This window comes from Mycobacterium sp. ABE4_509 (assembly GCF_056160785.1).
On sequence record NZ_JBSWXU010000010.1, the window covers coordinates 1 to 56,169 of the forward strand.

At 68.7% G+C, this 56,169-nt stretch carries 59 protein-coding genes (1 of these 59 only partly in view); 26 read left to right on the plus strand and 33 right to left on the minus strand.

Annotated features, from left to right (window positions below; genetic code table 11):
* Both ACXAID_RS03815 and phoU read left to right on the plus strand, forming a co-directional pair.
* The coding region (locus tag ACXAID_RS03815; protein ID WP_475020853.1) for an LCP family protein at positions 1 to 1,550 on the plus strand (1,550 nt) is incomplete at its 5' end.
* A gap of 115 nt (positions 1,551 to 1,665) precedes the next feature.
* On the plus strand, positions 1,666 to 2,334 hold the full coding sequence (gene phoU, locus ACXAID_RS03820; protein WP_475020854.1) for a phosphate signaling complex protein PhoU: 669 nt from the start codon (positions 1,666 to 1,668) through the stop codon (positions 2,332 to 2,334).
* 66 nt (positions 2,335 to 2,400) lie between these two features.
* Here phoU and pstB read toward each other — a convergent pair whose 3' ends face one another.
* The 6 genes from pstB to ACXAID_RS03850 all read right to left on the minus strand — a co-directional run bounded on the left by pstB (position 2,401) and on the right by ACXAID_RS03850 (position 8,276).
* Positions 2,401 to 3,177, minus strand: coding sequence for a phosphate ABC transporter ATP-binding protein PstB (gene pstB, locus ACXAID_RS03825; RefSeq protein WP_475020855.1), 777 nt, complete (start codon positions 3,175 to 3,177; stop codon positions 2,401 to 2,403).
* A 23-nt stretch (positions 3,178 to 3,200) separates the two neighbouring features.
* Positions 3,201 to 4,118: a phosphate ABC transporter permease PstA gene (gene pstA / locus ACXAID_RS03830; protein ID WP_475020856.1), complete on the minus strand. Its 918-nt coding sequence runs from the start codon at positions 4,116 to 4,118 to the stop codon at positions 3,201 to 3,203.
* The gene (gene pstC, locus ACXAID_RS03835; RefSeq protein ID WP_475020857.1) at positions 4,115 to 5,182 is read right to left on the minus strand and encodes a phosphate ABC transporter permease subunit PstC; all 1,068 of its coding nucleotides are present in this window, start codon (positions 5,180 to 5,182) and stop codon (positions 4,115 to 4,117) included. The genes pstA and pstC overlap by 4 nt, the downstream gene beginning before the upstream one ends.
* 67 nt (positions 5,183 to 5,249) lie before the next feature.
* The gene (gene pstS / locus ACXAID_RS03840) at positions 5,250 to 6,392 is read right to left on the minus strand and encodes a phosphate ABC transporter substrate-binding protein PstS (protein ID WP_475020858.1); all 1,143 of its coding nucleotides are present in this window, start codon (positions 6,390 to 6,392) and stop codon (positions 5,250 to 5,252) included.
* Between the two features lie 103 nt (positions 6,393 to 6,495).
* Positions 6,496 to 7,410, minus strand: a complete 915-nt coding sequence (mshD, locus tag ACXAID_RS03845) for a mycothiol synthase (protein ID WP_475020924.1) — start codon at positions 7,408 to 7,410, stop codon at positions 6,496 to 6,498.
* Between the two features lie 17 nt (positions 7,411 to 7,427).
* On the minus strand, positions 7,428 to 8,276 hold the full coding sequence (locus ACXAID_RS03850; RefSeq protein ID WP_475020859.1) for a winged helix-turn-helix transcriptional regulator: 849 nt from the start codon (positions 8,274 to 8,276) through the stop codon (positions 7,428 to 7,430).
* 172 nt (positions 8,277 to 8,448) lie between these two features.
* Between ACXAID_RS03850 and lmeA the strand changes: the two genes are divergently transcribed.
* The 9 genes from lmeA to ACXAID_RS03895 all read left to right on the plus strand — a co-directional run bounded on the left by lmeA (position 8,449) and on the right by ACXAID_RS03895 (position 12,753).
* Entirely contained in the window at positions 8,449 to 9,255 is an 807-nt protein-coding gene (lmeA, locus tag ACXAID_RS03855; protein ID WP_475020860.1) for a mannan chain length control protein LmeA, read from the plus strand.
* Positions 9,252 to 9,668 carry a thioredoxin family protein gene (locus tag ACXAID_RS03860; RefSeq protein ID WP_475020861.1) on the plus strand — a complete coding sequence of 139 codons (417 nt, stop codon included), beginning with the start codon at positions 9,252 to 9,254 and terminating at the stop codon, positions 9,666 to 9,668. The genes lmeA and ACXAID_RS03860 overlap by 4 nt, the downstream gene beginning before the upstream one ends.
* Positions 9,669 to 9,718: 50 nt before the next feature.
* On the plus strand, positions 9,719 to 9,787 hold the full coding sequence (locus ACXAID_RS03865) for an Ms5788A family Cys-rich leader peptide (RefSeq protein WP_475020925.1): 69 nt from the start codon (positions 9,719 to 9,721) through the stop codon (positions 9,785 to 9,787).
* Between the two features lie 91 nt (positions 9,788 to 9,878).
* A complete protein-coding gene (locus ACXAID_RS03870; protein WP_475020862.1) occupies positions 9,879 to 10,034 on the plus strand; it encodes a hypothetical protein in 156 nt (51 codons plus the stop codon).
* 33 nt (positions 10,035 to 10,067) lie between these two features.
* Positions 10,068 to 10,901: a sulfurtransferase gene (locus ACXAID_RS03875; RefSeq protein WP_475020863.1), complete on the plus strand. Its 834-nt coding sequence runs from the start codon at positions 10,068 to 10,070 to the stop codon at positions 10,899 to 10,901.
* A gap of 2 nt (positions 10,902 to 10,903) precedes the next feature.
* Positions 10,904 to 11,206: a DUF1416 domain-containing protein gene (locus ACXAID_RS03880; RefSeq protein WP_475020864.1), complete on the plus strand. Its 303-nt coding sequence runs from the start codon at positions 10,904 to 10,906 to the stop codon at positions 11,204 to 11,206.
* 141 nt (positions 11,207 to 11,347) lie between these two features.
* A complete protein-coding gene (locus ACXAID_RS03885; protein WP_475020865.1) occupies positions 11,348 to 11,665 on the plus strand; it encodes a DUF732 domain-containing protein in 318 nt (105 codons plus the stop codon).
* A 165-nt stretch (positions 11,666 to 11,830) separates the two neighbouring features.
* Positions 11,831 to 12,460, plus strand: a complete 630-nt coding sequence (locus ACXAID_RS03890; protein WP_475020866.1) for a heme-binding beta-barrel domain-containing protein — start codon at positions 11,831 to 11,833, stop codon at positions 12,458 to 12,460.
* A 17-nt stretch (positions 12,461 to 12,477) separates the two neighbouring features.
* Positions 12,478 to 12,753 carry a hypothetical protein gene (locus tag ACXAID_RS03895; RefSeq protein ID WP_475020867.1) on the plus strand — a complete coding sequence of 92 codons (276 nt, stop codon included), beginning with the start codon at positions 12,478 to 12,480 and terminating at the stop codon, positions 12,751 to 12,753.
* Between the two features lie 215 nt (positions 12,754 to 12,968).
* Here ACXAID_RS03895 and ACXAID_RS03900 read toward each other — a convergent pair whose 3' ends face one another.
* Positions 12,969 to 13,109: a hypothetical protein gene (locus tag ACXAID_RS03900; RefSeq protein WP_475020868.1), complete on the minus strand. Its 141-nt coding sequence runs from the start codon at positions 13,107 to 13,109 to the stop codon at positions 12,969 to 12,971.
* Between ACXAID_RS03900 and yczR the strand changes: the two genes are divergently transcribed.
* A complete protein-coding gene (gene yczR, locus ACXAID_RS03905; RefSeq protein ID WP_475020869.1) occupies positions 13,108 to 14,571 on the plus strand; it encodes a MocR-like transcription factor YczR in 1,464 nt (487 codons plus the stop codon). The two genes, ACXAID_RS03900 and yczR, sit on opposite strands and share 2 nt — an antisense overlap.
* Positions 14,572 to 15,370: 799 nt before the next feature.
* On the opposite strand, the gene ACXAID_RS03910 is transcribed toward yczR, so the two are convergent.
* Entirely contained in the window at positions 15,371 to 15,649 is a 279-nt protein-coding gene (locus ACXAID_RS03910) for a hypothetical protein (protein WP_475020870.1), read from the minus strand.
* Positions 15,606 to 15,743, minus strand: coding sequence for a hypothetical protein (locus ACXAID_RS03915; protein ID WP_475020871.1), 138 nt, complete (start codon positions 15,741 to 15,743; stop codon positions 15,606 to 15,608). Before ACXAID_RS03915 ends, ACXAID_RS03910 begins: the two co-directional genes overlap by 44 nt.
* A gap of 255 nt (positions 15,744 to 15,998) precedes the next feature.
* On the opposite strand from ACXAID_RS03915, the gene ACXAID_RS03920 reads away from it, so the two are divergent.
* Positions 15,999 to 17,630 (plus strand): hypothetical protein, encoded by a 1,632-nt coding sequence (locus ACXAID_RS03920; RefSeq protein ID WP_475020872.1) that lies wholly within the window; start codon positions 15,999 to 16,001, stop codon positions 17,628 to 17,630.
* Positions 17,631 to 17,874: 244 nt separating this feature from the next.
* On the opposite strand, the gene ACXAID_RS03925 is transcribed toward ACXAID_RS03920, so the two are convergent.
* Positions 17,875 to 18,759, minus strand: a complete 885-nt coding sequence (locus ACXAID_RS03925) for an ABC transporter substrate-binding protein (protein WP_475020873.1) — start codon at positions 18,757 to 18,759, stop codon at positions 17,875 to 17,877.
* Between the two features lie 278 nt (positions 18,760 to 19,037).
* Positions 19,038 to 19,919 carry an aminodeoxychorismate lyase gene (locus ACXAID_RS03930; protein WP_475020874.1) on the minus strand — a complete coding sequence of 294 codons (882 nt, stop codon included), beginning with the start codon at positions 19,917 to 19,919 and terminating at the stop codon, positions 19,038 to 19,040.
* A 22-nt stretch (positions 19,920 to 19,941) separates the two neighbouring features.
* On the opposite strand from ACXAID_RS03930, the gene ygfZ reads away from it, so the two are divergent.
* Together ygfZ and ACXAID_RS03940 are read left to right on the plus strand one after the other, a co-directional pair.
* Complete coding sequence (gene ygfZ / locus ACXAID_RS03935; protein ID WP_475020875.1) at positions 19,942 to 21,021, plus strand: CAF17-like 4Fe-4S cluster assembly/insertion protein YgfZ; 1,080 nt, start codon at positions 19,942 to 19,944, stop codon at positions 21,019 to 21,021.
* Between the two features lie 143 nt (positions 21,022 to 21,164).
* Entirely contained in the window at positions 21,165 to 21,350 is a 186-nt protein-coding gene (locus ACXAID_RS03940) for a DUF3073 domain-containing protein (protein WP_475020876.1), read from the plus strand.
* Between the two features lie 25 nt (positions 21,351 to 21,375).
* Here the strand turns inward: ACXAID_RS03940 and purM are convergent, their stop codons facing one another.
* Positions 21,376 to 22,449, minus strand: coding sequence for a phosphoribosylformylglycinamidine cyclo-ligase (gene purM / locus ACXAID_RS03945; RefSeq protein WP_475020877.1), 1,074 nt, complete (start codon positions 22,447 to 22,449; stop codon positions 21,376 to 21,378).
* Positions 22,450 to 22,497: 48 nt separating this feature from the next.
* Complete coding sequence (locus ACXAID_RS03950) at positions 22,498 to 23,115, minus strand: DUF2461 domain-containing protein (RefSeq protein WP_475020878.1); 618 nt, start codon at positions 23,113 to 23,115, stop codon at positions 22,498 to 22,500.
* A 116-nt stretch (positions 23,116 to 23,231) separates the two neighbouring features.
* Between ACXAID_RS03950 and ACXAID_RS03955 the strand changes: the two genes are divergently transcribed.
* Positions 23,232 to 24,215 carry an NAD(P)H-binding protein gene (locus ACXAID_RS03955; protein WP_475020879.1) on the plus strand — a complete coding sequence of 328 codons (984 nt, stop codon included), beginning with the start codon at positions 23,232 to 23,234 and terminating at the stop codon, positions 24,213 to 24,215.
* Positions 24,216 to 24,233: 18 nt separating this feature from the next.
* Here the strand turns inward: ACXAID_RS03955 and purF are convergent, their stop codons facing one another.
* The 5 genes from purF to purL all read right to left on the minus strand — a co-directional run bounded on the left by purF (position 24,234) and on the right by purL (position 31,014).
* Positions 24,234 to 25,775: an amidophosphoribosyltransferase gene (gene purF / locus ACXAID_RS03960; RefSeq protein ID WP_475020880.1), complete on the minus strand. Its 1,542-nt coding sequence runs from the start codon at positions 25,773 to 25,775 to the stop codon at positions 24,234 to 24,236.
* A 121-nt stretch (positions 25,776 to 25,896) separates the two neighbouring features.
* Positions 25,897 to 26,292 carry a sterol carrier family protein gene (locus ACXAID_RS03965; protein WP_475020881.1) on the minus strand — a complete coding sequence of 132 codons (396 nt, stop codon included), beginning with the start codon at positions 26,290 to 26,292 and terminating at the stop codon, positions 25,897 to 25,899.
* Between the two features lie 9 nt (positions 26,293 to 26,301).
* Positions 26,302 to 26,940: an Rv0804 family intramembrane glutamic endopeptidase gene (locus ACXAID_RS03970; protein ID WP_475020882.1), complete on the minus strand. Its 639-nt coding sequence runs from the start codon at positions 26,938 to 26,940 to the stop codon at positions 26,302 to 26,304.
* Positions 26,941 to 26,951: 11 nt separating this feature from the next.
* Positions 26,952 to 28,673 carry an alpha/beta hydrolase gene (locus ACXAID_RS03975; protein WP_475020883.1) on the minus strand — a complete coding sequence of 574 codons (1,722 nt, stop codon included), beginning with the start codon at positions 28,671 to 28,673 and terminating at the stop codon, positions 26,952 to 26,954.
* Positions 28,674 to 28,683: 10 nt separating this feature from the next.
* Entirely contained in the window at positions 28,684 to 31,014 is a 2,331-nt protein-coding gene (gene purL / locus ACXAID_RS03980; protein ID WP_475020926.1) for a phosphoribosylformylglycinamidine synthase subunit PurL, read from the minus strand.
* Between the two features lie 148 nt (positions 31,015 to 31,162).
* Here purL and ACXAID_RS03985 point away from each other — a divergent pair, with 148 nt between their 5' ends.
* A complete protein-coding gene (locus ACXAID_RS03985) occupies positions 31,163 to 32,167 on the plus strand; it encodes an FUSC family protein (RefSeq protein ID WP_475020884.1) in 1,005 nt (334 codons plus the stop codon).
* 6 nt (positions 32,168 to 32,173) lie between these two features.
* On the opposite strand, the gene ACXAID_RS03990 is transcribed toward ACXAID_RS03985, so the two are convergent.
* Entirely contained in the window at positions 32,174 to 32,521 is a 348-nt protein-coding gene (locus ACXAID_RS03990; RefSeq protein WP_475020885.1) for a VOC family protein, read from the minus strand.
* Between the two features lie 14 nt (positions 32,522 to 32,535).
* The gene (locus ACXAID_RS03995) at positions 32,536 to 33,807 is read right to left on the minus strand and encodes a M18 family aminopeptidase (RefSeq protein WP_475020886.1); all 1,272 of its coding nucleotides are present in this window, start codon (positions 33,805 to 33,807) and stop codon (positions 32,536 to 32,538) included.
* A 62-nt stretch (positions 33,808 to 33,869) separates the two neighbouring features.
* On the opposite strand from ACXAID_RS03995, the gene ACXAID_RS04000 reads away from it, so the two are divergent.
* The 4 genes from ACXAID_RS04000 (at position 33,870) to ACXAID_RS04015 (ending at position 38,728) form a co-directional block, all read left to right on the plus strand.
* Positions 33,870 to 34,907, plus strand: a complete 1,038-nt coding sequence (locus ACXAID_RS04000) for a Dyp-type peroxidase (RefSeq protein WP_475020887.1) — start codon at positions 33,870 to 33,872, stop codon at positions 34,905 to 34,907.
* Positions 34,904 to 35,701: a family 1 encapsulin nanocompartment shell protein gene (locus ACXAID_RS04005; protein WP_475020888.1), complete on the plus strand. Its 798-nt coding sequence runs from the start codon at positions 34,904 to 34,906 to the stop codon at positions 35,699 to 35,701. Before ACXAID_RS04000 ends, ACXAID_RS04005 begins: the two co-directional genes overlap by 4 nt.
* Before the next feature lie 508 nt (positions 35,702 to 36,209).
* A complete protein-coding gene (locus tag ACXAID_RS04010) occupies positions 36,210 to 36,695 on the plus strand; it encodes a MarR family winged helix-turn-helix transcriptional regulator (RefSeq protein ID WP_475020889.1) in 486 nt (161 codons plus the stop codon).
* A 734-nt stretch (positions 36,696 to 37,429) separates the two neighbouring features.
* Positions 37,430 to 38,728, plus strand: a complete 1,299-nt coding sequence (locus ACXAID_RS04015; protein ID WP_475020890.1) for a hypothetical protein — start codon at positions 37,430 to 37,432, stop codon at positions 38,726 to 38,728.
* Between the two features lie 66 nt (positions 38,729 to 38,794).
* On the opposite strand, the gene purQ is transcribed toward ACXAID_RS04015, so the two are convergent.
* Together purQ and purS are read right to left on the minus strand one after the other, a co-directional pair.
* Positions 38,795 to 39,466, minus strand: a complete 672-nt coding sequence (purQ, locus tag ACXAID_RS04020; RefSeq protein ID WP_475020891.1) for a phosphoribosylformylglycinamidine synthase subunit PurQ — start codon at positions 39,464 to 39,466, stop codon at positions 38,795 to 38,797.
* Positions 39,463 to 39,705: a phosphoribosylformylglycinamidine synthase subunit PurS gene (gene purS, locus ACXAID_RS04025; RefSeq protein ID WP_475020892.1), complete on the minus strand. Its 243-nt coding sequence runs from the start codon at positions 39,703 to 39,705 to the stop codon at positions 39,463 to 39,465. The genes purQ and purS overlap by 4 nt, the downstream gene beginning before the upstream one ends.
* Before the next feature lie 80 nt (positions 39,706 to 39,785).
* On the opposite strand from purS, the gene ACXAID_RS04030 reads away from it, so the two are divergent.
* A complete protein-coding gene (locus ACXAID_RS04030; RefSeq protein WP_475020893.1) occupies positions 39,786 to 40,439 on the plus strand; it encodes an MBL fold metallo-hydrolase in 654 nt (217 codons plus the stop codon).
* 53 nt (positions 40,440 to 40,492) lie between these two features.
* On the opposite strand, the gene ACXAID_RS04035 is transcribed toward ACXAID_RS04030, so the two are convergent.
* The 6 genes from ACXAID_RS04035 to ACXAID_RS04060 form a co-directional block, all read right to left on the minus strand.
* Positions 40,493 to 42,133, minus strand: coding sequence for an FAD-binding dehydrogenase (locus tag ACXAID_RS04035; RefSeq protein ID WP_475020894.1), 1,641 nt, complete (start codon positions 42,131 to 42,133; stop codon positions 40,493 to 40,495).
* Positions 42,134 to 42,159: 26 nt separating this feature from the next.
* Entirely contained in the window at positions 42,160 to 42,864 is a 705-nt protein-coding gene (locus tag ACXAID_RS04040; protein ID WP_475020895.1) for a DUF2334 domain-containing protein, read from the minus strand.
* A gap of 79 nt (positions 42,865 to 42,943) precedes the next feature.
* The gene (locus ACXAID_RS04045; RefSeq protein WP_475020896.1) at positions 42,944 to 43,441 is read right to left on the minus strand and encodes a glutathione peroxidase; all 498 of its coding nucleotides are present in this window, start codon (positions 43,439 to 43,441) and stop codon (positions 42,944 to 42,946) included.
* A gap of 22 nt (positions 43,442 to 43,463) precedes the next feature.
* Positions 43,464 to 44,018: a TetR/AcrR family transcriptional regulator gene (locus ACXAID_RS04050; RefSeq protein ID WP_475020897.1), complete on the minus strand. Its 555-nt coding sequence runs from the start codon at positions 44,016 to 44,018 to the stop codon at positions 43,464 to 43,466.
* Between the two features lie 15 nt (positions 44,019 to 44,033).
* Positions 44,034 to 46,136: a S9 family peptidase gene (locus tag ACXAID_RS04055; protein ID WP_475020898.1), complete on the minus strand. Its 2,103-nt coding sequence runs from the start codon at positions 46,134 to 46,136 to the stop codon at positions 44,034 to 44,036.
* Positions 46,133 to 47,038 (minus strand): phosphoribosylaminoimidazolesuccinocarboxamide synthase, encoded by a 906-nt coding sequence (locus ACXAID_RS04060; protein ID WP_475020899.1) that lies wholly within the window; start codon positions 47,036 to 47,038, stop codon positions 46,133 to 46,135. The genes ACXAID_RS04055 and ACXAID_RS04060 overlap by 4 nt, the downstream gene beginning before the upstream one ends.
* A gap of 52 nt (positions 47,039 to 47,090) precedes the next feature.
* Here ACXAID_RS04060 and ACXAID_RS04065 point away from each other — a divergent pair, with 52 nt between their 5' ends.
* Positions 47,091 to 47,723 carry a hypothetical protein gene (locus tag ACXAID_RS04065; RefSeq protein ID WP_475020900.1) on the plus strand — a complete coding sequence of 211 codons (633 nt, stop codon included), beginning with the start codon at positions 47,091 to 47,093 and terminating at the stop codon, positions 47,721 to 47,723.
* Between the two features lies 1 nt (position 47,724).
* On the opposite strand, the gene ACXAID_RS04070 is transcribed toward ACXAID_RS04065, so the two are convergent.
* Entirely contained in the window at positions 47,725 to 48,945 is a 1,221-nt protein-coding gene (locus ACXAID_RS04070) for a cytochrome P450 (protein WP_475020901.1), read from the minus strand.
* A complete protein-coding gene (purB, locus tag ACXAID_RS04075; RefSeq protein ID WP_475020902.1) occupies positions 48,942 to 50,360 on the minus strand; it encodes an adenylosuccinate lyase in 1,419 nt (472 codons plus the stop codon). The genes ACXAID_RS04070 and purB overlap by 4 nt, the downstream gene beginning before the upstream one ends.
* Before the next feature lie 105 nt (positions 50,361 to 50,465).
* Between purB and relZ the strand changes: the two genes are divergently transcribed.
* Both relZ and ACXAID_RS04085 read left to right on the plus strand, forming a co-directional pair.
* Positions 50,466 to 52,193, plus strand: a complete 1,728-nt coding sequence (gene relZ, locus ACXAID_RS04080) for a bifunctional ribonuclease/(p)ppGpp synthase (RefSeq protein WP_475020903.1) — start codon at positions 50,466 to 50,468, stop codon at positions 52,191 to 52,193.
* A 135-nt stretch (positions 52,194 to 52,328) separates the two neighbouring features.
* Positions 52,329 to 52,559 carry a hypothetical protein gene (locus tag ACXAID_RS04085; RefSeq protein ID WP_475020904.1) on the plus strand — a complete coding sequence of 77 codons (231 nt, stop codon included), beginning with the start codon at positions 52,329 to 52,331 and terminating at the stop codon, positions 52,557 to 52,559.
* A gap of 26 nt (positions 52,560 to 52,585) precedes the next feature.
* Here ACXAID_RS04085 and ACXAID_RS04090 read toward each other — a convergent pair whose 3' ends face one another.
* Positions 52,586 to 53,599, minus strand: coding sequence for an SDR family NAD(P)-dependent oxidoreductase (locus ACXAID_RS04090; RefSeq protein WP_475020905.1), 1,014 nt, complete (start codon positions 53,597 to 53,599; stop codon positions 52,586 to 52,588).
* A gap of 35 nt (positions 53,600 to 53,634) precedes the next feature.
* The gene (locus ACXAID_RS04095; protein ID WP_475020906.1) at positions 53,635 to 54,243 is read right to left on the minus strand and encodes a TetR/AcrR family transcriptional regulator; all 609 of its coding nucleotides are present in this window, start codon (positions 54,241 to 54,243) and stop codon (positions 53,635 to 53,637) included.
* A gap of 86 nt (positions 54,244 to 54,329) precedes the next feature.
* Here ACXAID_RS04095 and ACXAID_RS04100 point away from each other — a divergent pair, with 86 nt between their 5' ends.
* Positions 54,330 to 55,184 carry an alpha/beta hydrolase gene (locus ACXAID_RS04100; protein WP_475020907.1) on the plus strand — a complete coding sequence of 285 codons (855 nt, stop codon included), beginning with the start codon at positions 54,330 to 54,332 and terminating at the stop codon, positions 55,182 to 55,184.
* Here the strand turns inward: ACXAID_RS04100 and purD are convergent.
* A protein-coding gene (purD, locus tag ACXAID_RS04105; protein ID WP_475020908.1) for a phosphoribosylamine--glycine ligase crosses the window boundary here: on the minus strand, positions 55,181 to 56,169 show its 3' portion. 304 nt of this gene lie beyond the right edge of the window; only the last 989 of its 1,293 coding nucleotides appear in the window; the start codon falls outside the window, past its right edge; it ends in the stop codon at positions 55,181 to 55,183. The genes ACXAID_RS04100 and purD overlap by 4 nt on opposite strands.

Sequence of the window (56,169 nt, forward strand, 5' to 3'; positions counted from 1 at the left end):
GCGCGGCGCTGGTCGGCCGGGTCGCAGCCGCGCTGATCGCGGTGCTCGCCCTCGCGCTCACCGGAGGCGCGTGGCAGTGGCAGACCTCGAAGAACAACATGCTCAACACCGTGTCGGCGCTGGACCCCGAGTCGCGCGACATCGTCGACCCGAACGCCCAGTACGGCGACGAGAACTTCCTGATCGTCGGCGTCGACAGCCGATTCGGGGAGAACCTGGACATGGGCGCCGGCGACACCGATGAGGTGGCGGGATCGCGCTCGGACACGGTGATGCTGGTCAACGTTCCGGCGAACCGGGAACGCGTGGTCGCGGTGTCCTTCCCCCGCGACCTCGAGATCGAGCCGATGAAATGCGAGCCGTGGGACCCGCAAACCACCGAGTACGGGCCGATCATGGACGAAGACTCGCCCATGTACGGCATGGAGGAGGCCTACACCGATTACAAACTCAACTCGGCGTTCGCCGTGGGTGGGCCCAAGTGCCTGGTGAAGGTGATCCAGAAGCTCTCCGGGCTGCACATCAACCGGTTCATGGCCGTCGACTTCGCCGGCTTCTCCAAGATGGTCGACGCGCTGGGCGGGATCGAGGTGTGCACGACCGAACCGCTCGAGGACGGCATCCTGGGCACCGTGCTCGCCAACCCCGGCCGCCAGGTCGTCGACGGCCACACCGCGCTCAACTACGTGCGGGCCCGGCACGTGACCACCGAGGTCAACGGTGACTACGGCCGCATCAAACGCCAGCAGTTGTTCCTGTCGTCGCTGTTGCGCTCACTGATCTCCCGCGACACGTTCTTCTCGCTGTCCAAGCTCAACAACGTGGTCAACATGTTCATCGACGACAGCTATGTCGACAACATGAAGACCAAGGACCTCGTCGAACTCGGCCAGTCGATCCAGGGGGTGGCCGCCGGACGCATCACGTTCGTGACCGTCCCGACGGTCGGGTACGCCGACGAGTGGGGCAACGAGGTCCCGCGCAAAGAGGACATGCGCGCGCTGTTCTCCGCGATCATCAACGATGATCCGCTGCCCGAGGAGCGCAACGCCGACAACACCCCCGTTGCGGGCACCCCGGACTACCTGGCCAATTCCGCCAACGGCGACGACCCGACCAGCAGCGAGCACGGCGAGACGGTCCCCGCGGTGACCACCGACCCGTCGGCGGTCACCGTCCAGGTGTCGAACTCGACCTCGCAGGACGGCCTGGCCGGCGACGCGGCCGACGCCTTGCAGGCCTACGGATTCGACATCACCACTCCCGACGACTATCCGGGCCCGCTCTCGCAGACCACGGTGTTCTACTCGCCGGGCAACGAAAAGGCCGCGGCTACCGTCGCCTCCTCGTTTGCTGAGCCGGTCGTCGAGCGGGTCACCGGAATGGGCGACGTGGTCCAGGTCGTGCTGGGCACCGACTTCGACGCGGTCGCCGCGCCGTCGCCCAGCGGGTCGTCGGTCCAGCTGCGGGTGGCACCCGGCGAACACAGCACAGTCGACCTGCCCGAAGACCTGACCGTCACCAACGCCGCCGACACCAGCTGCGAATAAACCCTCGGCAATCGACCGTCCCAGCGCGCACGGCATCGTTTGGGCAGGTGGCATTCACCGTTCGTTCACCGGCCTAGCGGTGACGTCGCACACGATCTGCCCGTAAGCTGGGGGTATGCGTACCGCTTACCACGAGCAGTTGGATGCCTTGACCAGCCGACTTGCGGAGATGTGCGGTCTTGCGGGGGTGGCCATGGAACGCTCTACGCAGGCACTGCTGCAAGCCGATCTCGCGCTCGCCGAACAGGTCATCACCGACCACGAGCAAATCACGACGCTCAGCGCGCGCGCCGAAGAAGACGCATTCGTGCTGCTGGCTCTGCAGGCCCCCGTCGCCGGGGACCTGCGGGCGGTCGTCAGCTCGATCCAGATCGTCGCCGACGTCGACCGGATGGGCGCGCTGGCCCTGCACGTTGCCAAGATCGCGCGCCGGCGGCACCCGCAGCACGCGCTGCCCGAGGAGGTCAACGGCTACTTCGCCGAGATGGGGCGGGTCGCCGTGGAACTCGGGCGCAGCGCCCAGGAGGTGCTGCTGACCAAGGACCCCGAGAAAGCCGCGCAAATCCGCGAAGAAGACGACGCGATGGACGATCTGCACCGGCATCTGTTTACGGTGCTGATGGACCGCGAGTGGAAACACGGAGTGTCCGCCGCCGTGGATATCACGTTGCTGGGCCGGTTCTACGAGCGTTTCGCCGACCACGCCGTCGAGGTGGCGCGCCGGGTGATCTTCCAGGTCACCGGCAGCACCCCCGACGAGGCGGAACTTCCGCTGCCGAAGTAAGCCAGCTGAACACACAAACCCCCGGGGAGCAGGCAGCACCCCGGGGGTTTGTGGTTGTGGTCCTGTTTAACCGAAACGACCCGAGATGTAATCCTCGGTCGCCTTCTCCGACGGGTTGGAGAAGATCTTCTCGGTGTCGTCGATCTCGACGAGCTTGCCCGGCTTACCGGTCGCCTCGAGATTGAAGAACGCGGTCTGGTCGCTGACCCGGGCCGCCTGCTGCATGTTGTGCGTCACGATCACGATCGTGTAGTCCTGCTTCAGCTCGGCGATCAGGTCCTCGATCGCCAGCGTCGAGATCGGGTCGAGCGCCGAGCACGGCTCGTCCATCAAGAGCACGTCGGGCTGCACCGCAATCGCGCGGGCGATGCACAGCCGCTGCTGCTGACCACCGGACAGGCCGCCGCCGGGCTTGTCGAGACGGTCCTTGACCTCGTTCCACAGGTTGGCGCCCTTGAGTGAACGCTCCGCGGTTTCGTCGAGGGTCTTCTTGTTGCGCACCCCCTGCAGCTTCAGGCCGGCCACCACGTTGTCGCGAATCGACATGGTGGGGAACGGGTTCGGCCGCTGGAACACCATGCCGATGGTCTTGCGGACACCGACCGGGTCGACGCCCGCGCCGTAGATGTCGTCGCCGTCGAGCAGCACCGACCCTGTCACATACGCACCCGGAATCACCTCATGCATCCGGTTGAGCGTGCGCAGCACCGTCGACTTGCCACAGCCGGACGGGCCGATGAAGGCGGTCACGCTGCGCGGCGACACCGACATCGACACATCGGCCACGGCATGGAACGAGCCGTAGTAGATGTTGACGTCCTTGAGGTCCAGACGTTTGGCCATGTTCGTGAACTCCTAAACCTTCTCTAGACCTTCTTGGGGGCAAAGAACTTCGCGATGAACCGCGCGCCGACGTTGAGCAGTGCGATCAGCACGACCAGAGTGAGGGCGGCGCCCCACAACCGGTCGGTGGGCACCGGGTTCGCACCGGCACCGGCCGAAACCTGGTCGTACATCATGCCGGGCAGCGAGCCCTGGAACCCGCTGAACATGTCGAAGTTGATCGCCTGTGAGTAGCCCACCAGGATCAGCAGCGGCGCCGTCTCACCCATCACGCGGGCCAGCGCCAGCAGGATGCCGGTGACGATGCCCGACAGCGCCGTCGGAATCACGATCGCCACGATGGTCTTCCACTTCGGCACGCCCAGCGCGTAACTCGCCTCGCGCAGGTCCATCGGGACGATGCGCAGCATCTCCTCGGTGGAGCGCACGATGACCGGAATCATCAACAGCACCAACGCGAGTGCCACGGCGAAGCCGGAGCGCTCGAAGCCCAGGGTGGCCACCCACAGCGCATAGATGAACAGCGCCGCGACGATCGAGGGCACACCGGTGAGGATGTCCACCATGAAGGTGGTCACCTTGCCCATCCGAGTGCCACCGCCGTACTCGACCAGATAGATGCCGACGAAGACACCGATCGGGATCGAGATGACCGCGCACACCGCGGCCTGCAGCAGCGAGCCGACGATCGCGTGGTAGGCGCCGCCGCCGGCGGCGAACGCCGTCATGCCGGCCTGCGAGTTGAGCCACCAGGTGCTCGACAGCACGATGCCGAGCCCCTTGGCGATCACGGTGTAGAGCACCCACACCAGCGGCACGATCGCGATCACGACCGACGCGGTGACCAGCACCGTCGCCAGATTGTTGCTGAACTTCCGGCGCGGGCTGACACCTGCGAATGTGGGCGCCTTGACCGGCTTGTCCATAGTTGCCGACGTCATGAGGCCGACCTGTCCTTTCCGGAGACCGCGGCGCGGGCCAGCGAGTTCACCACGAACGTCAGGATGAACAGCACCAGGCCGGCCGCGATGTAGGCACCCGCCTTGTACTGGTCGTTGAATTCCGATGCGGCCGAGGCGATCAGGCTGGCGAAGGTGTAGCCGGCGTCGAACAGCGACCAGCCGAACGCCTCCTGGGTGCCACGCAGGATGATCAGCAGCGCGATCGTCTCACCGAGCGCACGGCCGAGGCCGAGCATCGCGCCGCTGATGTAGCCCGACATCCCGAACGGCAGCACCGTGGTGCGGACCACCTCCCACCGGGTGGCGCCCAGCGCCAGGGCGGCCTCGATCTGCCCGCGCGGCGTCTGGACGAACACCTCGCGGGTGACCGCGGTGATGATCGGCAGGATCATCACCGCCAGCACGATGCCGGCCGTGAAGATCGTGCCGCCGCCGGCCACCGAGGCGTTGCCGGTGGCGAACAGGAAGAACCAGCTGCCCAGGTTCTCGTTCAGCCAGATCGCCACCGGCCGCAGCACCGGGGCCAGCACGTACAGGCCCCACACGCCGTAGATGATCGACGGCACCGCGGCCAGCAGATCGACCATGTAGGCCAGCGGGCCCTTGACCCGGTTGGGCGCGTAGTTGGTCAGGTAGATCGCGATGCCCAGCGCCACCGGCATCGCCAGAATCAGCGCGAACACCGAGACGAACACCGTCACCTGGAGCAGGTCCAGGATGCCGAAGTGCATCGCCGAGGTGTCCGAGGTGTTCCAGGTGCCCCCGAAGAGGAAGAAGTTCTCCTCGTTGCGGGCCAGTGCCGGAACCGCCCGCCACAGCAGGAACAGCCCGATCGCGGCGATGATCGCCACGATCAGGATGCCGGCGCCCTCGGACAGCCCGCGGAAGATGCGGTCCCCGATACGGACCTTGCTGTGCGAGCTCGGGTTGGTGGGGGTGGGGTCCGGTTCGCCGAAGGGTTCAGCCATCGCCGCCCCGGACCCCGCTCCCGTCGGATCAGGTGTTGTCACGGATGTCGTTCCATCTGAAACCTTGTCGGTCATTCATCAACCTTGTCGGTCATGTGCGTCAACACCATCCTCGCCGTTGCTCGGCAGCCCCGCTACCGGACTAGGCAGAACCGATGGCGTCGATCGCGCCCTGCAGCCGCTCCTTGAAGCGCTCCGGCAGCGGCACGTAGCCGGCCTCGGTCAAACCCGACTGGCCCTCGTGGGCGGCAACGGTCAGGAACGACTTGACGGCGTCGGCGGTCTCGGCGTCATAGCCGTTGGAGCACACCAGCGAATAGGTGGCCAGCACCAGCGGGTAGGCGCCCTGCTCGGAGGTGCCGTACAGCGCCTGCAGGTCCAGGATCAGGTTATTGCCCTCGCCGGCGAAGGTCGCCGCGTCGATGGCCACACCGGCCGACTCGTTGGTCAGCTCCACCGGGCCGCTGCCGTTGTCGATCACGGCGGCGGGCAGCCCGGCCTGATCGGCGAAGCCCTTCTCGACGTAGCCGATCGAGCCCGGCGTGGCCTGCACGGCCTGCACCACACCGGAGGACTTCTGGGCGCCCTCGCCGGCACCGCCCTGGAACTCGCTGCCGTCACCCTGGGTCCACGTCTCGGGTGCGGCGGCACTGAGGTACTTCTGGAAGTTGTCGGTGGTGCCCGAGGAATCCGAGCGGTAGATCGGGGTGATGCCCTGATCCGGCAGGGTCTTACCCTCGTTCATCGCGGCGATAGCCGGGTCATTCCAGTTGGTGACCTGGCCCTGGAAGATCTGGGCGATCACGTCGGCGTTGAGCACCAGGCCGTCGACACCCTCGACGTTGTAGGCCATGGCGACCGGCCCGAAGACCAGCGGCAGGTTCCATACCTCGTTGCCGCCGCAGCGCTCCGCGCCCTGCGCCGCCTGCTCCTCGATGATGGCCGAGTCCGACCCACCCATGTCGACGTTGCCGGCGACGAACTGCTCGCGACCCGCGCCCGAACCGGTCGGGTTGTAGGAGAGGTTCTTGCCCGGGCACACCTGGCCCCAGCTCTGGTTGAACACCGCCATGGCGTTCTGCTGGGCCGACGAGCCCTCCGCGGTCAGGCTGTCCTTGCCGCCGCACTCCGCCGAACCCGCTGCGGCGGTTCCGGTGTCGCTGCCACCCGTGGTTTCGGACGTGCCGGCGTTGTTGTCGCTGCCGCACCCCGCGAGGGCCAGCGCAGCGATCGCAGCCGCCGAGACCGTCGTACCGAACGTCTTGCCGATGCTGTTGAGCTTCACTTATTCCACTTTCCCTAGGCTCGGACTCCTGGGGAAACGTATGCGGCCGTGGTGGACGGCTCGGGGATGACGAGTGAACGCGAGGTGAACAGGTTCACCTGCTTCACAGGTCTGAGGAGCCGCGCAGCGCGTAGGCCGCGTCGGTGTTGGAGACCTCGAAACCCAAGCGTCGATACGTCTTCACCGCGGCGGTGTTGTCGGCCTCGACATAGAGCATCACCGCAGCAGGCTGCACACCACCGGTGAGCGACTCGGCCAGGTGGTGCATACCGGTCAAGGTGAGCAGGTTGCCCAGGCCGCGCCCCTGGGCCGACGGGTCGACACCCACTACATAGACCTCGCCCAGTGATTCCGAATGCACCTTCGTCCAATGGAATCCGAGTAGTTCACCGGTGCGGTCGTCGTGGGCCAGGAACAGGCCCGCCGGGTCGAACCACGGTTCGCCGCGGCGCTCGGCGAGGTCGGCTTCGGTCCAGCCGCCCTGTTCTGGATGCCAGACGAAGGCGGCGTTGTTCACCCGCAGCAGGCCGGCGTCGTCGACGGACCCAGAGTATGTAGTAACGGTGACGCCGTCAGCGGCCGGCGGCGCCGGCGGCAGATCGGTCAGTGGGCGGCGCATCTGCAGCAGTTTCCGGACCACCCCGAGCCCCAGCGCCGCCGCGGTCGCGCGCGCCGGGGCCAGGTTGCCGTGCGCCCAGATCCGAGTTCCGGCGCCGCCCTCGGCCAGGGCGGCACGGATCATCGTCGAGCCGATGCCGCGGCGACGGGCCCGCGGCTGCACCACCAGTTCGGCCATCGCCGGCGCGTCGGCGTCAGCGGGCGCGAGGTTCAGATAGGCCACCACCTCGGGCCCCTGTTCGGACGCCTCGGTGGCGAGCAGATGCCTGGTGCGGTCCTGCGCCAGCTCCCGCAGCACCTGATCACCGACCGGCGCGACACCGTCGGCGGCCGTCGCAGCGGAGATCAGGGCGCGAATCTGCTGCTGCTCGCCGGCGGACAGCGCGGAACGCCACTGCACCTCGGGGGCGGCTGTGGTCACTGACTACGCAACGCGTCACCCAGCGCCGGTGAGACGCCGTCGTGGTTGAGCGATCCGACCCCGTCGCCGTAGCGGTCGGCCACGACCTCCGAGTCGAGGTCGGCCTCCGCATCGGAGCCGTCGGCGTCGGCGTCGAGGTCGTCGCCGAGATCCGTGCCGGCCGCCGGGGGACGGCCGCGGGCCGGCCGGACGGCCTTGTACCCGACGTTGCGCACGGTGCCGATGAGCGACTCGTATTCGGGACCGAGTTTGGCCCGCAGGCGCCGCACGTGCACGTCCACGGTTCGGGTGCCGCCGAAGAAGTCGTAGCCCCAGACCTCCTGCAGCAGCTGGGCCCGGGTGAACACCCGGCCGGCGTGCTGCGCGAGGTACTTCAGCAGTTCGAACTCCTTGTAGGTCAGATCCAGCGGGCGGCCGCGCAGCCGGGCGGTGTAGGTGCCCTCGTCGATCACCAGCTCACCCAGGCTGATCTTGCCGACGTTCTCCTGGCTGGCCATGCCGCCGCGACGGCCGACGAGCAGCCGCAGCCGCGCGTCGATCTCGGCCGGGCCGGTACTGGGCAGCAGGATCTCGTCGAGACCCCATTCGACGTTGACGGCGACCAGGCCGCCTTCGTTGACCACCGCCACGACGGGCACCGATGTTCCGGTGGTGCCCAGCAGGCGGCACAGACCGCGCGCGGCGGCCAGATCAGTGCGTGCATCGACGATGGCCACATCCGCGGTTCCGGCCTCCAGCAGCGACGACACCTCGGTCGGCGCGGTGCGTACGTTGTGAGCCAGAAGCGACAACGAAGGCAGGACTGATTCCGGATGCGGGTCAACCGTCAGTAGGAGTAGGTCCAATTGGCCCTCCAACAGCCGTGGAGATCACTCGCCGGGACCTCGCCGGGACATCTATGTCGCGTGGTGACTTCCCAGATTCATGCCTGACACATGGCCGTTACCCGGCCGATGATTCACCAACGATAGCGCGCCACCTGCCGGTAAGCCTTGCCGAACCTGACTTCGGCTTCGCGTGGGCGACAATGTCGGGGTGCGAAAGCTCGTGATCGGCGCCGCGGCGACGCTGCTCGCCCTGGCCGTCGGCGCTGTCGGCGCCGACTTCGGGGCAGCCATCTATGCGGAGTATCGCCTGGCCAGAAGCGTGCGCAGCGCCGCGAACCTGAATTGGGACCCCTCGGTGGCCATCCTCGGTTTCCCCTTCATCCCACAGGCGATGGCACATCACTACGACGAAGTGGAAATCAAGGCCAGTGGTGTTGATCACGCCGTGGTGGGTAAGGCCTCGCTGGAAGCCACGATGCATTCGGTCGACATCGGTGATTCGTGGCTCGTTCACCCGGACGCCACCCTGTCGGTCGGGAAACTCGAGAGCCGCATCATCATCGACTCCACCCACGTGGGCAGGTTCCTGGGCGTCACCGACCTGCTGGTGGAGGCGCCCACCGAGAAGGACGACGACGACACCACCGAGTCCGGCATCTCGAGCAGCGAGGGGCTGATCTTCACCGGGACTCCGGATCAGGCGGGCTTCGACGAGAAGGTCAGCGTCGCGGTGGACCTGTCGATCGCCGGACCGGACCAGAGCACGCTGGTCTTCACCGCGACCGGCGTGTTGACCGGCCCCGGCACCGCCGACCAGGAGGTCCCCGAGCAGCAGCTGCCCGCGGTGCTGGACGCGTTCTCGGCCCGCCTGCCCGGTCAGCGGCTGCCGTTCGGTGTTGCGCCCGACACCGCCGGCGCCCGCGGCTCCGACGTCATCATCGAGGGCATCACCGACGACGCGGAGTCGATCGGCCTCGAGGAATTCAGGTCGCCATGAGCTGGATCCTCGTCATCGCGATCCTGATCGCCGCCTTCGGGGTGCTGTTCGTGGTGAGCCAGCTGCTGCGGCTGCGCGCCCGGCTCGGGCAGGCCGGCACCGAGGCCGCCGACGTGGACACCAGCGGGCTCGGGCTGTCCACCACCGGACCGACGATCGTGCACTTCGGCGCGGTCTGGTGCGGCCCGTGCGACGCGCTGAGGCGGGTCGTCGACGAGGTGTGTGCCCAGCTGCCCGGGGTCGCGCATGTGGAGATCGACATGGACGACGACCCGGAGGCCGCGCGGCGGCTTTCGGTGCTGTCGCTGCCCACCACGTTCATCTTCGACGCCGAGGGCAGGCAGCGGTACCGCGCTTCGGGCGTGGCCACCACCGATGAACTCAGGGATGTGCTGGAACCACTGTTGGCCTGATCACCCTCTCATTGGGTAAGCTGTCGGCCGTGTCAGCCCGCCTCGAGCTTGTGCTCACCAAGCGCCGCGCAGTCGATCTGTGCCGCGTCGCGGGTTGCTTCTGTTGTTGTTGCAGCTGAGTAGCTGCGCGTCTGTCTGCGTAGCGCTCTGCGAGCGGCCGTTCCGGTCCGCCGCACCAGCCCTCTGACGACCACCAACAGGAGCACAACCATGTCGAGCATCACATCCGCCGGGTTCTCCGGGACCGCTGCCGTCGCGGCCTCGCGGTTGCCGTGGACGCTCGGCGTGGTGTTCACCGCAACCCCGGCGTCCGCCTGGGCTGCCAGCTCCACCCCCGTGCTCGTCCGCCTGAGCACCGCCCGTTGAAGCACCTGTAAGCAATCGAAAGGACCCACCGCCATGGCACGTTCCGACGTCCTGGTCACCGCAGACTGGGCCGAGAGCAATCTCGACGCGCCGAACACCGTCTTCGTCGAGGTCGACGAAGACACCAGCGCCTACGACACCGGGCACATCCCCGGTGCGGTCAAGCTGGACTGGAAGACCGACCTGCAGGATGCGGTCAAGCGCGATTTCGTCGACACCCAGCAGTTCTCCAAGCTGCTCTCCGAACGCGGCATCGGCAATGACGACACCGTGATCCTGTACGGCGGCAACAACAACTGGTTCGCCGCCTACGCCTACTGGTACTTCAAGCTCTACGGGCATCAGGACGTCAAGCTGCTCGACGGCGGCCGCAAGAAGTGGGAGCTCGACGCGCGCCCGCTGTCCACCGAGGCCGTCAGCCGCCCGCAGACCAGCTATTCGGCCAAGGAACCGGACAGCAGCATCCGCGCGTTCCGCGACGACGTGATCGCCGCGATCGGCGCCAAGAACCTGGTCGACGTGCGCTCCCCCGACGAGTTCTCCGGCAAGATCCTGGCCCCGGCTCACCTGCCGCAGGAGCAGAGCCAGCGGCCCGGGCATGTTCCCGGCGCCATCAACGTTCCGTGGAGCAAGGCTGCCAACGAGGACGGCACCTTCAAGTCCGACGAAGACCTGGCCAAGCTGTACGCCGAGGCCGGTCTCGACGGGGACAAGGAGACCATCGCGTACTGCCGCATCGGTGAGCGTTCCTCGCACACCTGGTTCGTGCTGCAGGAACTGCTTGGCCACAAGAACGTCAAGAACTACGACGGCAGTTGGACGGAATACGGCTCCCTGGTGGGCGCCCCGATCGAGTTGGGAAGTTGATCATGTGCTCTGCACCGAAACAAGGACAGGCGTTGCCGGCCGGCGTGGATCTGGAGAAGGAGACGGTGATCACCGGCCGTGTCATCGACGACTCGGGACAGCCCGTCGCCGGTGCGTTCGTGCGCCTGCTGGACGGCTCCGACGAGTTCACCGCCGAGGTCGTCGCCTCGGCGACCGGGGACTTCCGGTTCTTCGCCGCTCCGGGCACGTGGACGCTGCGCGCCCTGTCGAAGTCCGGTAACGGCGACGCCGTGGTGGCCCCGTCGGGCGCCGGGATCCACGAGGTCGACGTCAAGGTCGCCTGATCACAGCCGACAGCCGCTGGTCCGGAGGTGAAAACACCGCAGGATCGGCGGCTGTCGGAGACCATTGGGGTGGCCCCGTTGTTCGCGCGGGACCGTCACACCGAGTGCGCGGCCGGCCGCGTGTAGCCCGAGGACCCGACCATGAAGATCACCATCGCCTGTCTCGCCGCATCGTTCGCAGCGGCGGCGCTCGCGGGTGCGCCCGCCGCGTTCGCCGACCCGGAGGACGATTTCCTCACCGTGATCTCCGGCGGCGGCATCACCTGGCCGCCGGACAAGACCCCGCAGGTCATCGAGACCGGCTACGCGGTCTGCCAGGACTGGGCCAACGGTGCGACGTTCGAGCAGGAAGTCGCCGACCTGACCAGTGTCACCAGCTGGACGGACTATCAGGCCGGCTACTTCGTCGGCGCCGCGACGGGCGCGTTCTGCCCCGAATACGAGTACCTGGTCAGCTGAGCTGGGCTTCCGCTCAGCCGACAGGTAGCCGCCGGGAGATCTTTTCTCCCGGCGGCTACACTTTCCTGCCGTGGTGCTGTTCTTCGAGATTCTGCTGGTCGCGGCCGTCGTGGTGATCACCTGGTTCGCGCTGTACGCGCTGTACCGCCTCATCACCGACGAATCGTGAGTTCCGGCGACGAGGCGGTCGAAGCGGCGGCTGCACGCGCCAAAGAGACTGCCGCGCGCAACATCCCGGCGTTCGGGGACCTTCCGGTGCCGCCCGACACCGCCAATCTGCGCAAGGGCGCCGATCTCGATGACGCGCTGCTGGCGCTGCTGCCCCTGGTGGGGGTCTGGCGCGGCGAGGGCGAGGGCCGGGGTACGCACGGCGACTACCGGTTCGGCCAGCAGATCGTGGTCTCCCACGACGGCCGGGACTATCTCAACTGGGAGGCCCGTTCCTGGCGACTCGACGACGAAGGCCAGTACGCCGGCCCGGACCTGCGCGAGGTCGGTTTCTGGCGGTTCGTCACCGATCCCGCCGACCCGGGCGAATCTCAGGCCATCGAACTGTTGCTGGCCCACTCGGCGGGCTACGTCGAACTGTTCTACGGTCACCCGCTCAACCAGTCGTCCTGGGAACTGGTGACCGATGCGCTGGCACGCAGCAAGTCCGGTCTGCTCGTCGGCGGGGCCAAGCGGCTCTACGGCATCGTCGAAGGCGGTGACCTCGCCTACGTGGAGGAGCGCGTCGATGCCGACGGTGGGCTGGTGCCGCACCTGTCGGCCCGGCTGTCGAGGTTCGTCGGATAGTGCCGGATTTCTTCAGAATGGTCGCGACGGTGGCCGCGGCAGCCGGACTGGCCGGTTTGGCCGGGTGTTCGGAGCCGGCCGCGCCCGGATCCGACCCCGGCCCGGAGTCGGGGTCGACGAGTACCTCGGTCGTTCCCAGCGTCGGTCACGGTTCGCTGGCGTACTGCCTGTCCGAGCACGGGGTGTCCACCGGGCCCGGGCCGGCGCCGGGCCCTCCGCCCGGTGTCGACGAGCAGATCTGGCAGGACGCGATGTCGGCGTGCTCCTCGCTGGCCCCAGGGCCGCCCAGCTAGCCAGTCATCTCACACCAGTCCAGCGTAAGTGATCCCCTGACCTGCGGCGATAGGGCATTTCTCAGGTCGTGTCGTCGGAACTTCGTCTCAAGCTCGTGTCAGTATCTTCCACGGCGGACGGTGGAAGCGGCAGGTCCGGTGGGGGCGACACAGTTCGCGGCCACTCGTGTTCGTCAGCGTGCTCCGGTGCGTGCGTGGTCATGCTCGTTGCCGTCTCATGCTGGTTGATTCGTGCCGACGAGGTCCAGACTGGCCTGCACCTGGGCTGTTATGGTCCGACCGGTCTTGTTCTCTGGGAAATTTGCAGTCCAGCAGCCTTGCATTTTAATATCCAGTTGGTCCAGGCTGGCTTCCATGACCGCAAGCGTGGCGAGCGTGAAGCTCAACGTGGACCTACTGGCCCGAGAGCTCGGCTACTGGCGCACCTCCAGCACCAGCGGTCCGGCCTACCGGGCGCTGGCCGACGGACTGCGGATGCTCATCATCGACGGGCGGGTGCCGGTGGGTGCGCGGCTGCCCAGCGAACGGGCACTGGCTGAGGCGCTGCGGGTGTCGCGCACAACAGTCACCACCGCCTACACCCAGATGCGCGACGAGGGCTACCTCAAAGGCCGCCAAGGCGCGCGCAGCACCACGGCGCTGCCGATCACCGAGACCGCCTCCGCCGAGCCCGGCGCGGTCAAACTCGATCTGGCCAAGGCCGCGATGGCCGCACCGGCCTCCACAGTGCTCGACGCGTTCAGCCACGCCGCCCAGGACGTCGCGCCCTACCTCAACGACACCGGCCTCGAGTTGATCGGGCTACTGCCGCTGCGCCGGGCGATCGCCCGAAGATACTGTGCACGTGGTCTTCCGACACAACCTGACGAGATCATGGTGACCACGGGCTGCCTGAGCGCGGTGAGCCTAATCCTGGCCACCTACGTCCAGGCCGGCGACCGCGTACTCATCGAGCAACCGACCTACCCCGGCATCATCTCCGCGCTGGCGGCAAAACCGGCCAGAGCCGTTCCGATGTCGCTGCACGCGGATGCCGCCGGCGACCACAGCCATAGGTGGGACGCCGATGTCCTGGATGCCACGATCCGTCAGACCAACCCGACATTGGCCTATCTCACCCCCGACAACCACAACCCGACCGGTATCACGATGGCGCCCGCCGATCGTGAACGTGTGGCCCACATCGTCGCCAAGACGCGCACGCGCACCGTCATCGACGAAACCATGGCCGAGGTATGGCTGGACGAGCCCATGCCTGCCCCTTTTGCGGCCTCGGCCACGTCGCGGCCCGACCTCGTGATCAGCATCGGTTCGATGTCGAAGTCCTTCTGGGGTGGGCTGCGTATCGGGTGGATCCGCGCCGAACGCAGCACCCTGGCCGCGATCACCGCACAACGCCCGTCAATGGACATCGGCACACCCATCGTCGAGCAGCTGGCCTCGGCGCGACTGTTGGCCGTCGCCGACGACGTGCTGCCCGCACGACGCGCCGAGCTCGCCAAGCGCCGCGATCTGCTGCTCACACTGCTGGCCGAGCACCTGCCCGACTGGCGGCCGATCGCCGGCACCGGAGGCATGTCGTGCTGGGTCGAACTGCCCGTCCCGATGAGTTCGGCGCTATCAGCGTCCGCGTCGCGGATGGGTCTCGACATCCCGGCGGGCCCAAGATTCGGCGTCGAGGGAACGCTGGAACGCTACATCCGCGTGCCCTATACCCTTCCCGAGGCCCAACTCACCCAAGCCGTCGCGCTGCTCGCCCGCGCCTGGAGAACCGTCACTGGCAGCGGCGGCGCAGAACTCGGCGCCGTTGTGACCTAGCACCGGACACGGTGCCTCGGGCTGCTAGCCCCGGCACGTCGTACCGCCATCTCTAGGAAACACCCGGGCCCAAAGACCTGGCCGTCGACAGGTCCGGCCAGTGCGACCCCTATTCAGACCAGTTACGTTCCCCAAAGGCCGCTTCCGTGTGCCCAGGCACTGCAGGCGGACCTTCGCCGCTAAACACGTTGCCGAACAACAATAGTGACGATTCTCGGCTCGACAACGATGGTGGTGCGCCACGGGCTAGCGCCGACGACTTGGTGGCCGTGTCACTGTGGCGTGTTCGAAGCCAACTGCGCGACCGGGCCGAGCCCACACGAGCACCAAGCAACGACGGTGGTGTCCAGCTCATTGCTTCCCTGCGTTGAGCCACAACCCCTTCCACAGCGCTCCGGGCTGCTCCTCGCCGAGGCGATTCGGGTGACATGCAGCTCGGCCGAGCGCGCGGGAAGGAGACTGCCCTGCCATCAGTGGTGTTCTCAGGCTTCCGAATGGACCGGGCGCGTCACGGAAGCAACACCAGGGTGCCATAAATGCCAGTTATCCCAAACTGGCTATTGAAATGGCTTCTGTACTGGACCGAGTATTGGCCCATGAACCAAAACCGGACCGGCCAAGCAAACCAGTTTCACTTGACTGTCGCACACCCTGCGGCGCCGCACACCAACCAGCAGACCAAGGAGAAGACCGTGACCACGCTCGCCTCAGACACCGACTTCGCACCCTCGCCCGCAGTTTCCGCCAATCAGAGCACCCGCCCGACTTCGGTCCACCGTGGCTCAGGTTCGCCCGCGTCCTACACCAAATATGTTGGCCGTGTTGGGGGTTTGGCGGTCGCACTGGGTATCGGGGCCGGATTGGCCGCGGTGCCGTGGGCGGCGTTCGCCGACGACGACGGCGGCAGCTCGAGCAGCTCGTCGAGTTCCTCGGGCTCGTCATCGAGTTCGGATTCGGGAAGCTCGGCGGGGCCGTCGCACAACAGCGGACCGTCGCGCCAGTCCTCGGCAAGTGGCTCGACAGGCTCGTCAGGATCAGGGTCCAGCGCCAACGACCGCGACGACTCCGACAGCGACACCGACGACAGCGCCGCTGATGACGACGTTGACGACGCCGACGACGACAGCGATTCCGACGACGACCTCGACGATGAGGCCGATGACGCTGACCACTCCGAGGACCTTGACGATGCCGACGACGAGCTGGCCGAGCAGGATACCGGGTCGGGCTCCGGCGACGAGGTCGATGACGCAGGCGAAGCTGGCTACGACGACGATGAGGCCTGGTCAGAGGATGAGGGTTCGCCGGCTGTCGAGGAGGTTCCCGCAACCGTTGCGGAGCAGCCGGTCGAGCTGGCCGAGCGGGCGACCCCGGCCGCCCCGGCGGCTGAGCCGGTCACCGATACGCCCGCCCCGGAGGCCACGCCGGTGACCTCGGCCAAAGACGCTGACACAGTCCAGGATCCGGCCGAGCAGGCGTCCGCCAATGAGGCTGCCGCTCCGGCATCGCACAGTCAGCCCGCCACCTCCGTCACACTGACCACCAACACGGTGTCCACCGCGACAGTGACAGCCACCGCGGCCCCGCAGGCGCAGGCGGGCCTGCTGGACTTGCTTGGACTCTCCGATATCAGCATCTCCATCGGCGGACGCGAAATCCTGCAACGCGGCACCGCGGTCGCCACCTCCGACGGTTTCGGTGCGATCGCCATCGCGATCGGCGACGACAGCATCGCGACCGCCGAGGGCTGGTTCAGCCGGGCCATCGTGCGCGGCGACGACAGCTCCGCGCTGGCGACCGGCGGCAATCTCAACCGCGCGGTCGTGCGCGGCGACGGTGCAGTGGTGCGGATCGAAGACGGCGACTTCAACCGCGGCATCATTCTCGGCGAAGGCGGCGTCCTCGCTATTGAGAATGGTGATTTCCACCGCGGCATTTTCATCGGCGACGACAACGCGGCCGACATGGGAGTGGCGCCGGATTCTCATCACGACTCGCTTGTCGTCATCGGTGACGGCAACACGGTCCGAGTCAGCCTGTTCTTTAACAGCGCCCGGGTCGTCGGCGACGACAACGTTGTGCGACTCACCGATAGCGCCATTGGCTCGGCCAGCGTTTGGGGCGACGCCAACGCCGTCGAACTGGAGTCGGGCCAGTTTGGCCGCGCTGTGGTCCTTGGCGACCAGAACACAGCAAGGCTGGCAACCACCACCAGTCCGCTCGGGCAGGGCCCCAAGGTCACGATCGTCGGAGGCAACAACACGGCAGAGGCGCGGTCGGCTTCTGGTGTCCCGACAATGCGCATCGCCGGCGACAACAACGCCGCAGTAGCCAGTGCGTCGCTCGACGGGCGCGCCACGGTGACCGTTCTCGGCGACGACAACAACGCATTGGCTCAGACAACCAGCGGGCGGGCCACCATCACCCTTGTCGGTAATGTCAACCGGTCCCAAGCCCAGGCCCTCGATGAGGGGCGCATCGCGGTCAGCATCGTCGGCGACAGCAACGGCGGCGGTGCCACGGCAAGTGGGACCGGCCGGGCTGCAATATCGCTGCGCGGTGACAACAACATCGGTACCGCGGTGGCCAAGGACGGGTCCGTCGCACGCAGCTCAGTCAGCGGCACCCTGAGCACCGCGCGCTCGGACGCCGCCCTCGGCGGGGTGGCCACCGCGGCGGCGCGCGGCGTGGAATCGGCGGCCAACGCCGATGCTGGTCTCGACGGGTTCGTGGTGGCCCGCGCTGCCGGCGATCGCACCGTAGCGACCGCCCGGGGTACCGATGGGCTCACCCGAGCGATCGTCAACGGCAACGACAGCACCGCCACCGCCGACGGTAGCCGACTGTTGGCGTTCACCTTCGGTCAGGGCAACGTCGCCATCGCCGGAGAGGACAGCGCCAACAACACCGCCGTGGCTATCGGGGTGGCCAATGCCGCCATCACCGGGCCCGGCGACTTCAACACCGCCATTGCCCTGGGTGCCGCCAACGAGGCCATCACCGGCCCCGGCGACAACATCCGGGTGGTCGAAATCGCGATCAACCCGATCGTCAACTGAGCCGCCACCACCCCCTAGGGTTGTCGTCGAGCACCACATCTCGACGACAACCCCGGCGGGCCTGGTATTGGGGAAACACCCCGACACCAGGCCCGCCACTGGCGTCGACACCGCCCCAGCTACACCATCGTCGGCGACCCCCACCGAGAACCAGGCCACCACCACAGCCTCTCGTCGCACGCCCAGGCCAGAAATGTTGAAGGGTAGTTTCGCGCCTCACTGGATATCTACGCTGGCAGAACGCTTAGCGGCCGTTCGACGTCAGCACCGGTGCGTTTCCGGCGCCGGCCAGCCACCGCCGTTCCAGGCGCGACAAGGTTCCGTCCTGCCGCAGCGAATCCACCGCCCAGGACACGCAGCGGGTCAACGGGCTGTCGAGGTTCAGCACGATCCCCAGTTGTTCGGTGCCGTCACCGGATCGCGGGAGCTGACCGATCATCAGGCCTTCGAGCAGTTCGTTGGACAGGGTGAACGCGGTCGGTAGATCGGCCACCAACGCGTCGATTCGGCCGTCGACCAGCGCCATCTTGGCATCGACGGTGGTGTCGTAGGCCTGCAGCCCGGCATCGCCGCGCAGCGCGGCGGCGGCGCTGTAGCTGGTGGATCCGATCTGGGCGCCCAGCCTGACGGTCCGCAGCCCGGCGAGGTCGTGGACCGCCGCGGCCGGCGAGGTGCGGACTGTCATCACGGCCTGGGTGACGTCGAAATACGGCGCGGAGAAGTCGACGGCAGCCTTGCGCTGGTCGGTGATGGAGAACTGGGACAGGCTGGCATCGAACGGTTTGGCACCCGGCGCCAGCGCCGCGTTGAACGGCACCCGGATCCAGCGCACCTCCTCGGCGGCGTAGCGCAACCGGGCTGCGACGGCATAGGCCAGCGCCGCTTCGAAGCCCTCACCGTTCTCCGGGTCGTCGCCCATGTACCACGGCGGGTAGACGGGCTGGTCGGCGGCGAAGGTCAGAATTCCCGGATACAGCGTGTCCAGGACGTCCTTCGTGCACTCGCCCGGATCGACGGTGGGCGAGGGTTCGCCGGCCGGCGGCGCGCACGCAGCCACACACGCCAGCGTCACGGAAAGCAGCACGGCCGAAGCCATGGCCTTCCAACCGGGGGCGCTGGGCGCGGACATGCCCGGCATCATCGCAGATACCGGGCCGGCCGGCAGATGCACAGATATGGAGCGGCCCCCGAGCCGTCGTTCCTGGCCGGACAAGGCCGAGGGGCTCGGGGGCCGGGTGGCTGCGGGGAATTCGCCAGCGCGCACAGGTGCGTCGAGCGCTTCCCCGGCGCTGCTAGCTCGCAGCCACCTCACATGTCCATAAGTCACTCAATTTGTCGGACCACCTCCTTCCCTGTGTACAGGCGACCGTACCCGCGCTTGCTCACCGCGACAAGCGATTTAACCTCTCAGCGATCGTGCAGGATCGCGGCGTCGATCAGGGAGGTCATGTCCTCGGCCAACGGGTTCGGCGGCAGCGCCACGCCGTCGAGGGTGTGCACACGTGCCGCCAAGGTGATGCTGGAAACCAGCCAAATGCCTTGTGCAGAGCGCAGATCCGCCGGAGTCAGCGCTTGGTAGTCGCAGTCGTAGCCTTTGGTGCGGGCGACCTCGAACAGGGCCTGCTGGGTGGTTCCGCGCAGTATCGGGTACCAGGGCGGCGGTGTGAGCAGGCAGGTGCGCCCGTCCGGCGAGGAGGTGGCGATGATCACGGTCGACCGCGGCCCCTCCAGGATGCGGCCGTCGGAGCTGACGAAGATGACGTCACCGGCGCCCAGCTGTTCGGCGTGGCGCAGCGCGGCCATGTTGACCGCGTAGGACAGTGTCTTGGCGCCGGCCAGCAGCCAGGGCATCCGGTCCACGCCCTCGGCGGGCAGCCCGCGCTCGAGCGTGAGCGCCGCCAGCCCGTGGTTGCGGACCGTGGCGACCCGGTCCGGCACCGCACCGATGGTGGCGTAGGAGGTGCCGGTCGGGCTGTGTTCGCGTCCGCGGCTGTAGACCAGCCGCAGCACCCCCTCCTCGCCGCCGGCGGCGAGCCACTGCCGGGTCGCGATGCCGACGGCCGAACGCCATTTCTCCAGGTCCGGGGCGGGCAGGTCGGCCAGCCGGGCCGACTGGGTCAGCCGTGCCAGGTGTGATTCCAGCAGGCAGGGTGCACCCTGGCGGATGAGCAGCGTCTCGAAAACGCCGTCGCCTCGTACCGCGGCCAGGTCGTCGGCGTGCAGCAGCGGCTGCTGCGGATCGTGCAGCTGTCCGTCGAGGGTGACGACGACGCCCGGGAAGTCGGTCATGGGGCAATCGTAGAGTTGAGGGATGTCCGCAGTTCCCGCCCCCGATACCGGGCCCGACGCCGGCGCGGTTTGGCATTATGGCGATCCGCTCGGTGAACAACGCGCAGCCGCCGACGGCGTGATCGTCGTCGACCGGTCGAACCGGTCGGTGCTGTCGCTGTCCGGCCCCGACCGCAAGACCTGGCTGCACAACATTTCCAGCCAGCACGTCAGTGAGCTCCCCGAGGGCGCGGTCACCCAGAACCTCAGCCTCGACATGCAGGGCCGTGTCGAAGATCACTGGTGGCAGACCGAGCTGGCCGAGCAGACCGTGCTCGACACCGAGCCGTGGCGCGGGGAGCCGCTGCTGGGCTTTCTGCGCAAGATGGTCTTCTGGTCCGACGTCGCCGTGGAACCCGCGGATTTGGCGGTGTTGTCGCTGCTCGGGCCGGGTGCCGCCGAACCGTCGCTGCTCGCGGCGCTGGGCGTGGCGGCCCTGCCCGCGGAGGGCACCGCGGTCGGGTTGCCCGAGGGCGGCTTCGTCCGGCGCATCCCGGCCACCACCGTCGAGGTCGACGTTGTCGTCCCGTCCGATAAGGCCTCTGAGCTGCGGGACCGACTGGTGGCCGCGGGCGCCCGGCCGGCGGGGGTATGGGCCTACGAGGCACACCGGGTCGCCGAGCTGCGGCCCCGGCTGGGTGTCGACACCGATGAGCGCACCATCCCGCACGAGGTGGGCTGGATCGGCGGGCCGGGGCTGGGTGCGGTGCACCTCGAGAAGGGCTGCTACCGCGGCCAGGAGACGGTCGCACGGGTCCACAACCTGGGCAAACCGCCGCGGATGCTGGTACTGCTACACCTCGACGGCGCCCCCGACCGCCCCGCGACGGGAGACCCGCTGTTGGCGGGTGGTCGCGCGGTGGGCCGGCTGGGCACCGTGGTGGATCACGCCGACCAGGGTGTGATCGCGTTGGCCCTGGTCAAGCGCGGCATTCCGGCGGACACGGCGCTGACCACCGGCGGCGAGGCTGCGGTGCCCGCCGTCATAGATCCCGATTCGCTTCCGCCCACCGACGCGGTGGGCGCGGGCCGGCTGGCGGTGCAGCGGCTGCGCGGCGGGTGAGCAGAGCCACATGACTCAGCGCACCCCGGCCTGCCAGCACCACAGCCTCGGGCACGGTAAGGTGTGGGCAGGAAAATAAACACACTCAGATCGGAGCCGCCTGATAATTGGGCCGCTCCGTTATTGCGCGAGGGGGTTCCCCCATGGGCCGCGGCCGGGCAAAGGCAAAGCAGACCAAGGTTGCTCGTGAGCTCAAATACAGCTCACCGCAGACTGATTTCGAGCGGCTCCAGCGCGAGCTGTCAGGCGGTTCCGAAGACGACCGCTTCAACGGCGGTGACGGAGCACCCGACGACAGCTGGGCGGACGAGGACGACTGGCGCCGATAGCCGTCGCCGGCCGCAGCGCTTCCTTTCAGAACCTGGGGTGCTGACCCACGAGCTGCGCTCGTGAACCGTCCTTGCCGCCCTTCATGACGGTGCCCAGCGGCCAGCAATCCAGGTGCCGCGCGGTCAGCACGGCCAGCGCGCGGTCGGTGTCCTCGGCGGCCACCACCGCCACCATCCCGACGCCCATGTTGAACGTCTTCTCCATCTCGGCGCGTTCGATGCGGCCGCGCTGGGCGATCATGGCGAACACCGGCGCCGGAGTCCAGGTACCCCGGTCCAGCTCGGCCACCAGGCCGTGCGGAATGACCCGCTCCAGGTTGGCGGCCAACCCGCCACCGGTGACGTGGCAGAACGTCCGCACCTGGGTCTCGGCCGCCAGCGCCAGACAGTCCTTGGTGTAGATCCGGGTGGGCTCGAGCAGCTCCTCCCCCAGCGTCCTGCCGAACTCCTCGACGTGTCCGGCGAGGTTCATGTGGTCGATCTCGAGCAGCACATGCCGGGCCAGGGAGTAGCCGTTGGAGTGCAGCCCCGTCGACGCCATCGCGATGATCACGTCACCGGGCTTGACCCGGTCGGGCCCGAGGACGTCGTCGGCCTCGACGACGCCGACACCGGTCGCGGAGATGTCGTAGTGATCGGGTGCCATCAGACCCGGATGTTCGGCGGTTTCCCCGCCCAGCAGTGCGCAACCGGCCAGCACACAGCCGTCGGCGATGCCCGAGACGATCTCGGCGACCCGTTCGGGCACGGTGCGCCCGACGGCGATGTAGTCCTGCAGGAACAGCGGCTCGGCACCGCAGACCACTAGGTCGTCGACGACCATCGCGACCAGGTCGATGCCGACGGTGTCGTGCTTATCCATGGCCTGCGCGACTGCCAGCTTGGTTCCGACCCCGTCGGTCGAGGACGCCAACAGGGGTTCGCGGTAGTCGCCGCGCAGTGCGAACATCCCGGCGAAGCCGCCGAGGCCACCGCGGACCTCGGGCCTGGTGGCCTTCTTGGCTAGCGGTTTGAACAGTTCGACGGCGCGGTCACCGGCTTCGATGTCCACCCCTGCCGACGCGTAGGAAATGCCGTGTTGTTCGGCGCGCTCGGTCATCGAGTCAAAGGTTACCGTTCGGCAGCCGCCGCCGGTATGTGCCGGTCGTCAGGTGGCGTTACGTTCCAGCCAGCCGTTGAGCGGTGCCGCCGCGCGCAGGGCGGTGACCACCCGATCTTTGGCCTTCCTGGTGCCCAGCCAGGCACCCACCGGCCAGGTCTTCATCATGGCGATGCCCTTGTGCCTGAGCAGCTCGATCCGCGGATGGTCCTTCGGGTATCCGCGCGGCGCGGTCTTGAGCACCTCGTGGGCCATCGTCTGGTAGCCGGCCCGGTGCAGGTCGGCGACGATGCCGACCAGCTCGGATCCGGGCCCTTCGGCGTCCACCGCGGCGCGGTAGAGGCGCAGCGCGGCGGGCTCGGGCAGGTACAGGCCGCTGCCCACCGACAGCCCCTCCGCCGAGAACGCCACATAGCCGGCGCCGAGGGTCGCCGCGCAGGACGTCTTGTAGGGGGACTTGTCGGCGCTGAACCGGATGTCGCGGTAGGGCCGGAACATCTTGCCCTCGCCGAATTCGTCGGCGAGCTCGGCCAGCAGCTCCTCCATCGGCGCCTTGACGTGCCGCTCGTAGACCGGCTTGTGCTCCTGCCAGTACACCTTCGAGTTGTCGGCCTCCAGCCCCTCGTAGAACTCGACGGCCTCGATGGGCCACCCCTGAAACGCCATGCCGCCATTGTGGACGCAGCCGGGCGGTTAGGCGGCGCGGTTGCGGGCAATCCAGATCGGCGTCGGCAACGAAACACACAAAGAGCGTCTCTTGCAGACATCGAGGGATCGGAGGGGTGGTGGCGGCACAGACCAGATGCCTGGTGACGGGCGCGACCGGGTACATCGGTGGCCGGCTGGTGCCCGAGTTGCTCGACCGCGGCCACCATGTCCGGGCCATGGCACGCAAACCCGCCAAACTCGACCGCGCCGCCTGGCGCGACCGGGTCGAGGTGGTACGCGGCGATCTGACCGAGCCTGACTCGTTGACCGCGGCGTTCGAGGGCGTCGACGTCGTCTATTACCTGGTCCACTCGATGGGCACCGCACGCGGCGATTTCGTGGCCGAGGAGGCGCAGTCGGCGCGCAACGTCGCCGCTGCCGCCGAACGCGCCGGGGTGCGCCGGATCGTCTACCTCGGCGGGCTGCACCCGCCCGGCACCGGGCTGTCGAGACATCTGGCTTCGCGGGTGGAGGTCGGCGAGATCCTGCTGGCCTCGTCGATCGAGACGGTGGTGCTGCAGGCGGGCATCGTGATCGGGTCCGGATCCGCGTCGTTCGAGATGGTCCGCCATCTCACCGACCGGCTGCCGGTGATGACCACCCCGAAATGGGTGCACAACATGATCCAGCCGATCGCCGTCGGCGACGTCCTCTACTACCTGGCCGAGGCCGCCACCGCCGAGCTGCCCGAATCACGCACCTGGGACATCGGCGGCCCCGACGCGATGGAGTACGGCGAGGCGATGCAGGGTTACGCCGATGTCGCCGGGCTGCGCCGACGGCTGATGGTGGTGCTGCCGTTCCTGACTCCGACGATCGCGAGTTGGTGGGTGGGGTTGGTGACCCCGATACCGTCCGGGTTGGCCCGTCCGCTGGTGGAGTCGCTGGAGTGCGATGCGGTGTGCCATGAACACGACATCGACGCCGTCATCGCGCCGCCCCCCGGAGGGTTGACCGGATACCTGGACGCGGTGCGGCAGGCGCTGAGCACTGAAGGCGCCTCCGCCGAACGCGGCCGGCGCCACATTCTGCGCATCAGTCCCACCGCACCTGAGTGAGGCAGTCGATCTACGCCGCTACGGCCGGCGCAGTGCCGACGCGTTGTCGTTCTGCGCCTGCACCGGCACCCCGGTGCGCGCGGCGGTGGCCAGCATGTGCTCGATGACGTTCTTGCCCAGCGCGGTCTCGCCGGGCAGTTCGATCGGATAGTCGCCGTCGAAACATGCCGAACACAGCCGGGACGCCGGTTGCTCGGTCGCGGCGATCATGCCCTGCTGGGAGATGTAGCTCAGGGTGTCCGCACCGATCGCGTGCCGCACCGCTTCGAGGGTGTCGTCCTCGTCGGAGTCGGCGTTGCCGGCGTTGGCGATCAGCTCGGCGGGGGTGGCGAAGTCGATGCCGTAGAAGCACGGCCACTTCACCGGCGGCGAGGCGATCCGCACATGCACCTCGACGGCGCCGGCCTCGCGCAGCATCCTGATCAGGGCGCGCTGGGTGTTGCCCCGCACGATCGAGTCGTCGACGACGATCAACCGCTTGCCGCGGATCACCTCGCGCAGCGGGTTGAGCTTGAGCCGGATACCGAGCTGGCGGATGGTCTGGGAGGGCTGGATGAACGTCCGCCCCACGTAGGCGTTCTTCATCAGCCCCTGGCCGAACGGGATTCCCGACTCCTGGGCGTAGCCCACCGCGGCCGGGGTACCGGACTCCGGCACTCCGATCACCAGGTCGGCCTCGACCGGCTTCTCCCGGGCCAACCGCCTGCCGATCTCGACGCGGGTGCCATGGACCGATCGACCGGCCAGGGTGCTGTCGGGCCGGGCCAGGTAGACGTATTCGAAGACACAGCCCTTCGGCTGCGGCGGGGCGAACCGGGTGGACCGGACGCCGTCGGCGTCGATGGCCAGCAGCTCGCCGGGCTCGATGTCACGGACGAACGACGCGCCGACGATGTCCAGCGCGGCGGTCTCGGAGGCCACCACCCAGCCACGGTCGAGCCGGCCGAGTGCCAGCGGACGCACACCGTAGGGATCGCGCGCCGCGTAGAGCGTGTTCTCATCCATGAACGTCAGGCAGAACGCACCGCGCACCGACGGCAACAACTCCAGGGCCGCCTGCTCCAGCGACGAGTCCGCCGCCCCGTGCGCCAGCAGCGCGCCGAGGATGTCGGAGTCGGTGGTCGCGGTCGCCGCGCCCCGGCTTCCCATCAGCCCCTCGTCACGAGCACGCGCCGCCAGTTCGGCGGTGTTGACCAGGTTTCCGTTGTGGCCCAGCGCCACCCCGGTGCCCGCGGCGGTGTTGCGGAACACCGGCTGCGCGTTCTCCCACGTGGTGGACCCGGTGGTGGAGTAGCGGCAGTGACCGACGGCGACGTGGCCGTGCATGGCGGCCAGCGTCTGCTCGTCGAACACCTGACTGACCAGGCCGAGATCCTTGAACACCAGCACCTGCGAGCCGTCGGCGACGGCGATGCCGGCCGCCTCCTGGCCGCGGTGCTGTAGGGCGTAGAGCCCGTAGTAGGTGAGTTTGGCCACTTCCTCGCCCGGGGCCCACACCCCGAATACGCCACACTCTTCTTTGGGGTTGTCGTCTACCTGCTCGAAAGGCTCAGCGGTCACGATCTACAGGGCTCCCTGGGGCGGTGGGGTGACGTCACCCAGTCTACGGTGAACAGCGGGAAAACGCGGAATCGACGGTTCGCGATTCCCCTGGACTTCCGTTGACGGGATGTCGTTTTCGTCACTCTGGCGCGTCGGGGAGCGCCACCAGCGGCAGCGCAGCGGCGATCTCGCCGGCACGCGCCCCCGACAGCCGCAGTGTGCCCGCCGACGCGGCGGCGGAAACCGTCGTCAGCCCGGCCGCCAGGCGCAGCCAGGTCCGCGGATCGGTCTCCACCACGTTGGCCGGGTTGCCCCGGGTGTGCCGGGGACCGTCGATGCACTGCACGGCCACGAACGGTGGGATGCGCACCTCGACGGCGGCGCCCGGGGCCACGGCGGCCATCGTCATGGCGGTCAGCCGGACCGCCTCGGCGAGTTCGGCGCGGCCGGGGGCGGTGGAGCTGTCGTCGCGCAACCAGTCGGCCAGCGCCGCCACCGCGGCGCGGGTCTTGACCGGATCGGCACTGCGGCGCACCGGTCAAATCTAAGGTGTGCCGCCGCCGGCCCGTCGCCCAGCCGCGCCGCGACGCTGCACCAGGACCGCCGCCACCGCGCCGGCCTCGTTGACCGCCAGGTGGGCCAGCATCGGCGCGGCCACGCTGGCGGACTTCGCGTAGAGCCAGCCGAACAGCCATCCGGCCACGCCGGTGGTCAGCACCGTGAGCACCACCGGCTGGCCGGTGGCCCGGGCATCGGGCACGTGGGACAGACCGAAGGTCGCGGCGGCCACGAGGCGCCCGTGCGGCCTGCCGAAGGCCCGGACGGCGAGCATGCCCAGGCTGGCCCGGTAGGCCACCTCTTCCGACCACACGGTGCCGACCGGGATCCGCACCAGCAGCCAATGGCTGATCGGCGTCGGCAGCTGCTGCACCGCCATGCCCTCGCGCACCGGTCGCAGCGCACTGCCGGCCGCCACCGTCGCCACGACCGGGATCGCGGCCGCGGTCCCCCAGCGCAGCCCCGCCCACAACGCGGGCGGCCGAAGGCCGAGCCGGGGGTTGCCGGTGAGCACCCACACCGCGGTGCCGAACAGGACGTGCGGCACCGGATGCCAGCGCGCCGGGATCCGGAAGGTCGCGAACTTCCAGCCGACGAGCACCGCGGCCAGCGCACCCGCGCCCACCCGCTGCCGCACTATTCGCCGCTCCCGTCCGGCAGGGCGTGCGCCAGCGCGGCACGGATGCGCGCGGTGTCGGAGACGGTCCAGTCCTGCGGTGCGGCCACTCCCACCCAACCGTCGAGGATGAAGTCGCCGTAGTTGTGCCCATGTCCGGCGGGCACCGACACCGCGTTGGTCAGGTCCGCGGCCACCTGCCAGAACGTGACGATCGGATACCACCGCATGGACGGGGTGCGGTCGCGACCCGGCGGCTCGGAGAGCCAGTCGGGGCGGCTGAACACCAGGTCCTGTGACCACCACACGATCGGGTCGGAGGCATGCTGCAGGAACAACACCCGGGTGCCCTCCCAGGGTGGCGCGGTGTCCCTGGCGATCTGGGCGGCGTCGTTGCCCTGAGAGAACCGCACCGTGCGGCCGTCGTCGTAGCGGGGCTGGACCTCCGGGGTTCCCGGATCGCGCCGGACCGTGAGGCCGTGCCACAGCGGGCTGGCGTTCGGCGGGCCCACCCACAGCACCGAGGAGAAACCCATCCGGGAGATGTCGGGCAGCCATTGAAATGCGCCCTGCCCCGCCATCGAACCCAGGCTCTCGCCGTAGAGCAGCAGCCGGGGCCGCCGCTCGGGGGGCAACTGGACCCAGCGCTGGTGGATGGCGTCGATCATCATCCGGCCCGCCTCCATCGACTTCTGCTGGTGGGCGAGGAACGAGATCCAGCTCGGCAGATAGGAATACTGCGATCCGACGATGGCGGTGTCGCCGTTGTACATCATCTCGATCGAGGCGGCGGCGATCGGGTTGATCCAGCCGGTCCCGGTCGCCGGCACGATCACCAGCACCTCGCGGTCGAAGGCGCCGGTGCGCTCCAGTTCGCTGAGCAGCACCGCCATCCGCCCTTCGCCGGTCTCCGCGGTCTCCAGACCGGCGTAGACCCGGATGGGCTCGAGCGCCGGGCGCCCGTTGATCGCGGTCAGCTCCGCGGCGTCGGGACCGGTTCCGACAAAGCTGCGACCCTGATAGCCCAGAGTGTCCCAGGACGCGAAAGACTCTGGGCTACCTGACCTTTCGGGACCCTGGGGTTGCACCACGCCCGCCGCGGTGGTGGTGTTCTGCGGCTGGAAGATTCGGTTGGCCCCGGCCAGGAACCCGCGCAGCAGAACGCCGTTGACCAGCGTGATGACCAGCACCACCACGATCGCCGTCCCGATGAACAGGGCCAGCTCGTCGGACAGGCGCCAGCGGCGGATGAAGAAGCGCGCCATCGTCTTGATCAGGTCGAGCAGGACCCGGGCGGTGGCGACACCCAGAGCGCCGACGGCCGCGGCGACGACCAGGGTGCGCAGATAGCTGAGGGTGGCCGGGCCTTCCATCCCCATCAGCGCCGAGACCTGGCGCTGCCAGGCCGCGGCCGGGATCACCATCAGCACACAGGCCCCCAGCGCCACCGTGACGGTGACCGCTTTGACCGCCGCGGTCACCTGCGGCGGCGGGGGACGCCACCCACGCCCGGCCAGCAGGAAACGGCGGACCATCTTGACGACGAAAACCCCTATGCCGTAACCGATCACGGCGTTTATTCCGCCGATCAGCCCGGCGAAGAGCCAGTCCCTGGGCAGCAGCGAAGGGGTCAGCGACGCGCAGAAGAATAGTGCGGCGAAAGCGATGCCGGTGAAATCGAGTCGCAGCAGCCGCCACGCCCACAGGTAGGCGGGGTGATGTTGCTTCTCGTCGTAAGCCAAGAAGGCCCCGTCACCCGAACAATCCGGGCAGCACGCCCTCCCAGGTGCCGCGCAACTCCGCCAGAGTCACCGTGAACAGTCCCTGCACCTCGACGGTGGGCTCCTCGGTCTCGGGCCCCTGATCCACCACCCCGACGCGGGTGGCGGGCAACCCCCGCGCCTGGCACATCGCCACGAACCGGCTCTCCTCGGTGCGCGGCACCGCAACCAGCACCCGGCCCGCCGACTCGGAGAACAGCGCGACGAAGGGATCCCATGTATCGGGAAGAACTATGCGGCAACCGGTTTCACCACCCAGCGCGGCTTCGACGACCGCCTGGATCAACCCGCCCTCGGACAGGTCGTGGGCCGCCGAGACCAGACCGTCGCGCGAGGCCGCGGTGAGCACCTCGGCCAGCAGCCGCTCGCGCTCCAGGTCGACCTTCGGCGGCACCCCGCCGAGGTGGCCGGCACTGACCTGCGCCCAGATGGAGCCGTCGAACTCGTCGAGGGTGTCGCCGAGCATGATCAGCGACTCCCCCGGCTCGGCGCCCAGCCCGGTGGGGATGCGGCGGCGCACGTCGTCGATCACTCCGAGCACCCCGACGACCGGGGTGGGCAGGATCGCGGCGGTGCCGGTCTGGTTGTAGAAACTGACATTGCCGCCGGTGACCGGAATCCCCAGCGTCGCAGCGCCGTCCGCGAGGCCGTGCACAGCCTCACGGAACTGCCACATCACCCCCGGATCCTCGGGGGACCCGAAGTTCAGGCAGTTGGTGACCGCGACCGGGGTGGCACCGGTGACCGCGACGTTGCGGTAGGCCTCGGCCAGCGCCAGCTGCGCACCGGCGTACGGGTCCAGCGCGGTGTAGCGCCCGGACGCGTCGGTCGAGATCGCGATGCCGCGGCCGGTCTGTTCGTCGACGCGCAGCACCCCGCCGTCGGCGTGTTCGGCCAGCACGGTGTTGCCACGCACGTAGCGGTCGTACTGCTCGGTGATGAAGGCGCGGCTGCACAGGTGCGGGCTGCCTAGCATCGCCAGCAGCGTCGCGCGCAGCTCGTCACCGGTGGCCGGGCGCGGCAGGTCCGCCGAGGTGTCGGCGATCAGCGCGTCCTGGGTGTCCGGTCGGGCCAACGGCCGCTGGTAGACCGGACCCTCGTGGGCGACGGTGCGCGGCGGCACGTCGACGACCGTCTCCCCGTGCCAGGTGATCTCCAGGTGTTCACCGTCGGTGACCTCACCGATCACGGTGGCCAGCACGTCCCATTTGCGGCACACCGCCAGGAACGCGTCGACGTTGTCCGGGGTCACCACCGCGCACATGCGCTCCTGCGACTCACTGGACAGGATCTCGGCCGGGGTCATGTTGGTCGCGCGCAGCGGCACCTTGTCCAGTTCGACCTTCATGCCGTCGTCACCGGCCGAGGCCAGCTCCGAGGTGGCGCAGGACAATCCGGCGCCGCCGAGGTCCTGGATGCCGACCACCAGATCGGCGGCGTAGAGCTCCAGGCAGCATTCGATGAGCACCTTCTCGGTGAACGGGTCACCGACCTGCACGCTGGGCAGCTTCTTGCGCGACCTCGATGGTCCAGCTCCGCCTCCGGCTTCGTGTCCCGCGCCGCTCTCGTCGCCGCCGAAGGTCTCCGAGGCCAGCACCGACACCCCGCCGATGCCGTCCAGGCCGGTGCGCGCACCGAACAGGATGATCTTGTTACCGGACCCGGACGCGAACGCCAGCTTGAGGTCCTCGGTGCGCAGCACCCCGACACACAGGGCGTTCACCAGCGGGTTGCCCGCGTAGCAGGCGTCGAACACGGTTTCGCCGCCGATGTTGGGCAGGCCCAGCGAGTTCCCGTAGCCCCCGACGCCGCGCACCACGCCGTCGAGGACGCGGCGGGTGTCGGGCGCGTCGGCCGCGCCGAAGCGCAGCTGGTCCATCACCGCGACCGGCCTCGCGCCCATCGCCATGATGTCGCGCACGATGCCGCCGACGCCGGTGGCCGCACCCTGGTAGGGCTCGATGTAGGACGGGTGGTTGTGCGACTCGACCTTGAAGGTGGCCGCCCAGCCGTCGCCGATGTCGACGACGCCGGCGTTCTCCCCGATACCGGCCAGCATCGCCGAGCGCATCTGCTCGGTGGTGGTCTCACCGAAGTAGCGCAGGTGCACCTTGGAGGACTTGTAGGAGCAGTGCTCGCTCCACATCACCGAGTACATCGCCAGCTCGGCGTCGGTGGGCCGGCGGCCCAGGATCTCGCGGATCCGCTCGTACTCGTCGTCCTTGAGCCCGAGCTCCCGGAACGGCTGGGGCTGGTCGGGAGTGGCGGTGGCCCGCTCGACGGTGTCTACCTCATGGGTCAACCCAGATGTCACGGCGTCAGTTTATTCGCCTGTCCAGGAGTCGGCCGACGGCGACGCCGTCCATCGGTTCCGTGCCGGCATCCGTGGCGGGCTGCTCCGGGATACTCTGGGGCCCCGCACTGTCCCCGGAGGCTACGGTGGCGTCATCGTGAGTGCACCTGAGCACACGTCCACGGTGCGAGGCGTCGTGTTCCGTGTCGTCGTCGTGGTGGTGCTGTTCACCCCCGCAGCCCTTATCCCGTTCACGCCGTTGTCTCCGGTGACCGCAGTCTTCGTCGCCGGCAGCCTGCCCGTCGCGATCGCCTGGGCACTGTCACCCCGATACGCGCTGACCGCGATACCGGTGTCGGCTGTGCTCAATGCCCTGGCAGTGCTGGTGTACAGCCACCCCCTGCTGACCGGCGTGTTCATGCTCGGCGCCGCCGTGCTGGTCGGCCTGAGCGCGTTTCGGGGCCTGCACCTGGTGGCCGCGCTCGCCGCCCTGCAGCCGTCGATCACGGTCATCGCCGGACCTGGCTCCGTGTCGTTCGCCGACTGGACGCCCGGCAGCGTCGGGCAGGCGGCACTGGCCGGCCTGGTGGCTGTGCTCGGCGGGCTCTGGGCGGCGCTGGTCGCCGCGATCGCGCTCCGCGGCAACTACTCCGAAGACGCTTCCAGCCCACCCGAACCTGTCGCCACACCGGTGGTGCTGCTCTACACCGCGGCCCTCGCACTGACGCTCGGGCCGCTGGCTTTCGTGGCTTCGACGTGGTTTCTGCAGAGCACCGCGGGCTGGCTGCTCACGACGGTTCTGCTGGTTGCGCGGCCGGCCAATCACGAGTCGAGGACGCTGATCGGCGAACGCACGCTCGGAGCACTCGCCGGCGGGTTCGGCGCCGTTGTCGTGGCGGTCGCCGCACCGAACGCAGACATCCGATTGCTCATCGGAATCGCCGCGATCGTCACCGCGGCAGTACTGCAGCTGCAGCACGCCCGGTACGCCTATTTCGCCAGTTTCGCCACAGCGGCCGCGGTGTTGCTCAACGCACGATCGGGCAGCGTGTTGCAGGTGGGTGTCGAACGCATCGGGCTGACCGTGGCCGGGGTCGTGGTGGTCGGCGCCGCCGTCGCCGTCGCCGAGCAGGCGTTCAGCCGTTATTCGGCCCGATCCTGACGGGACTCAAGCTCCGGCCACGCAGAAGGCGTTGCCCTCCGGATCGGCCAACACGACCCAGTTGAACTCCGCACCGAAGCTGTGCCGGGCGGTCTCCCGCGCACCGAGCCCGACCAGACGGGCCACCTCGGCTTCCTTGTCTTCGGCGTGGAAGTCCAGATGCATCTTGTTCTTGCCGGGTGTCGGGTCGGGCACCCGCTGAAAACCCAGCGTCGCACGCCCCTGGGCGGTGACCATCACGAAATCACCCGGTGCCACGGCATTCACCTCACCGCCGGCGGCTTTGGCCCACCAGTCGGCCAGACCGTCGGGATCCGCACAGTCGAAGGTGATCATCTCCACGTTCAGGGGCATACCGGGACCTTATGTCAGGCCGGTGACAAGAACGCGTGAAGAGCAGCCGAATAGTCGGCGACGTCCGCGGCGCCCATCACCTCGCGCGCGGAGTGCATCGCCAGCTGCGGCGCCCCGACGTCGACGGTCGCGATACCGGTTCGCGCCGCGGTCATCGGCCCGATCGTCGACCCGCACGGCAGGTCGGCGCGGTGTTCGTAGCGCTGCAATTCCACGCCGGCCCGGGCGCACGCCAGGGCGAAGGCAGCGGCCGTCCGCCCGTCGGTGGCGTAGCGCAGGTTGGGCTGCACCTTGAGCACTGGTCCGCCGTTGACCTCGATGAGGTGGCCCGGCTCGTGACGGTCGGGATAGTTCGGGTGGGTGGCATGCGCCATGTCGCCGGAGGCGACCATCGATCCCGGGAGCCGGCGCAGGAAATCCTCGCGTCCGCCCCCGGCCGCCAGGGTGATCCGCTCCAGAACGGTGAGCAGCAGCTCGGACTGGGCGCCGTGGTCGGACTGCGAACCCACCTCTTCGTGGTCGAACAGCACCAGCACCGGCACGGCGCCCGCGGCACCGGAGGCCGCCAGGAACGCCTCCAGCCCGGCGTAGCAGGTGGCCTGGTTGTCCAGCCGGGGGGCACTGACCAGAGCGCCGTCCACCCCGACCCGGCGCGACGGCGCCAGATCGTGGGTCATCAGATCGAAGCCGAGCACCGCGGCGGCGTCGACACCCGCCTGCTCGGCGACGTAGCCGAGAAAGGGCCGGGGGGTGGATCCGACTCCCCACACCGCGTTGACATGACGCTGCGGGTTCAGTTCGACCGCCTTGCGGTCTTCGGCCAGATGGATGGCCAGCTGCGGCACCCGCAGAATCGGTTCGTCGACCCGCACCAGGGTGTGCTCGACGGCGTCGCCGACCCGCACCGACAGCCGCCCGCTGATCCCCAGCTCGCGGTCCAGCCAGGAGTTCAGCCAGGCGCCGCCGTAGGGCTGCAGCGCCACCATCTGCCAGCCCGCCACCACCCGATCCGGATGCTGCTTGACGCGCAGGTTGGGGCTGTCGGTATGCGCCCCGACGATCCGAAAAGGCAGGGCACGACCGGCATCGCCACCCGAGCGCCACGCGATCAGGGAACCGGCCCGCACCACGAAGTGATCGCCCTGTCCGGGCCAGGGATCGCTTTCGGCGAGTTCGGTGAAGCCCGCCGCCAGCAACCGGTCGGCGGCGGTGCGGCACACATGGAACGGCGACGGCGAGGCGTCGACGAATTCGCAGAGCCCTTCGGCGGTCGCGGGGCGGGACATGGCAGACATGAGAACCCCATCCTTACCCCAAGAACAAGATCAGGTCGCGTTAGGGTGGCCTGGTGGCACGTCCGCAACCGGTTCTGACGCCGCTGAGCCCGGCGGCGATCTTTCTCGTGGCGACCATCGACGAGGGCGCCGAGGCGGCCGCCACGGTGCACGACGCACTGGCCGAGCTGTCCGGCCTGGTGCGCGCCGTCGGATTCCGGGTTCCCACGGCACAGCTCCGGTTGATCGCCGGCATCGGTTCGAGTGCCTGGGATCGGCTCTTCTCCGGCCCCCGGCCCGCCGGGCTGCACGAGTTCGTCGAAGTCGGCGGCGCGCGGCACCACGCCCCCTCGACACCGGGCGACCTGCTGTTCCACATCAAGGGCGGGTCCCTGGATGTGTGCTTCGAGCTCGGCGGCCGCGTCCTGGCCGCCATGGCCGGCGCGGTCACCGTGGTCGACGAGGTGCACGGGTTCAAGTTCTTCGAACAACGCGACCTGTTGGGTTTCGTCGACGGCACCGAGAACCCGGACGGGCCGGATGCGGTGACCGCGGCGCAGATCGGCAGCGAGGATCCCGACTTCGCCGGCGGCAGCTATGTGCACGTGCAGCGCTACACCCACGACATGGCCTCGTGGAACGCGTTGAGCGTCACCGAGCAGGAACTCATCATCGGGCGCACCAAACTCGAGGACATCGAGCTCGACGACTCGGTCAAACCCGCCAACTCGCATGTCGCCCTCAACAGCATCGAGGACGAGGACGGCAACGAGCTGCAGATCGTGCGGGCCAACATGCCGTTCGGCAGCCTGGGTGACGGCGAGTCGGGCACGTACTACATCGCCTACTCGGGCGATCCCGCGGTCACCGAGCGGATGCTGGAGAACATGTTCATCGGCGACCCGCCCGGAAACACCGACCGGATCCTGGATTTCTCGACGGCCGAGACGGGCACCATGTTCTTCGTCCCCACCATCGACTTCCTCGACGACCCGCCTCCGCTCCCGGCGGCGGACACCGCTCCCGCCCCCGAGGAGCCCGAGAAGCCTTCCCCAGCAACTGTTTACCCAGGTTCTCTGGTGATCGGCAGCCTGAAAGGACAACCGCAATGAACAACCTGTATCGGGATCTGGCGCCGGTCACCGAAGCGGCCTGGGCCGAGATCGAGCAGGAAGCCGCCCGGACCTTCAAGCGCCACATCGCCGGACGCCGAGTCGTCGACGTGAGCGAGCCGGGAGGTCCGGTGACCGCCGCGGTGAGCACCGGCCACCTGATCGACGTGGCCGCTCCCGGAGACGGCGTCATCGCCCACCTGCGCGCCGCGCAGCCGCTGGTCCGGTTGCGGGTCCCGTTCACCGTGCGCCGCAGCGATATCGACGACGTCGAGCGCGGATCGCAGGACTCGGACTGGGACCCGGTCAAGGACGCCGCCAAGCAGCTGGCCTTCATCGAGGACCGGGCCATCTTCGAGGGATACGAGGCCGCCCACATCGGCGGGATCCGCAAGTGCAGCTCCAACCCGGCGCTGGCGCTGCCCGACGATCCGCGCGAGATCCCCGACGTCATCGCCCAGGCGTTGAGCGAGCTGCGCCTGGCCGGCGTCGACGGCCCCTACTCGGTGCTGCTGTCGGCCGACGTGTACACCAAGGTCGCCGAGACCACCGCGCACGGGTATCCGATCCTCGAACACCTCAACCGGCTCGTCGACGGTGACATCATCTGGGCCCCGGCGATCGATGGCGCATTCGTGATGTCCACCCGCGGTGGCGATTTCGACCTACAGCTGGGCACCGACGTCTCGATCGGATACCTGTCCCACGATGCCGACACCGTCGCGTTGTACCTGCAGGAGACGATGACATTCCTGTGCTACACCGCCGAGGCCTCGGTCGCGCTGACACCCTGACCCGGGTGGGCTCCAGGCCGAGCCCTCGACCCGCCGCCTGAGGTTGGCCGTCAACGCTCCACGAATTGACGCCCAACCTGGCCCGGAAACGAAATCGAAGTGCCGCGGCGGTGAACTTGCCGGGGCGCACATATGCGCCTGGCTCCCATTGCTCGCGTCACCGTCACCTGGACGGATCCGGCACCCGAGAAAATTGACACAGGTTACAGAAATATTTCCGAAGCTGAGACGAAGCGGCTGATTCGGAGCTAGATTCCCAGGTGATCGACCCGTTCGAAGGCTCCCCGGGGACGCGGGCCGCAGCGCAACACGCTGCACCAGGGCGCGGCTTCTGCCCATCAGGCCACGGTACTCGGCGAGCATTTTTGGTAGCTGAATCCGCACGACAAGGGGCACCAAGGTGATCCGGACCCGCCAAGATGACCGCGATGGTTTACTCCGTCGATGTCTGAATCACGCACCTGACCTCTCGCACCGAATCGGCGCTCCGACGGGCTAGCAGCCGACGATGGTGGAGGAAAAGCACGAGCACCCAGCGCTGTTCCTGCCGGCGCTGAGCGAGACCGAGAACGAAGCCGTACAAGGCTTCGTCGATGCCTCGACCCGGCTCTACTCGGCCATGGAAAACAGCCTGGTTCAACAACACAACCTCACGTTGATGGACGTCCTGCTACTGCAGCATCTCGTCACCTCGGGGAACTCGGCCTCCATGGGTGACCTCGCCGAATCCCTGGCCCTCATCCCCAGCCGGGTGAGCCAGCAGGTCGGCAGGCTGGAGAGACGGGCTCTGGTTCAGCGGGTCGGCGGGGCCGACGATCGGCGCAGGGTGATGGCGACGATCACCCGGAAAGGCCACGCCCAGACGCGGGCAGCCATGATCACCTACGCCCAAATGATCCGTACGGCGTTCCTTGATCCGTTGCGGCGGCGCCAATTGTTGACGCTGTCCGACAGCTGCCGCCGGATAGCGGAACGACTGAATGGTCACCGATAAGTAGAAACCAGCCCCCGGATCTGAATTTGCCAGCGACTGACTCCGGTCGCCGCCGGCGAAGCACCGCTGCAATCCTTGGATTTGTCCGCCGGACCTTATCCGGTACCGAATAACACGCGCAAGCAGCGGTGGCGCCACTCGGATTATCTGGTGGTAGACCCATTGACACCACGGACACCCCGGGACAACTCGGCCCAGATTCTCGGCAAGACTGCAATTGTCACAACACTGGTTGTCAGCCAGCTGATCAGACAGGCTGCTCCGCGTATCAGCTACCAACTGGAGCTCAGGGGCCGGGCGTGAAGCGACCGCATCGCATCAATATCGGCGACTGCAGACACAGCATCGGCGGGCAGCTTCGACATCGATCGGACCGTATTCCGGTCCCGAAGAATAAGCCTCTGAATGTCGATAGTGGCTTATTTCTGCGATGAAACAGTCAACAACTGTCTATCGTTTGCTATTGCGCAGTGTGACATCTTTCGACTTGGGATGATGCTCCGGCACTCGGTTGCGGCTCGGCCGTCCACGTCAGAGAAATTGCATCCGCACTTCGATGCGCGGAAAAAGAATTCATTCCTGGGGTAGCTTCTGCGCCGTCCATGATCACGAACTTGACAGGAACAATCATGCACGCAGGTATAAAGCCGGCGCTCACAACCGGGATAGCCATCGTCGGGGCCGGCGCCATAGCGGTTGCACCAGCATTCGCACCGACACCGCCCGAGGTCTACGTGCCGGCACCTTCCGCGGTGTCCGGCAACGTCGAACTCGCAGCGTTCCAGGACCCGTTCACGACCTGGCTCGACGTCTTCACCACGTCGTTCGTCAACGCCGGCACGATCGCCGACGAGTGGCTTGCCGACCCCTTTCCCGCTCTTCGGCAGTTTCTGCAGAATCAGATCGGCTACGGCGAGATCACCGTCGAAGCGGTCCAGGGCGCAGCGGACGCTCTGGTCACGCAACTGACGACGGCCCTTCCCGAGCAGTTGCGAACAGCTCTCATGCAGCTGGCCGACGGTGAGCCCGCCGAAGCGGCGACCACGTTCAGCAACGCGATCGTCGGCACCGTACTCGTCGTCGGGATCAATCTGTTCCCCACGCTTGCGATCCCGACCGACATCACCGGGAATCTCGACAACGTGGTGTCGGCGGTGACAAACCCGTTCGGGTTACCGTTCCAACTGCTGAACGCAACGCTCGGTCCGCCCACCGGCGTGATCGCCGCGCTGGGAGACAGTGCTCAACAGTTCGTCGATGCGCTGAACGCCGACGATCTGCCGACGGCGTTGAGTGCTGTAATCAATGCTCCGGCCGACGCGGTGGGAGCGTTCCTCAACGGCTACACAGCGAGCACGGGCGGCGTGTATACGGGTCTACTCACTCCTGGCGGTGGCCTCGTCGAGATCCTGACCGTGACACTCCCCCAGACGATCGCCGACGCGCTGGGTGCAGGTGCCAGCAGTGCCGCGCCGGCCGCTGCGGTGGAAACGGCGGAAGAACCTGACGCACAGGCTTCGGCCTCCGAATCGCAGGATCCCGGATCTGTACCCACTGGTGTCCTCGCCACCGGGAACCCGCAGCCGCAGACCGTCGTCGTGAGCAACAAGCTCGCCGAAGACGACGAAGAGGTCGCCGATGAGGACGACACCGCTGCCGAGGACGGGAACGCCGAGGAAACCGATTCCGTCGATTCAGTGGAGACATCCGAGGATGCGTCTGAAGACGGCGACTCGACCAGCGGGGACGAGATCGTCGAGACCGAGGACGAGGCGGTCGATGCCGAAGACGACGACGTTGTGGAATTGGACGACGAGAGTCAATCAGACACCGGCACCGGCACCGGAACCGGTACCGACGCCGACAACGACACCGACACCGACACCGACACCGACACAAGCGATGCCGCCGGCAACGACGATGGCGGTGACGGTTCCGGCGCTAGCGGTCAACCCTCCAACGGCGCAAAGGACAAAGCGAACGGCTCCGATGCGGACAGCGGAGACGGCGACAGCGACGGCGGCGACGAGTAACGCCACATTCGGGCAAGGCGATGGACCTCACACCGGAATGCGTTGGGGTCCATCGCCGCTGAACGCTCAGGACACCAGCACCGCGTCCAGCGCGGAGTAGAACAAACCCAGGCCGTCGTCGGACGGGCCGGTCAGGGCCTCGGTGGCGTGTTCGGGATGCGGCATCAGCCCGACGACTCGGCCGTTGGCCGACGAGATGCCGGCGATGTCACGCATCGAGCCGTTGAGGTTCTCCCGGTAGCGGAACACCACGCGTCCCTCGCCCTCGAGTTCGTCGAGCACGTTCTCGCCGGCCACGTAGCGGCCCTCGCCGGACTTCAGCGGCACCAACAGGTCGGCGCCCTTGTCGTAGCGCGTCGTCCACGCGGTCGAGTTCGACGCGACCTCGAGCCAGACGTCGCGGCAGACGAAATGCAGCCCGGCGTTGCGGGTCAGCGCACCGGGCAACAGTCCGGCCTCGCAGAGCACCTGAAAACCGTTGCAGATTCCCAGTACCGGCATGCCGCGCCCGGCGGCTGCGACGACCTCGCCCATCACCGGGGCGAACCGGGCGATCGCCCCGCAGCGCAGGTAGTCGCCGTAGGAGAAGCCGCCCGGCACCACCACGGCGTCGACACCCTTGAGGTCGGCGTCGGCGTGCCAGAGGCTGACCGGCTCGGCGCCGGCCAGTCGCACCGCCCGGGCGGCGTCGACGTCGTCGAGGGTGCCCGGGAACGTGATGACGCCGACGCGGGTCACGCGCCGGCCTCCCGGATGACCGTCCAGTCCTCGATCACGGTGTTGGCCAGCAGCGACTCGGCGATCTCGGCGAGCTTCTCGTCGTCGACCTCGCCGTCGACCTCGAGCTCGAACCGCTTCCCCTGCCGGACGTCTGCGATCCCGTCGAATCCCAGCCGGCCCAGCGCGCCGACGATCGCCTGCCCCTGCGGGTCGAGGATCTCGGACTTCGGCATGACGTTCACCACCACTTTTGCCACGGCGATTACTCTACCTGCGGCGACATCGGATCACCGGAGCGCGCGCACACCACCCCCCCGAAGCGGGTATGCATGGGGACATGCAGCTCACACATTTCGGCCATTCCTGCCTGCTCGCAAGCTTTGCGGACGGCTCGGGCTCGCAGACGACGGTCCTGTTCGACCCCGGCAACTTCTCCCACGGTTTCGAGGGCGTCACCGGCCTGTCGGCGATCCTGATCACCCACCAGCACCCCGATCACGCCGACACGGCGCGGTTACCCGCGCTGATCGAGGCCAACCCTCAGGCGGCCCTCTACGCCGACCCGCAGACCGCCGCCCAGCTGGGTGCGCCGTGGCAGCCGGTCAACGTCGGCGACCAGCTGTCCATCGGCCACCTGTCGGTGCGTGGCGTCGGCGGCACCCACGCCGTCATCCACCCCGAGATCCCGGTCATCGACAACATCTCCTACCTCGTCGGGGACGGGGAGCACGATGCGAAGCTGATGCACCCCGGCGACGCGTTGTTCGTGCCCGACGAGCCGGTGGATGTGCTCGCCACGCCGGCCGCCGCGCCGTGGATGAAGATCTCCGAGGCGGTGGACTATCTGCGGGCCGTGGCACCGACCCATGCGGTGCCCATCCACCAGGCGATCGTCGACCCGGTCGCGCGGCCGATCTTCTACGGTCGGCTCACCGAGATGACCGACACCGACTTCCAGGTCCTCAAACCCGAGGACGGCACCGAGTTCTGAGCGAATCGGGCGCGCTAAGCGACACCGGGAGTCGCATTGCGCGCCGGATTCGCTCAGCCGACCGCTCGCGCCGCCGCCCGGCCCGCGGCCCGGCCGGAGAACACGCAGCCCCCGAGGAAGGTGCCCTCCAGCGACCGGTAGCCGTGCACGCCGCCGCCGCCGAAGCCGGCGGCCTCACCGGCGGCGTACAGCCCGGGCAGCACCTCGCCGTCGCTGCGCAGCACCCGTGAGTCCAGATCGGTCTCCAAGCCGCCCAACGATTTGCGGGTCAGGATGTGCAGCTTGACCGCGATCAGCGGTCCGGCCTTCGGGTCGGTCAGCCGGTGTGGCGCGACCACCCGGCTGACCCGGTCGGCCAGATAGCCGCGGGCGGCCCGGATCGCGGTGATCTGGCTGTCCTTGGTGAACCGGTTGGCCACCTCGCGGTCGCGCGCGGTGACCTCGGCCTCGACCACGGCGAGGTCCAGCGGCTCGACATCGGGGACGGTGTTCATGGCCGCGACCAGCTCGCGCAGCGAGTCCGCGGTCACGAAGTCGACGCCCTTGTCGACGAACGCGTGCACCGGCGCCGGACCGGACACCGCGCGCTGCAGCACCGCGCGCACACTGCGACCGGTCAGATCGGGGTTCTGCTCCTGGCCGGACAGACCGAACTCCTTGTCGGCGATGCGCTGGTTGAGGACGAACCAGGTGTAGTCGTGTCCGGTCTGTGCGATGTACTCCAGCGTCCCGAGCGTGTCGAAGCCGGGATACAGCGGCGCCGGCAGGCGTCTACCGGCCGCGTCCAGCCACAGCGACGACGGCCCCGGCAGGATCCGGATGCCATGGGCCGGCCAGATGGGGTCGTAGTTGGTGATGCCCTCGGTGTAGTGCCACATCCGGTCGCTGTTGATGACATGGCCGCCGGCGGCCTCGGAGATGCCCAGCATCCGTCCGTCCACATGGGCCGGCACTCCGCTGAGCAGTTGTTCGGGCACCCGGCCCAGCCGGGCCGGCCAGTTCTTCCGGACCAGCTCGTGGTTGCCGCCGATGCCTCCGCTGGCGACCACGACGGCCTGGGCCCGCAGCTCGAAATCGCCGACGGCCTGCCGCGAGGAGGCGACCCCGCGCGCGGCGGTGCTCGGTTCGAGTACCGCGCCCCGCACCCCGACCACCGAGCCGTCGTCGACGATGAGCTCGTCGACCCGATGCCGGTGGGCGAACCGGACCCGGTCGCCGGTGAGCCGGCGGGCGAAGACGTCGACGAGCGCGGGCCCGGTTCCCCAGGTGATGTGGAATCGCGGCACCGAGTTCCCGTGCCCGCGGGCGTCGTAGCCGCCCCGCTCGGCCCAGCCCACCAGCGCGAAGGTCTGCAGACCGCGCTCGCGCAGCCAGGCCCGCTTCTCCCCGGCCGCGAAGTCGACGTAGGCGTGCGCCCATTGCCGGGGCCAGTGGTCCTCCGGCCGGTCGAAACCGGCCGTGCCCAGCCAGTCCTGCAGGGCCAGTTCGTGGCTGTCGCGGATGCCGAGCCGGCGTTGTTCGGGGCTGTCGACGAAGAACAGCCCGCCGAACGACCAGTACGCCTGGCCGCCGACGTTGGCCGCGTTCTCCTGGTCGACGATCAGGACCCGACGGCCCCGTTCGGCCAGCTCACATGCCGCGACCAGGCCGGCTAGGCCGGCACCCACCACGATGACATCAGCATCATCCGCCATGGCGCCAATCTAGCCAGTGCGGCCGGCTATGCGGCGTCGGTCAGCGCAGGTTGCGGATACCAGGCGTAGACGGTGGGCGCACACGAGTGCAGCAACGCCAGGTCGACGGCGTCGAGCATGGCCTGGCGGGGACCGGGACGGCGCAGGTGGCGGGCGGCGACGGCGACGCGCACGATGCCGTCGCGGCGGGCGGTGCGCTCGGCGGACAGCACCAGTGTGCGGCACCACCACGGTTCGGCCAGGAAACCCTCGCCGATACCGAGCACCCGGGCGCGGACGGTGCCCTCGCGGACCAGGTCGGTGATGCCACCGAGCCCGGCAAGTAGGCGGAAGCCGTTGCGCGGCAGCACTTTCAGAGCGCCTTGGGACACGTTCCAGCCGGGGGCGGCGAACAGCCGGGTGCGCAGGCCCAGATGCTCGAGGATCCGGTCGGCGGCCATCAGCCGCAGGTTGGCTTCATGGGCGGGCAGCGTCGCGAACTCGCCGCGGCGCGCCTTGGTGGCGGCCTCGTCGTATCCGTGCAGCACGAGGGCGTCGCCCTCGGCGCGCCGGGCGGCCAGCCAGTCGACGGTGTCGGCGTCCCGGTCGAGCCGGTATCCGCCCTTGATGCGCGGTGCCACCAGGAACGACGCCGGAACACCGCGGTCGTGCAGGTCGGCACGGAAGGCGGCGACGTCGGCGATCGTGCGGTCGCTGACACCCGAGATCGAGACGATCAGTTGTCCTGCCACGTCCGCAGTGTCGCAACTCCAGGTGTCGCGACGGTGGACAACACGACGACGGCACGTGTCATCTTGTCGCGCGCCGAGATCAGCGCGGTACGACCTCTTCGATCGCCGAGATCACCTCGGGCGCGTCGGGGACGGTGCGGGGGCGGAACCGCCTGACCACGGCGCCGTCCGGGGAGACCAGGAACTTCTCGAAATTCCACTGCACGTCGCCGGCTTCCCCCGAGTCGTCGGCCGCCTTGGTGAGCTCAGCGTAGAGCGGGTGCCGGCCCGGGCCGTTGACCTCGGCCTTGGCCAGCAGCGGGAACGTCACGCCGTAGGTGGTCGAGCAGAACGTCAGGATCTCGTCGGGGCTGCCGGGCTCCTGCTCCATGAACTGGTTGCACGGCACCCCGATCACGGTCAGGCCGCGCGCCGCGTAGTCCTTGGCCAGCTGTTCGAGCGCCTCGTACTGGGGGGTGAGCCCACATTTGGAGGCCACGTTGACCACCAGTGCGGCGCCGTCGGTCAGCTCCTCGAGCGTGGTGGGCCGGCCGGCCAGGGTGGTCAGGGGTATGTCGTTCAACGCTGAGTCCGTCATGCGCCCCGACGGTACCCAAGACTCACTTGGTGAACAGCATGCGGGCCACCCGCTGCGCGGTGGCCACCGCGTCGGTGTCGGTGTCGATCGCCTCGTTGAGCCACAGCATCGCGAACCCGTGCACCAACGACCAGGCCGCCAGACCGGCGGCCTGCGGGTCGTCCGCGGCTCTGGGGTCGTCGAGGGTGGACACCCCGGCGGCCAGCTCGGCCCCCGCGGCGGCCTGGGCGGCGACCAGTTCGGCGTTGTCGGGGTCGACCAGCGAGCGGTCGAACATCACCTCGTAGTGTCCGGGGTGCTCGACCGCGAAGCGCACATAAGCCGATGCGGCGTCGAGGAACTCCGGTCGCGCACCGGCCAGCGCGGCCGCCAGCATCCGCCAGCCCTGCGCTGCCAGCGCGGTGAACAGCCCGCGCCGGTCGGTGAAGTGATGCGCCGGCGCCGCATGTGACACGCCTGCGGCACGGGCCAGTTCGCGCAGCGAGACGCCGTCGGCGCCACGTTCGGCCACCAGGGTGGCGGCGCGCGCGAGGATCACCGCTCTCAGGTCGCCGTGGTGGTAGTTGCCCCGGGTCATCTCACCTGTCCGACGTCAGTGGTCGATACTGGCGACGTCCAGCAGCCAGGCGTACTGGAAGGCGGCTTCCTTCCAGCGCTCGTAGCGGCCGCTGATGCCGCCGTGGCCGGCGTTCATCTCGGTCTTGAGCAGCACCTTGGCCGCGTCGGACCCCGGGTCGGCCTGCGCGTACCGCAGTGCGGCAACCCATTTCGCGGGTTCGGTGTAGTAGACGCGGGTGTCGTTGAGCGAGGTCATCGCCAGGATCGCCGGATAGTCGCGGGGCTCGACGTTCTCGTAGGGCGAGTAGGACTTCATGTAGTGGTAGACGTCGGGGTCGGAGAGCGGATTGCCCCACTCGTCCCATTCGGTGACGGTCAGCGGCAACGACGGGTCCAGGATCGTGGTCAGCGGATCGACGAAGGGCACCGTGGCGAGGATCCCGGCGAACAGGTCGGGCGCCATGTTGGCCACCGCGCCCATCAGCAGCCCGCCCGCGCTGCCCCCGTAGGCCACCATGTTCTGCGGCCGGGTGACGTCGGTACCGACCAGATGGCCTGCCACGGAGATGAAGTCGCTGAAGGTGTTGCGCTTCTCGAGCATCTTGCCGTGTTCGTACCAGGGCCGTCCCAGTTCGCCACCGCCGCGGACGTGGGCGACGGCGAACACCATGCCGCGGTCGAGCAGCGACAGCCGGGCGATGGAGAACCGGGGGTCCTCACAGGCTTCGTAGGCGCCGTAGCCGTAGAGCAGCACCGGCGCCGGATACTGCAGCCCCACCCGGTGCACGATCGAGATCGGCACCCGCGCACCGTCGGGGGCCACCGCCCAGTCCCGGCGCTCGACGTAGTCCTGCGGCCGGTAGTCACCGAGCACCGGCTGTTCGCGCAGCAGGGTGCGCTCACCGGTTCCCAGATCCAGGTCGAAGATGCGGACCGGGGTGACGAACGAGGTGGCCCCGATGCGCAGCTTGGGCGCGCTCCAGTTCGGGTTGGCCGACAGCCCCACCGACATCAACTCCGAGTCGAAGGTGATGTCGGCGCGATCGCCGTAGCCTGCCTCGCTCAGGGTCCACAGCTGGATGCGCGGCAGCGCGTCGGCGCGATAGCTGACCACCAGATGACCGTCGAAGGCGTCCACGGCGTCCAGGCGCACGTCGCCCCGGTGCGGTATCAGCGTCCGCACGTCGGTGGGGTCGCTGACCGGCGCGTCGACCATGGTGAAGTTCTCGGCACCGTCGTTGTGCAGGATGAGGAACCTGTCCTCGCCGGCGACGACGGCGTGGTCGATGGAGTATTCGACGCCGTCGCGTCGCGGCCACACCGTCTGGAACGCCGCGGCGGGGTCGGCGGCGTCGGCGTAGCGGAGTTCGGAGGTGACCGCGCTGCCCGCCGCGATGACGACGTAGGCGTTGCTCCGGGTTCGGCCGACGGCCACCCAGAACCGTTCGTCGGGTTCGTGGTAGACCCGTTCGTCGGGCTGGTCGGAGCCGAGTCGGTGCCGCCACACGGTGTCCGGGCGCCATGCGTCGTCGACGGTGACGTAGTAGACGGTGTTGTTGTCGGCGGCCCACGTCGCTCCCGCGCCGACGCCGACGATCTCGTCGGAGTAGCGCTCGCCGGTGCGTAAGTCCTTGAACCGCAGCGTGTACCGCTCGTCGCCCTTGACGTCGACCGAGTAGGCGAGGATGTTGCCGTCTACGCTGACGCTGGCCGCCCCGAGCGAGAAGAACTCGTGGTCCTCGGCTTCGACGTTCTCGTCGAGCAGCACCTGTTCGCCGGGTATCTCGGTGTTCTCGTCGAGCTGGGGCGGGATCCAGTCGTCGGGGTCGGAGGCCGGGCAACGACACTGCACCCCGTACTGCTTGCCCTGGAAGCTGCGCCCGTAGTACCACCAGTCGCCGCGCCGGGTGGGCACCGACAGGTCGGTTTCCTTGGTGCGGGCCTTGATCTCGTCGAAGATCTTCTGCCGAAGCGGTGCCAGGTCGGCGGTGACGTGCTCGGTGTAGGCGTTCTCGGCGTCCAGGTAGTCGATGACCTCCTGGTCCGACTTGTCCCGAAGCCACTCGTAGGGGTCGACGAAGACATCACCGTGGTGTTCGCGATGGGTGTCGACCCGTTTGGCGACGGGTGGCTTCACGCGTTTCCTCCGATCCAGTCTTCGAAGCGAAGACCTGAAATACGTTCGTAGGCTTCGATATAGCGATCCCTGGTGGCAGTGACGATCTCGGCCGGCAGCGGCGGCGGTGGCCGGTCGCCGTTGCGGTCCCAGCCCGACTGCGGACCGGTGAGCCAGTTTCGCACGAACTGCTTGTCGAAGCTCTGCTGCACCTGGCCCTCGGTGTAGCCGTCGGCCCGCCAGTACCGTGACGAGTCGGGGGTGAACACCTCGTCGGCGAGCTTGAGTTCGCCGTGCGCGTCGACCCCGAACTCGAACTTGGTGTCGGCCACGATGATGCCCTTGGTCAGGGCGTGGTCGGCGCCCTGGGCGTAGATGGCCAGGGTGCGGTCGCGGACCTGGTCGGCGCGCTCGGCGCCGATCGCGGCCACCACGTCGTCGAAGGTGATGTTCTCGTCGTGCTGACCGAACTCGGCCTTGCTGGCCGGGGTGAACAACGGCTCGTCGAACTTGCTGGCCTCGGTCAGGCCGGGGGGCAGCTCGATCCCGCACAGGGTGCCGGTCCGGCGGTAGTCGATCAGCCCGGAACCGGTCAGATAGCCGCGCGCCACCGCCTCGACCGGGAGCATGTCCAGTTGTTCGACGACCAGGGCGCGGCCGAGCACGTCCTCGGGGATGCGCGGGTCGTCGGGCGGGCCGGCGAGGTGGTTGGGGGCATCGATGCGCTCCGAGACCAGGTCGAAGAAGAACACGCTCATGGCGGTCAGGATGCGGCCCTTGTCGGGGATCTGGGAGTCCAGGATGTAGTCGTAGGCCGAGATCCGGTCGCTGGCGACGAACAGCAGGTGCCCGTCGTCGATGCGGTAGAGCTCTCGGACCTTGCCACTGGCCAGATGCTGGTAGTCGGTCAGAGCAGGACGCATCGGGCCAGCCTAACGGTCGGCCAGAACGCGTCCGTGTGTTGTGATCGATCCCATGAGTTCGCGATGGGTCCCCTACGCCACCACACCTACCCGGCTGATGTGGCAGTTGATCAGCGACGTCGTGGTGGTGATCTGGACGGCGATCTGGGTTTTCGTCGGCATGGCGGTGCACTCGGCGGTGTCGCTGATCTCCGACTTCGGCTATCAGGTCGAAGACGGCGCCACCGGCATCGCCGGTGGCCTCGATTCCGCGGGTGAGAGCGCCTTCGGGATCCCGCTGATCGGCACCGGCCTGGCCGGGCCGCTGATCGGGGCCGCCGACGCCGCCGAGGGCATCGCCGGGGCGGGGCAGAATCTCGGGTCGACGGCCGGCTGGCTGGCGTGGTTGCTCGCGCTGGCGGTGGCCGCACCGCCGATCATGGCGCTGGTGATGCCGTGGCTGTTCCTGCGGCTGCGCTTCGCGCGGCGCAAGTGGACGGCGGTGACGTTGGCCTCGACGGTCGCCGGCGAGCAGTTGCTCGCGCTCCGGGCGCTGGCCAACCGGCCGTTGGTCAAGCTCGCCGCGGTCCACAGCGACCCGGTCGGAGCCTGGCGCTATCAGGACCCGGTGGCGATCCGCGGGTTGGCCGCCCTGGAGTTGCGCTCGGCGGGGATCCGCGTCAAGACGGTCCACCAGCCGGATTGAGTCAGGCCGCCAGCTCGACGACGAGGTGGCGGATGCCGGTGTGGCGGTTGCTGCGGGCCCATTCGACCGGCTTGGCCAGCTGCACCGACGAGTAGCGGGACAGGATCTCCTCGAACAGCACCCGCAGCTCGAGGCGGGCCAGGTTCGCGCCCAGGCAGTAGTGCACACCGTGGCCGAAACCCATGTGCGGGTTGGGTTTACGCCGGACATCGAAGCTGTCGGGCGCGGCGAACACGGCGGCGTCGCGGTTGGCCGACCCCTCCCACACGAGCACCTTCTGTCCGGGCTCGAGGTGCCGGCCGCCCAGGGTGGCCGCCCGGGTGACGGTCCGTCGTTTGGACGGCGACGGAGCCGTCCAGCGCACCATCTCCTCGACGGCCGCGGGTAACAACCCAGGGTCTTCGCGCAGCGTGCGGTAGGCGTCGGGATGCTCGGCCAGCGCCAGCAGCCCGCCGGCGATGGCGTTGCGCGTCGTCTCGGCTCCCGCGCTGAAGAGCAGGTTGAAGAACAGGTAGTTCTCCAGATCCGACAGTGCGGGGTCGTCGGAGTTGACCACCACCGAGAGCATGTCGTCGCTGGGCTGCGCCCGTTTCGCGGCGATGAGTTCCTGCCCGTAGGCGTAGATCCGCGACCCGGCCTCTTCGACGGACAGGCGGGTGATCGAGGCCTTGCGCGAGCCGCCGAAGTCGAAGCTCGGCTCGATCGCCTCGAACAGCCAGTGCCGTTCGGATTCGGGGACGCCGAGCAGGATGCAGATCATCTGCATCGGCACCTCGGCCGCCACGTCGACCAGGAAGTCAAAGGGCTCGGCGCGGGGTACTTCATCGAGCAGTCGCTGCGCACGGCTGCGCAGGTCGTCTTCGACCCGGCGGATCATCCGTGGGGTCAGACCGGAGCTGACCAGCCGGCGCACCGCGGCATGCCTGGGGTCGTCCATCATGTTGAGCAACTGCCCGGCGATGGGCAGATCCTGCAGCAGGGTGCCGCCGAACGGCCGCTCGCCGCCGGTCACCGACGAATAGGTCTGTGGATCACGAAGGACGGCAAGGGTTTCGGCGTGGGTCGCGACCGACCAGAAGCCCTCCCCGTCCGGGGTGTTCTCGGTGGGGGCATGCCAGTACACCGGGGCCTGGGCGCGGTGCAGGGCGAACAGCGCGTGCGGGAAGCCCTCGGCGAAGTTGTCCAGGTCGGTGAAATCGACCCGGGCCAGCTCCTCCGTCAAAGGATGGCCCCGGAGGTGTACTTGGCGGCTTCGGGATGGCGGCCGACCAGGTCGTCCACCGCTGCGACGACCCTGTCGACCTGGTCGCCCGCCGCGCCGGTGAACACCTGCTTGTCTGCCAGCGCACCGTCGAGTGCGGCCCGGTCCAGCGGCAGTCGTGGATCGGCGGCCAACCGGTCCAGCAGGTCGGGTTCGGCACCGCGTTCGCGCATCGCCAGCGCCACCGCGACCGCGTGCTCCTTGATGACCTCATGGGCGGTCTCCCGGCCCACCCCGGCCCGCACCGCGGCGATGAGCATCCGGGTGGTGGCCAGAAACGGCAGGTAGCGGTCGAGTTCGCGCTGGATCACCGCGGGGTAGGCGCCGAACTCGTCGAGCACCGTCAGGAACGTCTCGGTCTGTCCGTCGAGCGCGAAGAACGCATCCGGCAGCGCCACCCGACGCACCACCGAGCAGAACACGTCGCCTTCGTTCCACTGCGCACCGGCGAGCTCGGCGGCCATCGACGCGTAGCCGCGCAGTACGACCTGCAGGCCGTTGACCCGTTCGCAGCTGCGGGTGTTCATCTTGTGCGGCATCGCCGAGGATCCGACCTGCCCGGGGGCGAATCCCTCGGTGACCAGTTCGTGGCCGGCCATCAGGCGGATGGTGTGCGCCAGCGACGACGGTCCGGCGCCCAGTTGGACCAGCGCCGAGACGACGTCGTGGTCCAGCGAGCGCGGGTAGACCTGGCCGACGCTGGTCAGGATGTCGGTGAAACCGAGGAACTGGGCGACCCGGCTCTCCAGCCCGGCGAGGCGTTCGGTGTCGCCGTCGAACAGGTCGAGCATGTCCTGGGCGGTGCCCATCGGGCCCTTGATTCCGCGCAGCGGGTAGCGGTCGATCAGTTCACCCACCCGGTGCAGCGCGACCAGCATCTCCTGGGCCGCGGAGGCGAACCGCTTGCCGAGCGTGGTCGCCTGCGCGGCGACGTTGTGGGAGCGGCCGGCCATCACCAGGTCGCGGTAGAGCACGGCGCGTTCGGCCAGCCGCGCCACCACGGCCACGCCGTGGGCGAACACCAGCTCCAGCGAGCGGCGGACCTGCATCTGCTCGACGTTCTCGGTCAGGTCGCGGCTGGTCATCCCCTTGTGCACGTGCTCGTGACCGGCCAGAGCGTTGAACTCCTCGATGCGCGCTTTGACGTCGTGGCGCAGCACCCGTTCGCGGGCGGCGATCGAATCCAGATCGACGTTGTCGAGCACCCGCTCGTAGTCGGCGAGCACCGAGTCCGGAACCGGTACGCCCAGCTCGGCCTGCGCCCGCAACACGGCCAGCCACAGCCGGCGCTCGGCGACGATCTTGGCCTGCGGTGACCAGATCGCGACCATCTCCTCGCTGGCGTAGCGATTGGCCAACACGTTGGGGATGCTCACGGACGTCTAGCTTACGAGTGCCACCCGCTGGTCGGCCATCAGGTACGCCAGGCGAGCCGGCCATCAGGCGCGCCGGCCGAGCCGGCCATCAGGCAAAGTAGGCACATGTTCTTCGTCGGGCTGGATCTCGCGTGGGGCCAGCGCAAACCCACCGGCGTGGCCGTCCTCGACGACACCGGCCGGTTGTTGTCGGCGGGCGCGGCGACCGACGACGCCTCGATCCGGGCGGCGCTGGCCCCCTACGCCGAGGGGGACTGCGTGGTCGGCATCGACGCCCCGATCATCGTGGTCAACCCCACCGGCCAGCGTCCGGGTGAGCGCGAACTCAACGCCGACTTCGCCCGATTCGAGGCCGGGGCGCATCCGTCCAACACCGGCAAGCCCGAGTTCGCCGACGGAACGCGGGCCGGACGGCTGGCCGCCGAACTGGGCCTCGACATCGACCCGCACTCGGATGCGCCGCGCCGGGCGATGGAGGTCTACCCGCACGCGGCCACCGTGGCGCTGTTCCGGCTGGGACGCACGCTCAAGTACAAGGCCAAGCCGGGCCGTGGGGTCGCGAAGCTGCGCACCGAACTGCAACGGCTGATGGAGCACATCGAAGCGCTGGCCGGCGCCGAACCACCGCTGCGGGTCAGCGACTGTGACGATTGGATCCAGCTGCGTTCCATGGTCGACAACGCCGAGCGCAAGAGCGAGTTGCGGCGCGTGGAGGATCCGGTGGACGCGGTGCTGTGCGCGTACGTGGCGCTGTACGCGACGCGACGCCCGGATGACATCACCGTCTACGGAGATGCGGACACCGGCTACATCGTCACCCCCACGCTGCCGCCCGGTCTGGGGCCCGCGCCGCCGGAACCGACCCCCGGGGCGGTGCACGACGCGATCGCTACCTTCGCCGAGCGCCGGCCGCAGCTGGTGCAGTCGACCGACCGCTATCTGTCAGCGGTGACCGCCCTGCTCGACGATGCCGGGATCAACTATCTCAGCGTGACCGCCCGCACCAAGTCGGTGGCCTCGTTCGCCGCCAAGGCGGATCGCCACCTCGACGGACGCCGGCTCTACACCGACCCGCTCTCGGAGATCACCGACCAGATCGGGCTGCGGGTGATCACCTATCTGCGCGACGACGTGACCACGGTCGCCAATCTGCTCGGCGAGGAGATGCGGCTCCTCGACGACCGGGACATGGGAGTGGAGACCGCCAGCGAGGGCCGCTGGGGCTATGCGAGCAGGCACCTGCTCGTCGCGGTCGAGGGTGAGACGCAGCCGGCGTCGGTGCAGGTTCGGACGATCCTGCAGCACGCCTGGGCCGAGTTCGAACACGATGTGCGCTACAAGGGTTCGATCCCCGAAGAGGACGCACCGGATCTCGACCGGCGGTTCACCCTGGCCGCGGGCCTGCTCGAACTGGCCGACCGTGAGTTCTCGGCCATTCGCGAGCGGCTGCGCTCGACCGTTCCCTCCGAACGCGCATCGGAGGCCACCTCCGATCCCCGGATTCCCACCCCGGTGTTGGCGACGTATCTGGGCAACCGGTTCCCCGATGCCGGCTGGTCCAGGACCGACCACTACGCGTGGATCGCCGGTCTGCTGCTGGATCTGGACATCGATTCCGTCGACAGGCTGGACGCGCTGCTCAGCGGTGTCGACACCGATCGCGTGAACGCCGTGATGGAGTATCGCTACCCGGCGGGGGCGGTGCGGCGCCTCGACGACGTGTTGTTGGCGGTGTTCGGCTCGCGCTACATCGCGCTGTCCGGCAACGGGCACCGCACGAAGCTGCTGGAGAACAGGTTCACCCGATTCGCGGGCCTCGACTTCGACGGGTAGGCGCGATCACCAGCGCGGCGGTTCGCACCGGTCGGTGGCGGCGTAGATGAGAATTCACTCATATACGTCTCCCGCGACGTTCATCATCGGCGGCGACTCTGGATGTGTCCGCACCGAGCCGAACAGGAGCACGCCATGACTCGAGCCCGCCTCTGGAAGACGATCGTCGTCGGCGCCGCCATGACCGGGCTCGCGGTGGTCAGCGCGGGGCCCGCGACGGCAGGCACCGGCGCGACGGCGGGAAGCGGTGCCGCGTCCACCGCCGTCGTCGCCTCCGAGACGACCGCCGCCTCGACCGGAACCGACTACGGCCGCGGCACGACCCGCTCGGACAATTCTCCTGGATCGGCCGGCGGTCTGTCCTGATCGCGGGGCCGTGCGCCCGGGCAGCGCTAACCGGGATCGGTGCGGAAACCGCGCGGGGTGGCGGTCATCGAGGCGACCGCATCGAGAAGGGCCGCAACCGCCTTGGGGTCTTGGGACCGCTGCCAGCCGAAGGTCGTGGGGCGTTGGGCACGGTCATGCCAGAAGTGCCCGGGACCGGATTCGGGGCAGGCCGCCACCAGCCACACCGGCGTGTCGGCGCCGTCGTCGGTGTCGCGCAGCAGTGGCCTTGTGACACTGCGGAACACCGGCAGCGCGTCGGCCACCCCCGGCGTCTCGACCCACCCGGGGTGGGCGCTGTAGACGTGAACACCGGTGCGCGCCAACCGCTGCGCCCATGCGTCGGCGAGGACCACCTGCATCCGTTTGGTGCGCGCATACACCCGGATGCCGCTGTAGGTGCCGGCGCGGGATTCGAGGTCGTCGACCGACCAGCGTTGCAGCGGAGCGGTATACATCCCGCCTGAGGACAGGAACACCACCGCGGCCCGGTCGGGGACGCGCAGCAATCCGAGTAGCTGCTCGGTCATCAGGTGCGGCCCCAACACGTGGGTGGCGAGTTGGATCTCGTGGCCCTGGGGTGTCTCGGCGCGCACCTTGGGCATACCCCCGGCGTTGTGCACGAGCCCGTGCAGCGCGTCGATGCGGCCCGACAGGTCCGCCGCCCACCCGCGTACGGCCTCGAGATCGGACACGTCGCAGACCTCTTCGATGACCACCGCGCCGGGCACCGCACCGCGGATGATCCCGGCCTGGCGCCGGACCCTGTCGGGGTCGCGCCCGAGCAGATGCACGGTGGCACCCAGCTGTGCGAAGCGGCGCGCGGTCGCGGCGCCGATACCCGCTGTCGCACCGGTCACCACGACGCGCTTGCCCGCCATCGATTCGGGGGCCGGGTCTGCGGGCCACCACAGCCGGCGCACGCCGGACCCCAGCTTCGTGTAGCCCAGCACCACCGACCGGTCCAGGGCGGTGTCGACGACGCTGTCCACCGCCCGGCCCAGGGTCTCGATGATCGTCACGGGTGTGAAGGTAGCCGACGGCGCCGCACCGCAAACTAGTCGAACGGCGCCAGCACGTCGATGACGTCGATCAGCGTCGCCCGGGCGGTCGCCCGCGGGCCGCCGCCGTCCCCCACCAACGCGGTGACCACGGCGCCGTCGACCGCGCACACCAACGCACTGACCAGCTCGGGACGCACCGACCGCCCGGAGCGCTCGATGATCTCGACGACGGAGTCGGTGCGCTGTTTGAGGATGTCGCGCTGGATGTCGCGCAGACCCGGCTGGCGCGCGCAGGCGATGAAGCGTTCGTAGCGCGAGATCAGCTGCTCGCTCACCCGCTCCGGGCTGTCCCCCACCAGGAGGTCGACCAGGATGTCGGCGATGGACTCGGCGCCGCGGCGGCGACGGGACAACAGCTCGACGCGCTCGTGCAGCTGTTGGGTCTCCAGGGTCCCGACGTGTTCGACAGCCTTGGCTATCAAGTCTTCCAGCGAAGAGAAATAGTACGTCGTGGAGGCCAGCGGCAGACCTGCCCGGCGCGCGACTGCCCGGTGGCGCACCGCGTCGAATCCCCCTTCACAAAGAAGATCGGCAGCGGCGCTGACCAGCGCACACCGCCGTCGTTCCCCCTTGGGGGTGACCGCAGCCGTCACCCTTTGCATGCTGCCAGTCACCCGGTTTGAGCATCGGGCTTTCGACCAAACATCAGGCAATCCTCATCAGGCGGCCGGTGGCATGATGTCCTTCCATGTCTGCCATCGACCGCCGCGCTGCGTTGCGTCTCGGGCTGCGCGCGGGTATCGCGGCCCTGGGCGCACACTCGATCGGCACCGCTCTGGGAGCCGTACCGGTCGCAGCGGCACCACCGGCACCTCAGGCACCTCCTGAAGCGGCCCAGACGCTTCAGGAGGGCTCGTTCGCATCGATCGCCCGCGGCGGCGCGCCGACCAACTGGATCATCGCGCGCCCGCCGGGGCAGACCGCACCGTTGCGCCCGGTCATTCTTCTGCACGGCAAGGACTCCAACGCCCACACGGTGATGTCGATGGGTGCCGAACGGTTCCTCGCCGACGCGGTGGCTGCCGGGGTTCCGCCCTTCGCCCTGGCCGCCGTCGACGGCGGGAACGGCTACTGGCACCTGCGCGCCTCGGGCGACGACCCGGGCGCCATGGTGCTCGACGAGTTCATTCCGCTGCTCGCCGAGCAGGGGCTGGACACCTCCCGGGTGGGGTTCCTCGGCTGGTCGATGGGCGGATACGGGGCACTGCTGCTGGGCTCGCGGCTGGGGGCGGGCCGGACCGCGGCCGTCTGCGCGGTCAGTCCGGCGTTGTGGACGTCCTCGGGGGCGGCAGCGCCGGGAGCCTTCGACGGTGCCGAGGACTACGCCGCCAACAGCGTGTGGGGTCTGGCTGCGCTCAACGGAATCCCGCTGCGCATCGACTGCGGCTACGACGACCCGTTCTACTCGGCCACCCAGCAGTTCGTCGCCCAGCTGCCCACCCCGCCGGCGGGTGGATTCGCGCCCGGCGGGCACAACGCCGCCTATTGGTCGTCTCAGCTCACCGGAGAGCTGGTCTGGGCGGCACCGCTGCTGACGGTCTAGACCGAGATCCTGCCCTCGTGCGCGGCGAGCCCGATGTCACTGCGGAAATGGCTGCCGGGAAAGCGGATCGAGCGCAGCCGCGCATATGCGGCATCACGTGCGGCGGCCAGGTCGGAACCGACTCCCACCACCGACAGCACGCGCCCGCCCGAGGAGACGACGGCTCCGTCGTCACGCCGGGCGGTCCCGGCGTGCAGCACGCTGCTGCCGGCGTCCGGTCCGGCCTCGGGCGCCTCGGCTCCGTGGATCACGTCGCCCACCCGCGGGCGGCCCGGGTAGTTCTCGGCCGCCACCACGACGGTCACGGCGGCGCCGTCGCTCCAGCGTAGCGGCGGCTGGTCGGCGAGTTCTCCGGTGGCCGCCGCCCGAAGTAGCTGGCCGAGCGGGGATTCCAGCAGGGCGAGCACCGCCTGGGTCTCGGGATCACCGAACCGGCAGTTGAATTCGACCACGGCGGGGCCGTTCGAGGTGATCGCCAGACCCGCGTAGAGCAGACCGGAGAACGGGCAGCCGCGCTTGACGAGTTCGGCGGCAACGGGTTTGACGACCTCGTCGACGATGCGGGTGCTCATCTCGTCGGGCAGCCACGGCAGCGGGGTGTAGGCACCCATCCCGCCGGTGTTGGGCCCGCTGTCACCGTCGCCGACACGTTTGAAGTCCTGCGCCGGCAGCAGCGGCACGACGACGTCGGCGTCGACGACGCAGAACAGCGACACCTCGGGACCGTCGAGGAAGGACTCCAGCAGGACGGGGTGGCCGGCCTCCAGCAGACTGGCGGCGTGCGCGCGGGCGGCGTCACGGTCGGCGGTGACGACCACCCCCTTGCCGGCGGCCAGGCCGTCGTCCTTGACGACCCAGGCCGGATAGCCCGCGGCGGTACCGAACCGGTCCAGCGCGGCGTCCAGGTGCGCCGGGTTGTCCACGATCTCGCTGGTCGCCGTCCGGACACCGGCGGCTGTCATGACGTCCTTGGCGAACGCCTTCG

Coding starts and splice junctions, on each gene's coding strand:
- ACXAID_RS03895 (WP_475020867.1), top strand. CDS start 12,478: ATGGTCGCGACGGTGGCCGCGGCAGCCGGACTGGCCGGTTTGGCCGGG.
- ACXAID_RS03860 (WP_475020861.1), top strand. CDS start 9,252: ATGAGCTGGATCCTCGTCATCGCGATCCTGATCGCCGCCTTCGGGGTG.
- pstA (WP_475020856.1), bottom strand. CDS start 4,118: ATGACGTCGGCAACTATGGACAAGCCGGTCAAGGCGCCCACATTCGCA.
- ACXAID_RS03995 (WP_475020886.1), bottom strand. CDS start 33,807: ATGTCCCGCCCCGCGACCGCCGAAGGGCTCTGCGAATTCGTCGACGCC.
- ACXAID_RS03880 (WP_475020864.1), top strand. CDS start 10,904: ATGTGCTCTGCACCGAAACAAGGACAGGCGTTGCCGGCCGGCGTGGAT.
- ACXAID_RS03990 (WP_475020885.1), bottom strand. CDS start 32,521: ATGCCCCTGAACGTGGAGATGATCACCTTCGACTGTGCGGATCCCGAC.
- ACXAID_RS04085 (WP_475020904.1), top strand. CDS start 52,329: ATGACTCGAGCCCGCCTCTGGAAGACGATCGTCGTCGGCGCCGCCATG.
- ACXAID_RS04005 (WP_475020888.1), top strand. CDS start 34,904: ATGAACAACCTGTATCGGGATCTGGCGCCGGTCACCGAAGCGGCCTGG.
- ACXAID_RS04060 (WP_475020899.1), bottom strand. CDS start 47,038: ATGCGTCCTGCTCTGACCGACTACCAGCATCTGGCCAGTGGCAAGGTC.
- ACXAID_RS04100 (WP_475020907.1), top strand. CDS start 54,330: ATGTCTGCCATCGACCGCCGCGCTGCGTTGCGTCTCGGGCTGCGCGCG.
- ACXAID_RS03950 (WP_475020878.1), bottom strand. CDS start 23,115: ATGGCGTTTCAGGGGTGGCCCATCGAGGCCGTCGAGTTCTACGAGGGG.
- ACXAID_RS03875 (WP_475020863.1), top strand. CDS start 10,068: ATGGCACGTTCCGACGTCCTGGTCACCGCAGACTGGGCCGAGAGCAAT.
- pstB (WP_475020855.1), bottom strand. CDS start 3,177: ATGGCCAAACGTCTGGACCTCAAGGACGTCAACATCTACTACGGCTCG.
- ACXAID_RS04045 (WP_475020896.1), bottom strand. CDS start 43,441: ATGACGGACTCAGCGTTGAACGACATACCCCTGACCACCCTGGCCGGC.
- ACXAID_RS04035 (WP_475020894.1), bottom strand. CDS start 42,133: ATGGCGGATGATGCTGATGTCATCGTGGTGGGTGCCGGCCTAGCCGGC.
- ACXAID_RS03925 (WP_475020873.1), bottom strand. CDS start 18,759: ATGTCCGCGCCCAGCGCCCCCGGTTGGAAGGCCATGGCTTCGGCCGTG.
- yczR (WP_475020869.1), top strand. CDS start 13,108: ATGACCGCAAGCGTGGCGAGCGTGAAGCTCAACGTGGACCTACTGGCC.
- phoU (WP_475020854.1), top strand. CDS start 1,666: ATGCGTACCGCTTACCACGAGCAGTTGGATGCCTTGACCAGCCGACTT.
- ACXAID_RS04030 (WP_475020893.1), top strand. CDS start 39,786: ATGCAGCTCACACATTTCGGCCATTCCTGCCTGCTCGCAAGCTTTGCG.
- ACXAID_RS04010 (WP_475020889.1), top strand. CDS start 36,210: ATGGTGGAGGAAAAGCACGAGCACCCAGCGCTGTTCCTGCCGGCGCTG.
- ACXAID_RS03870 (WP_475020862.1), top strand. CDS start 9,879: ATGTCGAGCATCACATCCGCCGGGTTCTCCGGGACCGCTGCCGTCGCG.
- ACXAID_RS04065 (WP_475020900.1), top strand. CDS start 47,091: ATGAGTTCGCGATGGGTCCCCTACGCCACCACACCTACCCGGCTGATG.
- ACXAID_RS03940 (WP_475020876.1), top strand. CDS start 21,165: ATGGGCCGCGGCCGGGCAAAGGCAAAGCAGACCAAGGTTGCTCGTGAG.
- ACXAID_RS04095 (WP_475020906.1), bottom strand. CDS start 54,243: ATGCAAAGGGTGACGGCTGCGGTCACCCCCAAGGGGGAACGACGGCGG.
- ACXAID_RS03930 (WP_475020874.1), bottom strand. CDS start 19,919: ATGACCGACTTCCCGGGCGTCGTCGTCACCCTCGACGGACAGCTGCAC.
- ygfZ (WP_475020875.1), top strand. CDS start 19,942: ATGTCCGCAGTTCCCGCCCCCGATACCGGGCCCGACGCCGGCGCGGTT.
- purM (WP_475020877.1), bottom strand. CDS start 22,449: ATGACCGAGCGCGCCGAACAACACGGCATTTCCTACGCGTCGGCAGGG.
- ACXAID_RS03900 (WP_475020868.1), bottom strand. CDS start 13,109: ATGGAAGCCAGCCTGGACCAACTGGATATTAAAATGCAAGGCTGCTGG.
- ACXAID_RS03885 (WP_475020865.1), top strand. CDS start 11,348: ATGAAGATCACCATCGCCTGTCTCGCCGCATCGTTCGCAGCGGCGGCG.
- pstC (WP_475020857.1), bottom strand. CDS start 5,182: ATGACCGACAAGGTTTCAGATGGAACGACATCCGTGACAACACCTGAT.
- relZ (WP_475020903.1), top strand. CDS start 50,466: ATGTTCTTCGTCGGGCTGGATCTCGCGTGGGGCCAGCGCAAACCCACC.
- ACXAID_RS04050 (WP_475020897.1), bottom strand. CDS start 44,018: ATGACCCGGGGCAACTACCACCACGGCGACCTGAGAGCGGTGATCCTC.